The 57,671-nt window shown below is 63.4% G+C and carries 51 protein-coding genes (2 of these 51 only partly in view); 19 read left to right on the top strand and 32 right to left on the bottom strand.

All coding sequences use genetic code 11. From position 1 onward, the window contains the following. Both PQR54_RS11730 and PQR54_RS11725 read right to left on the bottom strand, forming a co-directional pair. Positions 1-748, bottom strand: partial view of an MFS transporter gene (locus PQR54_RS11730; RefSeq protein ID WP_408245692.1) — the 5' portion only. It extends 665 nt beyond the left edge of the window; only the first 748 of its 1,413 coding nucleotides appear in the window; its start codon is at positions 746-748; the stop codon falls past the left edge of the window. A 48-nt stretch (positions 749-796) separates the two neighbouring features. Continuing rightward, on the bottom strand, positions 797-2,581 hold the full coding sequence (locus tag PQR54_RS11725) for a gamma-glutamyltransferase family protein (protein WP_408245690.1): 1,785 nt from the start codon (positions 2,579-2,581) through the stop codon (positions 797-799). Positions 2,582-2,825: 244 nt separating this feature from the next. Here PQR54_RS11725 and PQR54_RS11720 point away from each other — a divergent pair, with 244 nt between their 5' ends. Continuing rightward, the gene (locus PQR54_RS11720; protein WP_408245688.1) at positions 2,826-3,482 is read left to right on the top strand and encodes a FadR/GntR family transcriptional regulator; all 657 of its coding nucleotides are present in this window, start codon (positions 2,826-2,828) and stop codon (positions 3,480-3,482) included. Between the two features lie 28 nt (positions 3,483-3,510). Here PQR54_RS11720 and PQR54_RS11715 read toward each other — a convergent pair whose 3' ends face one another. Further along, positions 3,511-4,479 carry a LysR family transcriptional regulator gene (locus PQR54_RS11715; RefSeq protein ID WP_408245686.1) on the bottom strand — a complete coding sequence of 323 codons (969 nt, stop codon included), beginning with the start codon at positions 4,477-4,479 and terminating at the stop codon, positions 3,511-3,513. Positions 4,480-4,885: 406 nt separating this feature from the next. Between PQR54_RS11715 and PQR54_RS11710 the strand changes: the two genes are divergently transcribed. After that, the gene (locus PQR54_RS11710) at positions 4,886-6,817 is read left to right on the top strand and encodes an NHL repeat-containing protein (RefSeq protein ID WP_408245684.1); all 1,932 of its coding nucleotides are present in this window, start codon (positions 4,886-4,888) and stop codon (positions 6,815-6,817) included. 39 nt (positions 6,818-6,856) lie between these two features. Here PQR54_RS11710 and PQR54_RS11705 read toward each other — a convergent pair whose 3' ends face one another. From PQR54_RS11705 to PQR54_RS11695, 3 genes are all read right to left on the bottom strand, one after another. After that, a complete protein-coding gene (locus PQR54_RS11705) occupies positions 6,857-8,323 on the bottom strand; it encodes an MFS transporter (RefSeq protein ID WP_408245682.1) in 1,467 nt (488 codons plus the stop codon). 122 nt (positions 8,324-8,445) lie between these two features. Then, on the bottom strand, positions 8,446-10,401 hold the full coding sequence (locus tag PQR54_RS11700; protein ID WP_408245680.1) for an aconitase family protein: 1,956 nt from the start codon (positions 10,399-10,401) through the stop codon (positions 8,446-8,448). Between the two features lie 201 nt (positions 10,402-10,602). After that, positions 10,603-11,505 carry a LysR family transcriptional regulator gene (locus PQR54_RS11695; RefSeq protein WP_408245678.1) on the bottom strand — a complete coding sequence of 301 codons (903 nt, stop codon included), beginning with the start codon at positions 11,503-11,505 and terminating at the stop codon, positions 10,603-10,605. Between the two features lie 258 nt (positions 11,506-11,763). Between PQR54_RS11695 and PQR54_RS11690 the strand changes: the two genes are divergently transcribed. Further along, complete coding sequence (locus PQR54_RS11690; RefSeq protein ID WP_408245676.1) at positions 11,764-13,323, top strand: serine hydrolase; 1,560 nt, start codon at positions 11,764-11,766, stop codon at positions 13,321-13,323. Positions 13,324-13,334: 11 nt separating this feature from the next. On the opposite strand, the gene PQR54_RS11685 is transcribed toward PQR54_RS11690, so the two are convergent. Then, positions 13,335-13,655, bottom strand: coding sequence for a DUF1330 domain-containing protein (locus tag PQR54_RS11685; protein WP_408246066.1), 321 nt, complete (start codon positions 13,653-13,655; stop codon positions 13,335-13,337). A gap of 478 nt (positions 13,656-14,133) precedes the next feature. Between PQR54_RS11685 and PQR54_RS11680 the strand changes: the two genes are divergently transcribed. From PQR54_RS11680 to PQR54_RS11665, 4 genes are all read left to right on the top strand, one after another. Next, positions 14,134-14,874 (top strand): gluconate 2-dehydrogenase subunit 3 family protein, encoded by a 741-nt coding sequence (locus tag PQR54_RS11680; RefSeq protein WP_408245674.1) that lies wholly within the window; start codon positions 14,134-14,136, stop codon positions 14,872-14,874. Beyond that, positions 14,874-16,652 carry a GMC family oxidoreductase gene (locus PQR54_RS11675; RefSeq protein WP_408245672.1) on the top strand — a complete coding sequence of 593 codons (1,779 nt, stop codon included), beginning with the start codon at positions 14,874-14,876 and terminating at the stop codon, positions 16,650-16,652. The genes PQR54_RS11680 and PQR54_RS11675 overlap by 1 nt, the downstream gene beginning before the upstream one ends. Before the next feature lie 35 nt (positions 16,653-16,687). Next, on the top strand, positions 16,688-18,004 hold the full coding sequence (locus PQR54_RS11670) for a c-type cytochrome (RefSeq protein WP_408246064.1): 1,317 nt from the start codon (positions 16,688-16,690) through the stop codon (positions 18,002-18,004). Between the two features lie 193 nt (positions 18,005-18,197). Continuing rightward, positions 18,198-19,391 carry a porin gene (locus tag PQR54_RS11665; RefSeq protein WP_408246062.1) on the top strand — a complete coding sequence of 398 codons (1,194 nt, stop codon included), beginning with the start codon at positions 18,198-18,200 and terminating at the stop codon, positions 19,389-19,391. Positions 19,392-19,448: 57 nt separating this feature from the next. Here the strand turns inward: PQR54_RS11665 and PQR54_RS11660 are convergent, their stop codons facing one another. The 4 genes from PQR54_RS11660 to PQR54_RS11645 form a co-directional block, all read right to left on the bottom strand. Continuing rightward, positions 19,449-20,318, bottom strand: a complete 870-nt coding sequence (locus PQR54_RS11660; RefSeq protein WP_408245670.1) for a helix-turn-helix domain-containing protein — start codon at positions 20,316-20,318, stop codon at positions 19,449-19,451. Between the two features lie 111 nt (positions 20,319-20,429). After that, positions 20,430-20,978, bottom strand: coding sequence for a carboxymuconolactone decarboxylase family protein (locus PQR54_RS11655; protein ID WP_408245668.1), 549 nt, complete (start codon positions 20,976-20,978; stop codon positions 20,430-20,432). Positions 20,979-21,164: 186 nt separating this feature from the next. Continuing rightward, positions 21,165-22,385: a porin gene (locus PQR54_RS11650; protein WP_408245666.1), complete on the bottom strand. Its 1,221-nt coding sequence runs from the start codon at positions 22,383-22,385 to the stop codon at positions 21,165-21,167. 59 nt (positions 22,386-22,444) lie between these two features. Then, a complete protein-coding gene (locus PQR54_RS11645) occupies positions 22,445-22,987 on the bottom strand; it encodes a hypothetical protein (RefSeq protein ID WP_408245664.1) in 543 nt (180 codons plus the stop codon). A 454-nt stretch (positions 22,988-23,441) separates the two neighbouring features. Here PQR54_RS11645 and PQR54_RS11640 point away from each other — a divergent pair, with 454 nt between their 5' ends. Together PQR54_RS11640 and PQR54_RS11635 are read left to right on the top strand one after the other, a co-directional pair. Continuing rightward, on the top strand, positions 23,442-24,143 hold the full coding sequence (locus tag PQR54_RS11640; RefSeq protein ID WP_408245662.1) for a GntR family transcriptional regulator: 702 nt from the start codon (positions 23,442-23,444) through the stop codon (positions 24,141-24,143). Beyond that, a complete protein-coding gene (locus PQR54_RS11635; protein ID WP_408245660.1) occupies positions 24,140-25,447 on the top strand; it encodes a LysR family transcriptional regulator in 1,308 nt (435 codons plus the stop codon). Before PQR54_RS11640 ends, PQR54_RS11635 begins: the two co-directional genes overlap by 4 nt. 31 nt (positions 25,448-25,478) lie before the next feature. Here PQR54_RS11635 and PQR54_RS11630 read toward each other — a convergent pair whose 3' ends face one another. Continuing rightward, the gene (locus PQR54_RS11630; RefSeq protein ID WP_408245658.1) at positions 25,479-26,354 is read right to left on the bottom strand and encodes an NAD(P)-dependent oxidoreductase; all 876 of its coding nucleotides are present in this window, start codon (positions 26,352-26,354) and stop codon (positions 25,479-25,481) included. 496 nt (positions 26,355-26,850) lie between these two features. Between PQR54_RS11630 and PQR54_RS11625 the strand changes: the two genes are divergently transcribed. After that, complete coding sequence (locus PQR54_RS11625) at positions 26,851-27,447, top strand: putative pterin-binding protein (RefSeq protein ID WP_408245656.1); 597 nt, start codon at positions 26,851-26,853, stop codon at positions 27,445-27,447. 74 nt (positions 27,448-27,521) lie between these two features. Here the strand turns inward: PQR54_RS11625 and PQR54_RS11620 are convergent, their stop codons facing one another. Genes PQR54_RS11620 through PQR54_RS11610 form a run of 3 tightly spaced genes read right to left on the bottom strand, consistent with a single transcriptional unit; the run spans position 27,522 to position 31,164 of the window. Continuing rightward, positions 27,522-28,628, bottom strand: coding sequence for a porin (locus tag PQR54_RS11620; protein WP_408245654.1), 1,107 nt, complete (start codon positions 28,626-28,628; stop codon positions 27,522-27,524). A 53-nt stretch (positions 28,629-28,681) separates the two neighbouring features. After that, positions 28,682-30,010: a uracil-xanthine permease family protein gene (locus tag PQR54_RS11615; protein ID WP_408245652.1), complete on the bottom strand. Its 1,329-nt coding sequence runs from the start codon at positions 30,008-30,010 to the stop codon at positions 28,682-28,684. Positions 30,011-30,048: 38 nt separating this feature from the next. Further along, on the bottom strand, positions 30,049-31,164 hold the full coding sequence (locus PQR54_RS11610) for an aryl-sulfate sulfotransferase (RefSeq protein ID WP_408245650.1): 1,116 nt from the start codon (positions 31,162-31,164) through the stop codon (positions 30,049-30,051). Between the two features lie 103 nt (positions 31,165-31,267). On the opposite strand from PQR54_RS11610, the gene PQR54_RS11605 reads away from it, so the two are divergent. Next, entirely contained in the window at positions 31,268-32,224 is a 957-nt protein-coding gene (locus PQR54_RS11605) for a LysR family transcriptional regulator (RefSeq protein WP_408245648.1), read from the top strand. Here PQR54_RS11605 and PQR54_RS11600 read toward each other — a convergent pair. Continuing rightward, a complete protein-coding gene (locus tag PQR54_RS11600; protein ID WP_408245646.1) occupies positions 32,217-34,361 on the bottom strand; it encodes a tetratricopeptide repeat protein in 2,145 nt (714 codons plus the stop codon). The two genes, PQR54_RS11605 and PQR54_RS11600, sit on opposite strands and share 8 nt — an antisense overlap. Positions 34,362-34,633: 272 nt before the next feature. Between PQR54_RS11600 and PQR54_RS11595 the strand changes: the two genes are divergently transcribed. The 5 genes from PQR54_RS11595 to PQR54_RS11575 all read left to right on the top strand — a co-directional run bounded on the left by PQR54_RS11595 (position 34,634) and on the right by PQR54_RS11575 (position 41,265). Next, complete coding sequence (locus tag PQR54_RS11595) at positions 34,634-35,044, top strand: DUF2946 domain-containing protein (RefSeq protein WP_408245644.1); 411 nt, start codon at positions 34,634-34,636, stop codon at positions 35,042-35,044. A gap of 82 nt (positions 35,045-35,126) precedes the next feature. Next, on the top strand, positions 35,127-37,517 hold the full coding sequence (locus PQR54_RS11590) for a TonB-dependent receptor (protein WP_408245642.1): 2,391 nt from the start codon (positions 35,127-35,129) through the stop codon (positions 37,515-37,517). Between the two features lie 72 nt (positions 37,518-37,589). Beyond that, the gene (locus PQR54_RS11585) at positions 37,590-39,122 is read left to right on the top strand and encodes a PepSY-associated TM helix domain-containing protein (RefSeq protein ID WP_408245640.1); all 1,533 of its coding nucleotides are present in this window, start codon (positions 37,590-37,592) and stop codon (positions 39,120-39,122) included. Between the two features lie 185 nt (positions 39,123-39,307). Beyond that, a complete protein-coding gene (locus tag PQR54_RS11580) occupies positions 39,308-40,102 on the top strand; it encodes a DeoR/GlpR family DNA-binding transcription regulator (protein ID WP_408245638.1) in 795 nt (264 codons plus the stop codon). Beyond that, positions 40,099-41,265 (top strand): MFS transporter, encoded by a 1,167-nt coding sequence (locus tag PQR54_RS11575; RefSeq protein WP_408245636.1) that lies wholly within the window; start codon positions 40,099-40,101, stop codon positions 41,263-41,265. The genes PQR54_RS11580 and PQR54_RS11575 overlap by 4 nt, the downstream gene beginning before the upstream one ends. 70 nt (positions 41,266-41,335) lie before the next feature. Here the strand turns inward: PQR54_RS11575 and PQR54_RS11570 are convergent, their stop codons facing one another. From PQR54_RS11570 to PQR54_RS11505, 14 genes are all read right to left on the bottom strand, one after another. Beyond that, positions 41,336-42,049 carry a methyltransferase family protein gene (locus PQR54_RS11570; RefSeq protein ID WP_408245634.1) on the bottom strand — a complete coding sequence of 238 codons (714 nt, stop codon included), beginning with the start codon at positions 42,047-42,049 and terminating at the stop codon, positions 41,336-41,338. 7 nt (positions 42,050-42,056) lie between these two features. Next, positions 42,057-43,412, bottom strand: a complete 1,356-nt coding sequence (locus PQR54_RS11565; protein WP_408245632.1) for a vWA domain-containing protein — start codon at positions 43,410-43,412, stop codon at positions 42,057-42,059. 53 nt (positions 43,413-43,465) lie between these two features. Then, positions 43,466-44,095 carry a TadE/TadG family type IV pilus assembly protein gene (locus PQR54_RS11560; RefSeq protein ID WP_408245630.1) on the bottom strand — a complete coding sequence of 210 codons (630 nt, stop codon included), beginning with the start codon at positions 44,093-44,095 and terminating at the stop codon, positions 43,466-43,468. A 1-nt stretch (position 44,096) separates the two neighbouring features. Next, complete coding sequence (locus PQR54_RS11555) at positions 44,097-44,627, bottom strand: TadE/TadG family type IV pilus assembly protein (protein WP_408245628.1); 531 nt, start codon at positions 44,625-44,627, stop codon at positions 44,097-44,099. Beyond that, complete coding sequence (locus PQR54_RS11550; RefSeq protein ID WP_408245626.1) at positions 44,624-45,490, bottom strand: sterol desaturase family protein; 867 nt, start codon at positions 45,488-45,490, stop codon at positions 44,624-44,626. The genes PQR54_RS11555 and PQR54_RS11550 overlap by 4 nt, the downstream gene beginning before the upstream one ends. A 26-nt stretch (positions 45,491-45,516) precedes the next feature. After that, on the bottom strand, positions 45,517-46,473 hold the full coding sequence (locus PQR54_RS11545; protein WP_408245624.1) for a type II secretion system F family protein: 957 nt from the start codon (positions 46,471-46,473) through the stop codon (positions 45,517-45,519). Positions 46,474-46,516: 43 nt separating this feature from the next. Next, positions 46,517-47,494, bottom strand: a complete 978-nt coding sequence (locus PQR54_RS11540; RefSeq protein ID WP_408245622.1) for a type II secretion system F family protein — start codon at positions 47,492-47,494, stop codon at positions 46,517-46,519. A 27-nt stretch (positions 47,495-47,521) separates the two neighbouring features. Beyond that, positions 47,522-48,904 carry a TadA family conjugal transfer-associated ATPase gene (locus PQR54_RS11535; RefSeq protein ID WP_408245620.1) on the bottom strand — a complete coding sequence of 461 codons (1,383 nt, stop codon included), beginning with the start codon at positions 48,902-48,904 and terminating at the stop codon, positions 47,522-47,524. Between the two features lie 65 nt (positions 48,905-48,969). Then, positions 48,970-50,172: a CpaE/TadZ family protein gene (locus PQR54_RS11530; RefSeq protein ID WP_408245618.1), complete on the bottom strand. Its 1,203-nt coding sequence runs from the start codon at positions 50,170-50,172 to the stop codon at positions 48,970-48,972. Positions 50,173-50,218: 46 nt separating this feature from the next. Then, on the bottom strand, positions 50,219-50,512 hold the full coding sequence (locus tag PQR54_RS11525; RefSeq protein ID WP_408245616.1) for a hypothetical protein: 294 nt from the start codon (positions 50,510-50,512) through the stop codon (positions 50,219-50,221). 23 nt (positions 50,513-50,535) lie between these two features. Further along, entirely contained in the window at positions 50,536-52,335 is a 1,800-nt protein-coding gene (locus tag PQR54_RS11520) for a type II and III secretion system protein family protein (protein ID WP_408245614.1), read from the bottom strand. Between the two features lie 87 nt (positions 52,336-52,422). Beyond that, the gene (cpaB, locus tag PQR54_RS11515) at positions 52,423-53,256 is read right to left on the bottom strand and encodes a Flp pilus assembly protein CpaB (RefSeq protein WP_408245612.1); all 834 of its coding nucleotides are present in this window, start codon (positions 53,254-53,256) and stop codon (positions 52,423-52,425) included. A 37-nt stretch (positions 53,257-53,293) separates the two neighbouring features. Then, positions 53,294-53,830 (bottom strand): A24 family peptidase, encoded by a 537-nt coding sequence (locus tag PQR54_RS11510; protein WP_408245610.1) that lies wholly within the window; start codon positions 53,828-53,830, stop codon positions 53,294-53,296. Between the two features lie 138 nt (positions 53,831-53,968). After that, complete coding sequence (locus PQR54_RS11505; RefSeq protein ID WP_408245608.1) at positions 53,969-54,145, bottom strand: Flp family type IVb pilin; 177 nt, start codon at positions 54,143-54,145, stop codon at positions 53,969-53,971. A 22-nt stretch (positions 54,146-54,167) separates the two neighbouring features. On the opposite strand from PQR54_RS11505, the gene PQR54_RS11500 reads away from it, so the two are divergent. The 3 genes from PQR54_RS11500 to PQR54_RS11490 all read left to right on the top strand — a co-directional run bounded on the left by PQR54_RS11500 (position 54,168) and on the right by PQR54_RS11490 (position 56,355). Next, positions 54,168-54,467, top strand: coding sequence for a hypothetical protein (locus PQR54_RS11500; protein ID WP_408245607.1), 300 nt, complete (start codon positions 54,168-54,170; stop codon positions 54,465-54,467). A 426-nt stretch (positions 54,468-54,893) separates the two neighbouring features. Beyond that, entirely contained in the window at positions 54,894-55,091 is a 198-nt protein-coding gene (locus PQR54_RS11495; protein WP_408245605.1) for a hypothetical protein, read from the top strand. A 76-nt stretch (positions 55,092-55,167) separates the two neighbouring features. Then, positions 55,168-56,355: a metallophosphoesterase gene (locus PQR54_RS11490; RefSeq protein ID WP_408245603.1), complete on the top strand. Its 1,188-nt coding sequence runs from the start codon at positions 55,168-55,170 to the stop codon at positions 56,353-56,355. Between the two features lie 223 nt (positions 56,356-56,578). On the opposite strand, the gene PQR54_RS11485 is transcribed toward PQR54_RS11490, so the two are convergent. Then, a complete protein-coding gene (locus PQR54_RS11485; RefSeq protein ID WP_408246060.1) occupies positions 56,579-57,466 on the bottom strand; it encodes an amidohydrolase family protein in 888 nt (295 codons plus the stop codon). A gap of 103 nt (positions 57,467-57,569) precedes the next feature. After that, positions 57,570-57,671: the 3' end of a substrate-binding domain-containing protein gene (locus PQR54_RS11480; protein ID WP_408245601.1), read on the bottom strand. 921 nt of this gene lie beyond the right edge of the window; the window shows 102 of its 1,023 coding nt (coding positions 922-1,023); its start codon lies off the right edge, out of view — the gene reads right to left on this strand; its stop codon occupies positions 57,570-57,572.

The following is a 57,671-nucleotide window of genomic DNA, read 5'->3' as shown; positions in this document are numbered from 1 at the left end:
GCAACGCGCTGCCGCTGGCACGTGCCGACGCAGGAAGCACGCCGACGGAGCCGACCGGTGGAAGATGAATGCCTCGGCCGGCAAACCATGACTCGATCGTGCTGACGATCCGGTTCGCTTCATCCGTGCGGCCCTGGCTCTCGAGCCATCGCGGCGACTCAGGCAGCGTTCTGCGCCACCAGAGCAGCATGAAGACGGGCAACGACGTCACCACGGCCAGGTAGCGCCAGCCATCGGCATAGTTTCGCACCACGACGAAGCCGAGGATGGATGAACTCAGATAGCCGAACGACATGAAGCCGACCAGCGCGCCGCAAAACATCCCTCTGTAGCGACGCGGCACGAATTCCGCGAGGAATGGCGCGATCACCACCGTCTCCGCGCCGGAACCAAATCCCGCGACGATGCGCAGCGCGAAGAACGTGTGCCAGTCTGTCACGGCCGCACTCGCGAGCGACGCGACACAGTAGATGGCCAGCGCCGTCATCATGATGCGCCGACGGCCGATCAGATCGGCGAATACGCCCGACAGGAAGGCGCCGAAGAAGTACCCGATATAGGTGCTGCTCGCGACGAGCCCTGTTTCGGCGCTGCTCAGGTGCCATAGCTTGCTCACGACCGGCAGCAAAAACGCGAGCGACGATGAATCGAGTCCATCGAACAGATACCCCAAGCCACCGATGAGCAGGAGTTTGCGGTGAAAGCCCGATAACGGAAGTCTTTCAAGACGAGCGGCTACGGCAGACACGGTAACTTTCTCCCTGAAGGAATGGACACGATTTCCGCCATGCCGAGGTTATCGCCCGACCGCGTAGGCCTGCATCTGGCGAGGCGTCGCCGCACCGCGCATCAGACCGTTTCTGATTCCGACCGCGCAGACGCGCCCGAGCGACCAGGGTTCGGCCACCGTCAGGTCGTGGCCGCGCGCGCGCAATTCGGCAAGCGTGCTTTCCGGAAAACGGGATTCGGCGGACATCTTGCCGAGATGCATCGCGCGTGGGTAGAACGAACCCGGAAAATGCGCGGTCTGGAACGACGGCGAATCCGCGGCTGCCTGAAAATTCATGCCGGCGTGCACGTGTTTGAGGAATAGCTGAAGCGACCATTGATCCTGCTGATCGCCGCCGGGCGTGCCGAATGCGGCATACGGTTTCCCTGCGCGGGTGACTAGCGTTGGCGAAAGCGTCGTGCGCGGACGGCGACCCGGTCCGAGCGACGAAGGCAAGCCCTCCTCCATCCAGAACATCTGCGCGCGCGTGGTCACGTTGAAGCCGAGGCCCGGCACCGCCGGCGACGCCTGCAGCCAGCCGCCCGAAGGCGTGGCCGACACCATATTGCCCCAGCGGTCGACGACATCGAGATGAACCGTATCGCCTCGCAGTTCGGGCAACGGAGCGAAGGTCGGTTCGCCCTGGCCGAAGCCGCCGGACTGTTCCTTGCCGGCCAACACCATGATGCGCGCGGCACGGCGCTCGCTGTCGCCGAGCATGCCGGGACGGAATTCGAGCGACGCCCGGCGCGGGTCGATCAGCCGACGACGTTCGTCGTTATAGGCATCGCTCAGCAGCATATCCATGGGTACGTGCGCAAACGCAGGGTCGCCGTAGAACACCTCGCGGTCGGCGAACGCGAGCTTCGAGCATTCGATGATCGTATGCACGAAATCCGGTCCCATCGGGTCCATGGCCGTGAGATCGAAGCCCTTGAGCAGCGCGAGCTGCTGCAGGAACATCGGCCCCTGCCCCCACGGGCCGGTCTTGTGGACACGGAGGTCGCCATAGTCGTACGAAACGGGGTCTTCATAGGACGGTTCCCAGCGAGCGAGGTCGCCGGCGTCGAGCAGGCCGCGATTGCGCTGACCCGAGGTGTCGAGAACGGCCGTCGAACCAAAATACTGGTCGATGGCGTCAGCCACGAAGCCGCGATAAAAAACCTCGCGGGCGCGTTCGCACTGTTCGCTGCGGTCACGCCGGGTCTTCGCTTCTCGCAGAATGCGCTTATACGTGTTCGCAATGGCGGGGTTGGCGAAGAGCTGGTTCGGCATCGGTGCGTCGCCGTCGCGCAGCCATTGCTCGGCCGAAGTCGTCCATTCGGTCCGGAAGAAATCCTTGATGGCAAGGATCGATGACGTCATGCGCGGCAGCACCGGGTAGCCGTTTTCCGCATAACCGATCGCGTAGCTCAGCACGTCCTCGAGCGGCAACTGGCCGTAATCGCGCAGCAAGGCCATCCACCCGCCGAACGCACCGGGCACGACGGCAGGCAGCAGTCCGGTACCCGGCACGACTTCCAGCCCTAGCTTGCGCATGCGCTCGATGGTCATGCTCGCGGGCGTCACGCCCTGCCCGCACAGCACGCGCACGCGGTCTTCGCGCGCGCTGTAGAAGACGGCCGGCAGTTCGCCGCCCGGACCGTTCAGATGCGGCTCGACGATCTGCAGAACAAAACCGGCGGCGGCGGCGGCATCGAATGCGTTACCGCCTTTCTCGAGCACGGCCATGGCCGACGCGCTGGCCAGCCAGTGCGTGGAGGCCACCATGCCGAACGTGCCGATCAGTTCCGGGCGGGTGGTGAACGACATGCGCTGCTCCTTTGCGATCGTGGGCGACTGGCGGCTGGCGACAGGTTGTTGACGGCTGAACCAATCTCTATAGGTACAGGCTGAACAATTGACAAAGACACTGCTCAAGCCGATGAATTTCACGTGATGCTAACCCGAAATCTCCTTGCAATATACCGGGTCAAAATATTTTCGTGAAACTGCGCGCCAGACCGCGTCAATTCTGCTAGATTTGGTACCAATAAACATTGGTTCGGTTAAAAAAATGGAACAGACAGCATTGGAAGGGTTGCTCGGCTATATCGCCCGCCATCAACTCAAGGACGGCGACGCGCTGCCGCCCGAAAGAAAGCTGGCCGAAGACCTTGGCGTCAGTCGAAGGGAACTGCGCTCGGTGCTGGCTTCACTGGAGGCGTCGGGCCGGGTGTGGCGCGGTGTCGGACGCGGCACCTATCTGGGCGCGCGGCCGCTGAAGTTCGGCCCCACGCTGCGTGGACTGCGCGCGGGAACCAGCCCGGCGGACATCGCCGAAATGCGGCTGCTGTTCGAGCCTGCCCTCGCAGAACTCGCCGCGACCAAAGCGAGTCGGGACGATCTGCTGGAACTGGAAAAGTGCGCGCGTAAAAACGCTGCCGCGAAGAACGACGAAGAGTGGCAGCAATGGGATCATCGCTTTCACTTACTGATTGGCCAGGCCACCCGCAATCCCGCACTCATTGCGCTGATGGAAGTCATCAACGGCATGCGCGTCAAACCGGACGTACGTGAAAAGACGGTGGCCCAGGAGACCCGGCAGTATTTCGCCCAGCAGCATCAGGCTGTTGTCAATGCGATGAAAGCGCGTGATGGAGAGACAGCGGCCCGCTGCATGCGCGAGCATCTGCTGAGCGTTCAAGGGCGGGCATCGGGTAAGGCGAGCTGATTTTCGTGAAGACCGGGCCGTCAGAACTTCAACCGCGCGAGCGCCTTTTCGATCCCGTCTTTTGCACGAAGTGCATGGCGTCACGTTCGATCGCCGCGGGCAACTCAGCCTTCAACAATTCGACCCACGCGCGCGTCTTGGCTTCGAGGAAACGTCTGGAGGGCATCAGCACGTAGACGCCGTGTTCCGGCGAGCGCCATTGCGGCAACACATGCACGAGCTCGCCCTTGCGTATCTGGTCCACCACCGCAAAGCCCGGCAGCATGGCAATGCCCAAGCCGCTGCATGCCGCGTGCAAGACCGCCTCCGGATGATCGCCCACCAGCGGCCCGACCGGTTGAATCGAATGCGTGCTCTTACCGTCGGTCAATTCCCAATGAGCCGTCGAGGAGGAATTCACGAGCCGCAGAGCGGCGTGGCCGCCCAGATCATCCACGGACTTCGGGGAGCCATGCCGTTTCAGATAATCCGGCGAGGCGCACAACACGCCGTGAACCGCGCCTAGACGCTGCGCGACAATGCTCGAATCCGGCAGTTTCCGGGTGACATACACGCTCACGTCGACGCCTTCCGCCAACAGATCCGGCACGTATTGCGAGGCACTGTATTCCACCGTCACCGCGGGATACATCGCGCAATACTTCGCCACCAGCGGCACCACGTAGCGGTCGCCAAAACTCGCCATGCCGAGCACTCTCAGGCGACCGCCCGGCTGAATGCGGGCGCCGCTTGCCTCGCTTTCGGCCTCCGTCACCAGTTCGAGAATCGTCCGGCACTGCTCGACGTAGCGCTCGCCCGCCGTCGTGACCGACATGCGCCGTGTAGTTCGCTGCAGCAGCTTGGTCTGCAGCCGGTTCTCCAGCTCGGAGACCAGTCTCGACACCTGTGCCGTGGTCAGCTCCATCTGCACGGCCGCCGCCGTGAAGCTGCCGGCGTCGACGACCCGCACGAACGCCGTCATTGCGTGCAGCACTCCGTAATCGAGATTCTTGCGCATGACGTAACGATTTTTGGATCAGACAGTATTTTCGCATGAAGGGCGAATAGTTTGGATCGGTGCGTACGTCGCTGACGCGGCGAGGGTCGCATTGGTGCACTCACTGATGCTGCATGACTCGCGACCCAGGCGATGTATTGATCAATCCGAGCAAAGTACCTGATCGAACTGTCCGAAGCTCTTGAGTCCATCCGCAATTTGACCTAGAAATGAGGAGGCGCAAAATTGCCTGTTATTCGTATTGAGTTAAACGAGTCATTCGCCTGCCACTTGCAGGTGGTACGCTGCACTCAATACAGGCAGCGCGAGACAGTCTTGAGCAAGCTTTTACCGGTCATGCATTTCAGGAAACAACCTTAGCCGACGACTCACATCAATCATCGCTACGCTCAGGAGAGCATCAGTCATGGTCGCAAGAAAACGAATTCATGCTGTGCTCCTCGCCGCGATGATCGCCACGATTGCGCCGGCCTGTCAGGCGCAAAACACCACCGACTGGCTGGCGAATACCTATGGCACCCTCTCCGCCCACGTCGGAAACGCCGCGCGTTCCATGTGGGTCGCGCCCGAAGGCGTCGTCTACACGGCCTCCATGTGGGACGAGTACGAGGGGGGCGTCGCGATCTATCAGAACCACCGCAGCGCCGGCTCTATCGGTGCGCATGGCGAATTTCAGGGCAGCGCTATCACGGGTAATGCCAAGTCGATTTTCTTGGCGCTGCAGTACAACGCGTCGTACGGAAGCGGCGCGGTGGGACGATACAACCGCACCACCGGCGCTCGCGATCTTTTCATTCAGGTCACTGCGTCGAAGAACCAGCCGCGCGTCGACGTCATCACCGGACTCGCCACGGCGGGCTCGCTGCTTTATGCGAGCGACATCGACGGCAATCGCGTGCGGATCTTCACTACCGACGGTGTCTGGCAGAAAGACATCAACGTCCAGAGCCCGGGCGCGCTCGCCCTGGACGGCGCCGGCAACGTCTGGGTCGCGCAGAAGAGTGCGGGCACGATCGTCGGGTTCAGTCCAACCGGGGCGCTGCTGAATACCATTCAGATGTCCGCCGGATCGCAGCCGTCGGCACTCTATTTCGATGCGTCGTCGGGACAGCTCATGGTGGGAGACGAAGGCCCCGACATGAACATCAAGCGCTACACGCTCTCGGGTACGCCGACGCTGGCCGGCACGTTCGGTATTCAGGGCGGTTATCTCGACACCACTGCGGGCATCAAAGGCCAGGTCGGTGCGAAGCGCTTCACCCGCATCGCCGGCATCGGCAAGGACGCCGCCGCCAATCTCTACGTGCTCAACAATCCGTGGGGCGGAAGCTGGGACCTCGGCCGCAACGGCGGCACCGACATTCATGCGTATAGCAGCGTCGGCAACCTGCAGTGGACGCTGCGCTCCCTGAACCTCGAAAGCAACGCCGTACCGGACCCGCTCACGGACGGCACCATGTTTTATGGCGGAACCAACATCTACAGCGGCAGCGCCGGCGGCGCCTTCGTCGCGAACACCGTCGATCCGTTCGCCTATCCGTCGGACCCGCGCATCGACATCAACGATACTTCACGGGATGAGCACTTCGCTCACATGGCCACGGTCGGCGCCAACCGGATCCTCGTGGCGTCCGGCCAGAATCCCGATGTCTACTACTTCTTCCACTTTAATGCCGCGAATGGCTATATCGCCATACCGGACGCTACGCTTCCCGGTCCGGCGTTCAAAACCACCGCACTGGTCAGGGACGGATTCTGCATCGACAGCAAGGGCGGCGTATGGGCCGGTCTGGACAGGACGGGCAACATCTATCACTACCCGCTGACCGGCTTCGACGCCAGCGGCAAGCCGACTTGGGGACCGGGTATCGCCATCCGCATTCCGGCGAGCATCCAGCCGCTGACGCGCATCCTCTATCTCGCGGACAGCGACACGATGATTCTCGGGCAAGGCGTTGTCGGGAGTACGGACTGGACGGGGATAGGCACGCGGATCGAGGTGTATCACGGCTGGAGCGCGGGCAATACCACGAAACCCAATCCGGTGATCAACCTCCCCCACGCCGGCGCCAAGTCGATCGACGCGGCCGGGCGCTATCTTTTCGTGGGTTACTGGTTCGGCAGCGGGCAAGCTCTGCCGGACATCGACGCCTTCAACCTCGCCACAGGCAACCTCGACGCAACGCTGGTCAACACCAGCACCCGTACCGTGGACACGAGCAGCGCGATCGATGCGATGTACAGCGTCAAGGCCTACCTTCGATCGACCGGCGAGTACGTGGTCACGAAGAACAACGTCAAAGGGTCCAGCATTACTGTGTTTCGCTGGACGCCGTGACCGGGTGTAAAGACGTCGATCTTAACGACCATGAAGTTGCTACCGCGATATTTTCTCCAGCTCGATACCCTTCGTGCGCGGTCCCATCAACCCGATTGCCAGCATGACGATCAGCATCGCGCCAGCAATAAAGACGAACACCCCAGTGGTACCAAACTCCTTCAACACCGCGGCAATCAGAAACGCCGTGAAGATCGCCGAAAAACGGCTCCACGAATAGACGAACCCCACCGCGCGCGCCCGAATGCTGGTCGGAAAAAGCTCAGTCTGATACGCATGGTAGCTGTACGAAATGATGTTACCCGCGAGCGTCAGACACACACCGAGACTCACCAGCAACACCGCGCCCGCCGCCTGGCTGAACCACAGGCCGCAGACGATGTTCACGCCCGCCATCACCACGATCACTGTCTTACGCTCGAAGCGGTCGCCAATAAAAAGTCCGATAAGCGGACCCACCGGCGCAGCCAAAGCGATCACGCTCGAATACATCAGGCTCGTGGTGATCGTGATGCCCTGCTTGATCAGCAGCGTGGGCACCCAGTTCGCAAAGCCATAGAAGCCCACCGTCTGGAAGATATTGAAGATCGTCATCATCAGCGTGCGGCTGCGATACGGCGGCACCCACATATCGCGGAAGCTGCCGCGCGGCGCGACCGGCACGGGCGGCGCGGGCGGCGGCAGTTCGCGGCCGTATTCGCGGCGCACTTTCGCTTCGAGCGCCGTCATCACGCGGTCGGCTTCGGCAAGGCGTCCTTGCTGTGCCAACCAGCGCGGGCTTTCCGGCAACTCGCGACGAATCCACCACACGAACAGCGCGCCATGCGCGCCGATCAGCACGACCCAGCGCCAGCCGTCGAGACCGAGCAACGTGCGCGGCACCAGCAGATACGACAGGAACGCCACCACCGGCACAGCCGTAAAACCGACCGCCTGCTCGCACGCGAACGCGCGGCCGCGAATCTGCTTGGGCACGAGTTCGGAGATGTACGTGCCGATCGTCACCAGCTCGACGCCGATGCCGACCCCTGCCACGAAGCGCCAGAAGTTCAACCCGGTAGCCGTTTCCTGGAATGCCATCACCACATTGGCCACCGTATACCAAAGCAGCGAATACGTGAACACGGCGCGGCGTCCGAAGCGGTCCGCGAGAAAGCCGCACGCGATCGTGCCGATAAAGAGGCCGCTGAACAGCGCCGCGATGAAACTCGCGACACCGGTCGAGCCGAACAGCCCGTGCGTCGTCGCGCTGAGCAGACCGCTTTTGACAAGGCCTGGCGCAACATACCCGGAGTACAGCAGATCGTAGAGTTCGAAGAAGAAGCCGAGGCTCAGCAACACCACCAGCTTCCAGACGGAGCGCGTGGCGGGCAGCCGGTCGAGGCGCGCGGAAATGCTGCCGGCGTCGAGCGGCGCGGCCGCGGCGGCGCGATTGACTGTGCTATCGGAATGCGCCGCGCCGCCGCTTTGCTTCGCGACGGACCCGGCGTGATCGGGGGATGCCATGTTGTTTGTCTCCTGGTAATACTCGCGAAACGATAGGGCTCGCTGGACCGGTCTCGCCGGCCTCTTGTACTTTCGCGCGTCACACGCACCACGATGCCGGGCCCCAAGGTCCGGCCAGCATTCTAGCCGCGCGCGCGCTTCAATTGTTCGAAGGTGGTGATTTTTCCGGCCAGCGCGCTCGCCGCCACCGTGTACGGACTCGCGAGCCACACATTGCCCGGTCCCGAACGGCCCGGGAAATTGCGGTTGATCGCGCTGATCGTCACTTCGTTCGCCTCGGCCGATTGGCCCGGCCCGCAATTCGCGCACGACCCGCAGCCCGGCATGACGAGCGTCACGCCCGCGCGCTCGAAGACCGGCAAATAGCCGCGTTCCTCGCAATACGCGCGCACCGCCATGGTGCCGAACTGCAAGTAGAGACGCGTCCCCTCGGGCACGCCAAGACCTTGCTCGACGCCCCAATGCAGCACTTCGTGATAGAAATCGAAGTCTTCGCGCTTGCCCGCCGTGCATGAGCCGCCGTACGCGATATCGATGGCGACATCCTGTTCCAGTTGCGGCGCCGGCACGCCGTTGCCGGGGTCACCAGGACGCGCGAGCATCGGCTCGATGGCGCTTGCGTCGATATTGACGGTGTCGCGATAGGTGGCGCCCGCATCGCTTTTCATCCAGTTTTCAAGGGTGAAATCGACACCGCGCCGCTCTTTGAGAAATGCCACCGTGCGCTCGTCCGGTTCGACGATGCCGGTGAAACCGCCCAGTTCCGCGACCATATTGGTCAAGGTCGCGCGCTCGTCGATCGACATCGCGCGCACCGCCGAACCGCCGTATTCGAACACGAGGCCGATCGCGCCGCCCGAGCGGATCGCGTCCATTTGCAGCAGATGCAGCACCACGTCCTTCGCGGTCACGCCGTCACGCAAATGACCGCTGATTTCGATGCGCAAGGTCTCCGGCACTTTGCAGCGCACATAGCCCGTCACCCAGCTATTGGCGATTTCCGTCGCGCCGGCGCCGAATGCGAGGCAACCGAGCGCGCCTGAATGCGGCGTATGCGAATCGGTGCCGCACGCCACTTGCCCCGGCAACGCATATTGCTCGGCCATCAACGCATGACAGATGCCTTCGGAGCCCGGCATGTTGTCGAGCGCGCCGTGCGAGCGCACCGGATAGTCGCGCGAGAACGACGTATGCCCTTCCATCAGATTGGCGACGCCCGGCAGCAGACCATCGCGCACGTGCGGAATGCTCTGCGATGCGAGCACCAGATGATCCTGGAACGCGATGATGTGATCCGGCGCATGCAGCGGCGCCGGCTTGCCGAACGCGCGATGCATCAGATGCGCGCACATGCCGGTGAAATAATCGTGGCTGAAACGCCAGTCCGCGGCGATGAACACGCCGTCGCCGCGCTGCGCGCCCACGCTGCCCGGATGCAGATGGCGCTCGATGATCTTCTCGACCAGCGTCTTCGGCAGCGCGCCCTGCGCCACGTCAGCCTGAGCGCTATCGCCCACGCGCGGCGCGGGCCAATCGGCGAACCTGCTGTACGCGAGCAGGCCGCCGCTGCGAATGATCTGCTGCGTGAGCGCGTCGCGTCCCTTGAGAAATTCGTCGATCGGCACTGCTTCTCCCGCGCTCAAACGATCAAGCACGGAAAAGTCAGTGGTGGTGAGAATGCCGATGTTGTCGCAGTTCTGCTGATAGATCCGCTCGAAGCTTTCCGCGACGATCAGCCGGATGCCGGCCGAGAGTTCCGCCAACGGACTCGATTCACGCGACGATCCTTTGCCGTAGCGCTTGCCCGCCACCGTCACCTGGAAGCCGCCGTTCTTCACCGCGTCGCGGCCGATCGGCATGCGCTCGCCGGCCTTGAAGCCGACATACGGAAACTGGCCGAGGCGCTCGTCGTACGTGAGCATGACGGTGACCGGCGTGATCTCGTCGGTGGAGACGTTGTCGCGCAGCGGACCGGCCGTGGCGCGCGTGAAGTTCTCGCCGACGAGTTGCGCCTCGATCACCGCGGGGTCCTGGGACAGGTACAGCACGCGGCCGTCCAGACGAATCGTGTCGCTCATATGCATTCTCCTTGCGGCCACTATACGGCGCGCGCGGGCAATGCCGAAGTGCCGGTGCGGCAACGCAGACCTCTCGTTTGGCGATGATTGGCGCGATCGTGCTGGACACGGTGGTTCGGGCGTTGGCGCGTCACCGCCAGCATACGACAGCCGGCCACCGGCGCAGCTTTGCCCCTGCGGATTCGCCCGCCGTGGCTCGCGTCAACCGCCCTTGCCCAGAAACCCGACCAGCGCCGCCGCGCTCGCACTCAACTGATCGCGCGCCTTGAAGATCATGATGAGGTGGCGCACCGCCCACGCATCGCTCAGAGACAGCAGGCTCACGTCGAGCGCATTTAAATAGAGCAGCCCGACCTGTTCAGGCACGATCGCGATGCCGAGCCCGGCATGCACCATCCGGCAGAGCGCGTCGAGACTGCTGACGCGGATCTTCACATCGAGTTGCCGCCCCGCGCCGGCTGCCTGTTGCGTGAGCAGTTGCGTCAGCGCGCTCTCGCTGCGCAGCCCGACGAAACTGTCATCGAGCAAGTCATTGAAGTTCACGCGTAACGCACCGGCGAGCCGATGGCCGCCCGGCACCAGCACCGCCAGCCGATCCTGCCGGTACGGCACCTGCTCGAACGCCTCGCTGCCCGCCACCGAGTTGCAGATGCCGAAATCCGCCGCGTGTTCACCGACAATCCGCAGCACGTCGGCGCTATTTTCCTCTTCCAGTTCGATCGACACCTCCGGAAACGCGCGCCCGAACGCGGCCACATCTTCCGGCAAAAACTGCACGATCGAGGACAGATTCGCCACCACCCGCACGCGCCCTTTCGCGCCCGACGAAAAGCGCGACAGCTCCGCGCTCATCTGCTCGAGATTGCCGATGATCGCCAGCGCGTATCGCAGCACGGTCTCGCCGACCGGCGTCACGGCGATGCCGCGCGACTGGCGCTGGATCACCGGCAAGCCGATCACCGCCTCGATCTCGGCGATGCGCCGGCTGACCGCGGACGATGCGATGAACTCGCGCTCCGCCGCGCGCGCGATATTGCGCTCCTGGCAGACGGCGACGAACAGGCGCAATGAGGTGAGGTCGAGTTTCTTGAGAAGGTTTTCCATTGTTGCTGCTTCATACGCGGTGAGCTCGAAGAACCCGACAGCGAACCCGGCATCGGCATGAAGGGACCCTGGCAAAAAAGATGGGCAAGTGTAACGCCCTTCTCCAGGCCAGAATGCCTGTCATGCCTGCAACCGGCTTTCGATTCGCTTGTTTGCTGCCTACACTACGCAACGAACATCGTAAGACGCGTCAACGCCGGCGGAACCCGTCCATGCCTGGTTCCCTATAAACCAGAAGAAGTTATCCGGAGACATGACATGACCTCAGTGCAAGGACGCCGGCGCTTTCTCGGCGCGGCGCTATGCGGGGCCGTCACCGCATGCGGCGGTTCCAACGAATTGAACAGTTCGGGCAGCGGCGGCAACACCAATCCGAACGGCCCGGTGCCCGACGCCCAGATCGACGCCGCCCTCGCCCAACTGGACACCCTCGTCAACAACCTGATGACCAGCACCGGCGTGCCCGGCATGTCGGTCGCCGTGGTGCGCAATCTGCGGACGGTCTATGCGAAGGGCTTCGGCACGCGGCTGATCGGCTCGGGCCTTGCGGTCGATGCCGACACGGTGTTCCAGCTCGCGTCGCTGTCGAAGCCGGTCGGTTCGATGGTGGTCGCGCATCAGGTGGGCCTCGGCACGGTCTCGTGGGACACACCGCTGCGCGCGCATCTGCCGTGGTTCACGCTGGCCGATCCGACCGTGAGCGCGCAGGTCACGGTCGGCGACATGTACGCGCATCGCTCCGGCTTGCCCGATCACGCGGGCGATCTGCTGGAAGACATGGGCTACGATCAGACCACCATCCTCGAGCATCTGCGTTATTTGCCGCTGGCGCCGTTTCGCCGGTCGTATTTCTATACGAACTTCGGCCTGACGGCGGGCGCGGTTTCGGTAGCCACCGCGACCGGACTCGATTGGGCGACGCTCTCGGAGCGCACGCTCTACCAGCCGCTCGGCATGGCGAGCACCAGTTCGCGCTACGCGGATTTCATCGCCCGCGCGAACCGGGCGACCGGCCACGTGCAGCGCAACGGCAAATGGGTCGTCGGACTCGGTTCGATGCCCGATGCACAAGCGCCGGCGGGCGGCGTGAGTTCCTCAGCGAACGACATGGCGAAGTGGCTGACGCTGATGCTCGGCCAAGGCGTGTTCAACGGCACGCGCATCGTGGACGCCACGGCGCTGAATGCGGCGATCAGCCAGCAATCGCAGATCCAGCCAGCCGGCAATGGCCAGAACGCGTCCTACTATGGCTTCGGCTTCAACGTCGGCACCACTGCGGCGGGACGCGCGTCGTACAGTCACTCGGGCGCATTCGGCGCGGGCGCCGCGACCAACTTCGTGGTGGTGCCGTCGACGGGCTGCGCGATCGTCGCGCTCACCAATGGCTATCCGCTCGGCGTGCCGGAAACGCTCACTGCCCAGTTCTTCGATATCGTGCAGTTCGGCTCCATCCAGCGCGACTGGTTTGCGGCTTATAGCAACGCGTTTGCGGACCTCAACAAACCGGCCGGCTCGCTCGTCGGCGTGACGCCGCCCGCGGCGCCGCTACCGGCGCGGGCGCTGTCCGCCTATACCGGCACCTACAACAACGATTATTACGGGCCGATCCAGATAACGGCCGCGAACGGCGCGCTGCTCCTGACGATCGGCGCCACGCCATTGCGCCTGCCGCTTTCGCATTGGGACGGCGATACCTTCACCTTCACGCTCGTCAACGAAAACGCCGCGCCGGGGACGATCTCCAAGGTGTCGTTCCTGAGCAATCAGGTGACGCTGGAGTACTACAACGCGGAGGGGCTCGGGACGTTCACGCGTTGATCGTGCCGCGTTCATCTCAGGATGTCGGTTGCCTTGTGCCGCTCGTCCACGCCGTCGATCAGGATCACCGGCCCGCGCGCGTGCCGCGTGCGCAGCGGCAGGATGCGCTGATACGCGTCCGAGCGGTACCAGGCGCGCGCGGCGGCGAGATCGGGGAACGCAATCGCGATCAGATCGCCGTGCCATTCGCCTTCGAGTATCTCGGGGCGTGCGCCATGCACGATGAAATGGCCGTCGAACGGCGCAAGCGTGGCGTCGATGCAATTGAGGTATTCGACGATGTCGTCGCCCAGTTCGACGTCGTGCAGATGGGCAATCGCGTAGGCGGTCATGGCGTGGCTCCTGATCATGAGTGGATGCGGATCGAAAACTTGCATGCCGCTCATGGTCGACTCGGGCGTGACGTGCGTCGATTACCCGTGAGGTAAAAGAACCCGCCGCGTTGTGCGCGAAGCAAGCGCGCCGCAAAAAACGCGGGATGCGCCGCCATGACCCGCTCGACCAGCACGAACTTCGATATCACACCCGCCTTCGCCCCCTCGAAGCCCTCGACCCGCGCCTGTTTCGTTCTCGCAACAGGCGCATCCAATCCTTAGCGTTTGAAGAAAAGCCGTCGCCGCCCTGTTCTGGTCCGGCAATCCCCCTGATTCAAAAGGGCTTTTCGCCGACATGCGGCATTTCATCACTCCACGAAACAAGCTATTGTAAAAAACTTAAAAGACTTTGGAACCGGTTCCATCTATCATCCCGCCGGCAATCCGATGACTGCCGGAACGCAATTGCGCGCTCCAATCTGGTGACTAGAACAACATGCCTTCATCCCCTATTAGCTCTCGCCGTGGCTTTTTACGTACGGCTATCGCTCTGGTTCCGGCCGGCACGCTCGCCGGCTGCGAGGTCAAGCAATCCACGACGGCCTCCGCGCCGGGTTCGAGCGAAAGCGCGAACGCGAACGCGGGCCGCGCGTCCGGCGTGGACTACAAGCCGCATTTCTTCGACGCGAAAGAATGGGCGTTCATCCACGCCGCGGTCGATCGTCTGATTCCGTCGGACAGCGAAGGCCCCGGCGCCGTCGAAGCCGGCGTGCCCGAATTCATCGACCGGCAGATGGATACGCCGTACGCGCACGGCGCGCTCTGGTACATGCAGGGTCCGTTCACGCAGGGCGCGCCCGAACTCGGTTACCAGTTGAAGCTCGTGCCCCGCGATCTGTACCGCCTCGGCATCGCGGCGGTTAACGCGTACTGCACGAAGACCTACGCGCATCCCTTCGATACTCTCGACGCCGCCACGCGCGACACCGTGCTCGGCGCGCTCGAGAAAGGCAAGGTCGATCTGGACAACGTGCCAGCCGCGGTGTTCTTCGGACAACTGCTGCAAAACACGCGCGAAGGCTACTTCTGCGATCCGATCCACGGCGGCAACCGCGACATGGGCGGCTGGAAGATGATCGGCTTCCCCGGCGCGCGCGCCGATTTCATGGACTTCGTCAATCAGAACGGCGCGGCTTATCCGTATGACCCCGTGTCGATCGAAGGAAAGCGCACCTGATGTCTACTCAAACCAAACCGCACGTCGACGCGGTGATCGTCGGCTTCGGCTGGACCGGTGCGATTCTCGCGAAGGAGCTCACCGAAGCCGGCCTCAAAGTGGTCGCGCTCGAACGCGGCGAATACCGCGACACCTATCCGGACGGCGCGTATCCGAACACGATCGACGAGTTGACTTATAACGTCCGCAAGAAGCTGTTCCTCGATCTCTCGAAGACCACCGTGTCGATCCGTCATGCGCCGAACGATACCGCCCTGCCGTATCGCCAGTTGGCCGCGTTTCTGCCGGGCGAAGGCGTCGGCGGCGCGGGTCTGCACTGGTCGGGCGTGCACTTCCGCATCACGCCGGAAGAATTGCGCCTGAAGAGCCACTACGAGGAACGCTACGGCAAGCGCTTCATTCCCGAAGGCATGACGATTCAGGATTACGGTGTCAGCTATGACGAACTCGAACCGCATTTCGACTTCGCCGAGAAGGTGTTCGGCACCTCGGGCCAGGCGTACAAAGTCAACGGCAGGATAGTCGGCGACGGCAACATTTACGAAGCACCGCGCAGCGACAACTTCCCGCTCGCCGCCCAATTGAACACGTATTCGGCGGAGCGTTTCGGCAAGGCCGCGCGCGAACTCGGGCTGAATCCGTACCGTCTGCCATCGGCGAATACATCGGGTCCGTACACCAACCCGTATGGCGTGCAGATGGGCCCGTGCAATTTCTGCGGATTCTGCAGCGGCTACGCGTGCTACATGTATTCGAAGGCATCGCCGAATCTGAACATTCTGCCCGCGCTGAAACAGTCGCCGAACTTCGAGTTGCGCTCGCGCTGCCACGTGCTGCGCGTCGAACTCGACGACACGAAAAAGCGCGCCAAGGGCGTGACGTATGTCGATCCGGCGGGCAACGAAGTGTTCCAGCCGGCCGATCTCGTGATCGTCGCGGCGTTCCAGTATCACAACGTGCATCTGCTTCTGCTCTCGGGTATCGGCAAGCCGTATGACCCGATCTCGGGCGAAGGCGTGGTCGGCCGCAATTTCGCGTATCAGAACCTCTCGACCATCACCGCGTTCTTCGACAAGGACACGTTCACCAATCCGTTCATTGGCGCGGGCGGCAACGGCGTCGCGGTCGACGACTTCAACGCCGACAACTTCGATCACGGCCCGCTGGGTTTCGTCGGCGGATCGCCATTGTGGGTGAACCAGGCGGGCACCAAACCTGTTAGCGGCATCGCCACGCCGGCCGGCACGCCGAATTGGGGCACCGACTGGAAGAAGTCGGTGAAAGACCACTACGCGCACACCATTTCGATGGACGCGCACGGCAGCAACATGTCGTACCGCGACGTGTTCCTCGACCTCGATCCGACCTACCGCGATTCATACGGCCAGCCGCTGTTGCGCATGACCTTCGACTGGAAGGACAACGACATCAAGATGGCGCGCTACGTGACCGGCCAGATGCACAAGATCGCGCAGCAGATGGGCCCGAAATCGATCAACGTCTATACCCGCGAATTCGGCGCGCACTTCGATTCGCGCCGCTATCAGACCACTCACCTGGTAGGCGGCGCGGTAATGGGCACCGATCCGAAGACGAGCGTACTGAACCGCTACCTGCAAAGCTGGGACGTGCACAACGTGTTCGTGATGGGTGCCTCGGCGTTTCCCCAGGGCATCGGCTATAACCCGACCGGCCTCGTCGCGGCGCTGGCTTACTGGTCGGCGCGGGCGATCCGCACGCAGTATCTGAAGAACCCCGGGCCGCTGGTGAGCGTATGACGAAGAAGATCGATATCCAACGCCTCACGCAGGCGATGAAACGCGTGGGCGCGGCGGCCGTGCTGGGCATGACCGCACTTGCCGCACACGCGGCGGCGCCACACAGCCAGAACGACGCCACGCTGATCGCGCACGGCGAGTATCTCGCGCGGGCCGGCGATTGCATCGCGTGTCATTCGACGCCCGCAGGCAAGCCTTTCGCCGGCGGCCTGAAATTCGACACGCCGATCGGCGCGATCTACTCGACCAATATTACGCCGGACCGCAACACCGGCATCGGCTCGTGGACCTTCGTGCAGTTCGATCGCGCGGTGCGTGCGGGCGTGAAGCCGAACGGCGACACGCTGTATCCGGCCATGCCGTTCCCATCGTATGCACGCCTGAGCCAGGACGACATGCACGCGCTGTATGCGTACTTCACGCAAGGCGTCGCGCCGATGAATCAGAAGAACAAACCGGTCGATATCGTCTGGCCGCTGTCGATGCGCTGGCCGCTCGGCATCTGGCGTCACCTGTTCGCGCCCGAGCCGGTTTCGTTCGACGCGAAGCGTTACGCCGATCCTGTGATCGCGCGTGGCGCGTATCTCGTGCAAGGGCTCGGCCATTGCGGCGCGTGCCACACGCCGCGCGCGGTGACGATGCAGGAACGCGCATTGAGCGACCTCGACGGCCCGGCGTTTCTCGCAGGCGGCGCGACGATCGACGGCTGGATTCCGTCGAGCCTGCGCGGCAATCCGCGCACCGGCATCGGCGCGTGGAGCGAAGCCGATCTCGTGCAATTCCTGAAGACCGGACGCACGCAGCACAGTGCGGCCTTCGGCGGCATGACGGACGTCGTGCAGCACAGCATGCAGCACATGAGCGACGCCGATCTCACTGCGATCGCGCGCTATCTGAAGACGCTGCCGTCGACCGATCCGCAGGAAACGCCGTACGCGTACGACGACACGGCCGCGCGCGCCCTGCGCATGGGCGACGCCACCGCGCCGGGCGCAGCCGTCTATCGCGACAACTGCACGGCCTGCCACCGCAGCGACGGCCGCGGCTACACCCGAGTGTTTCCGGCACTAGGCGGCAATCCGGTTGTGCAGGGCAAGGACGCCACCTCGCTGATTCACGTGCTGCTCACCGGCAGCACGCTCGAAGGCACGAAGACCGCGCCCTCCTCGTTCACGATGCCGGCCTTCGGCTGGCGTCTGAACGATCAGGAGGTCGCGGACGTGACGAACTTCGTGCGCACCAGTTGGGGCAACACCGGTTCGACGGTCAGCGCGACGGATGTCGCCAAAGTCCGCAAGACCGTCACGGTGCACGCGCCCGACATGCCGCCAGGCGCTGCGCTGAGCCACTGATCGTACGCGGCCTCGCGTGACGCGTCCCACTCAAGGGACGCGTCACAAGCATGGCAAGCGCCGCTGCGCACACCCTTCCCCTGCTTCACGTAGTCCGCCCCGTTGGTCAGGAGCGGGCATCAGTGCGCGCGGAAAAAGAGAGATCGCCATCCAGGCGACTTGAGATAGAAGTTCCAACCAGGCTATGAATACGATGAAAAAGCAATGGATTGCCGCCCCCCTGTTGATGTCGTTCGCCGGCATTGCGTCCGCGCAAAGTTCCGTCGCGCTGTACGGCATCGTGGATGCGGGCATTTCGTACCGCAGCAACGAGCGCACCGGCACCATCGGCAACTATAGCGGCCACTCGAACGTCGCCGTGACGAGCGGCAACCTCTCCGGCAGCCGCTGGGGCATCAAGGGTCAGGAGGACCTGGGCGGCGGCTGGAACGCATTGTTCCAGCTCGAGGACGGCTTCGATATCACGAACGGCAAGACCGGCCAGAACGGCGGCCTGTTCGGCCGTCAGGCGTACGTGGGGATCGGCAGCAAGCAGTACGGCACGATCACGCTGGGCCGCCAGTACACCTCGCTGAACGACTTCGTTTCGCCGGTTGCCCCGGTGGCGATGGTCGGCGGTTACGGCGCGCATCCGGGCGATATCGACGATCTGGATCAGACCGCGCGCGTCAACAACTCCATCAAGTATACGAGCGCGAACTATGCGGGCTTCACGTTCGGCGCGCTGTACGGTTTCGGCGGCCAGCCCGGCAGCCTGAAGCAGCAGAACACCTGGAGCGTGGGCGCCGCCTACGGCAACGGCCCGTTGCATGTGGGCGTCGGCTACGAACGCTCCGACAACAGCAAGACCGGTACGCAGGATACGACTTACGGCAAGTGGAACGGCACGGACGACGGCCTGTTCAATTCATCGATCAACGAAGGCTACGCCAGCGCGCAATCGCAACAGATCATCGCGACGGGCGCGACGTACGATTTCGGGCCGGCGATCGTCGGCGTGAATTACAGCAACGTGCAATACCGATCCGGCGCGGACTCGCTGTTCAAGGGACACGCCACGTTCAATATCGCGGGCGTGTTCGGACAATGGACGATCCGTCCCGCCGTGCAACTGTTCGCGGGTTACAGCTACACGCGCGGCGGCGGAGTGGATGGCGTGGATGAGCGCGCGCAATATCACAACGTGACGCTCGGCGGGCAGTATGCGCTGTCCAAGCGTTCGACTGTCTATCTGATGGGCGGTTACCAGCACGCGTCGGGCGGCACGCTGGATGCGCTCGGCAATCCGGTCGCGGCTACCGCATCGGTTAGCGACAAGGGTAATGGCCACTCGTCGGCCGCGCAGTCGCAGGCGATTGTCAGCATCGGTGTGCGGCATAAGTTTTAAAGCATTAACGCGGCGCTACGGTTCGACGGTGGCTGCAGCGGCGGCTTTCCGATTGAGCTAGCGCTGCGACTGCGGCGCCGCGTCGAGCATCTCCAGATGACGCGCTTCGGTTTCGTCGTCGGCGGGGAACATGCATTCGAGGCGCAACTCCTGCGCTGCGATCGTCTGCGGCGTGCCTACAGTCGCGATCATCGAGAAATACTTCATGACGCGGCCGTTTTTGACGAAGCCGATCGGGATCACCGGCATGGCCGCCACCGATGCGGCTTCGGCTTTGGCGGCCAATTCGGGACGCTCCGCCTCCCTGTTCTCTTGCACATCCGGATACGCACGCAACGCGTCGAGCAACTCGCGCGTCCGATCATCGATCACGCGGCCCACCGACTCGCGGTAGACCCGCTGAATCAGACTGTCCGCCACAGTTTGCCAGTCGCTCACGAAAGGGCGCATAGCGTCCGGATCGAACACAAGATGCAGCATGTTGCGCGGCCCTTTGCGCGCCGCCATGTCGATGAAGCAATTGAAAAAGCGTGGCGCCGCGTCATTGGTCATCAGAACGTTCCAGTAGCGGTCCATGACCAGGGCCGGAAACGGTTCATGCTGACGCAGCATGCGTCCGAGCGCATTCGTGACGCTTTGCATTTCCTGTGCATTCCAGGCGGCGTCGGCATACATCGGCGCGTAGCCTGCGGCCAGCAGCAGCGTGTTACGTTCGCGCAGAGGGATATCGAGTGCCTGCGCGATATCCATCAGCATCTGGCGGCTGGGCACGCTGCGTCCGCCTTCGATGAAGCTGATATGCCGCTGTGAAACGCCCGCATTGAACGACAGGTCCAGTTGGCTAATGCCGCGCACGTCTCGCCAGTGACGCAACAGGACGCCGAGATCGCTCGGTGGCGTTTTTTTGACTGGGTTCGCAGGATTCATCGTGTGTTCCTGTCCGCATGACGATATAGATAAGGGGTTCGGCGAGCGCAGGTCGGCCGAACTCGTCGGTCAGCATACTCGCTAGCGCTGACCGCGCGTTCCCTTCCGAGATCAAGCCGTCCAGGCGTAGACCTGAAACTGCGCTTCCAACGGCGGTTGCGTGATGCTGCCCACGTAGTTCGTGATCGTCGAGGCCGCCGCCACCGCGAGCACTTCGAGTACCTGATCGCGGCGGAAACCGGCTTCGAGAAATGCGCTCACGTCGCGCTCGTCGAGATGGCCGCGCTTCTGGACCGCGGTTTTCGTCAACGTGGCAAGCGCGGCATGTTGGCGGTCCGCAGGCGCGCGGCCTGCGCGAAGCGCTTCGACATCGGCGGGCGCGAGTCCCTCGTTCAACGCCAATGCGGTGTGAAATGCGACCGCCCACGTGCATGCATTGGTGACGGCGTTCGTCAGCAACAGCGTTTGTATCTGCGCTTCCGTGAACGTGCCTGAGTGGACTTTCTGAAACAGGTTGATGAACGCGCCGATCAGCACGGGCGATTCGGCCATGGCGCCCGCGATGTTGGGGATGAAGCCAAAGGTCTGCTGGAGTTGGCGCAATACCGGTTTGGATTGTTCCGGTGCGGAGTCGATGGTGTGAACCTGAAACGTCGACATGATGTGTCCTCGATAGTGAACGGGGTTCGGGGTGAACCGCGCGACAACCGAAGATTAGGCGTGGGGGTGAGGGTCGGCAATTACCTTGGATGTAATAGAAACGGCGCGGCGAGGGAACGCACGCGCCAATAAAACGGCCGGGTGCGTCAGTCGCAACCCGGCCCATGGCATCACAAAAACTTCAAATCAGAACCGGTGAATAATCCCCACCCCCACCGCTACCTGACTGCCTGACGAAGACGGCGTCGAGTTATACCCATCGCCGATCGTCGCCGTGGCGTCGATGATCTGCCCCGCGCCATTGGTGCCCAGTGTCTTGCCCTTCGCCTTCTGATACGCCTCCAGCGCGTACAGACCCGTGCGCTTGGACAACGAGTAGTACTGGGACAGGTTGAACTGGTGATATTGCGCGTTGTCGTCGATGCCGTTCGCGCGCGTCGCACGCGTGTAGCTATAGCCCGCGCCGAAGTCCCAGGCGATCGCCGGCTTCCAGTGCAGCACCAGACCACCGGTGTTCCAGATCTGCGTATCATGGAACTTCGAACCCGTGCCCGGAATGTACTGCACGTTCGAATACGTGGCCGAGATATCCCAGGCACTATTGAACGTGTAGCCGCCGCCCACCGCAAACCGTTGCTGCGCCTGCGCGGTCTGATAGCCGTTAGTCAGCGCGGAGACGCCGATCTGCGAGCCGCCGTTGGTGGTGGTTGAATCCGCGCCCCACGCACCGCCACCCAACGTCGAGTTGTTGATCCGCGAGAAGCCGACCGCAAGGCCCACCGGACCCATTGCATACTGCACCGCCGTCGACCACGTCGAACCACGGTTCGTGCTGCCCGCCACACCGCCCAGCGAATACGAGCCGCTCGCCGTCAAACCATAGAACTTCGGCGACGTGTACTCCAGCGTGTTGTTCGCGCGGTAGATCGTGTCGAGGCCGTCGATATCGCCCGGATGCGCGCCGTAGTAGCCGGTGATCCAGGTGGTCGGGCTGTACGGCGAGAGCAACTGGTAATACGACGCGTACTGCCGGCCCGCGGTGAAGGTACCGTACGCGGGATTCGTCACGCCGACCCATGCCTGGCGGCCGAACATCGCGTTGGTGTATTGCTGGCCGCCCGTCGCCGAATTGAAACCGGACTCGAGCTGAAAGATCGCCTTCGTGCCGCCGCCCAGGTCCTCGCCGCCCTTCAGGCCGAAGCGGCTGCCGGCCCATACGCCGGGCGTCATCTTGACATCCGATTTGCCGCCTTTGGTCGAGCCGAGCGTCGACTGATTGTTGGTGTACGACAGGCCGTTGTCGACGATACCGTACAAGGTCACGCTGCTTTGAGCAAAAGCCGGCACGGCGGCTGCAATCGCCGCGCCGAACAGCACGGCGTCGACACGTCTGATACTTTTTTTCATGCTCCAGATCTCCAATTGCTACGTCTTTTGTTGAAATACTTTTTTTGCCGGCGCCCTGGCTATTGCATGGCCTGTTGCAGCCGCCGTTTCACCGTCAAGGCCAACGGCACGGTGAAGAAGATGTGCGACATGAATCCGCCGATGATCACCGCCGGGTCGTAATAGTTCGGATGGTTGTCGGAAGCGATCATGATCGCCACATGCATGGCGATCCACGCCAGCACCGCGTAGAACAACGCCACCAGCGTCGCTTCATAGCCGCGTCGGCAGAAGTACGGCCACATGGCCGCGAACAGCACGCCCCACGCGCTCGCGAAGACGAAGTGAATCGCGGTGCCCACCACATACGCCCAGATCCCGAGCGACGCCTGCACCTCCTTGCCGAATACGAGGCCGGTCGCGTTGCGAGGAATGCCGGCGAGCGGCATCATGTGCTGCGCGCCCACCCACACGAGCGCCTCATAAATCCAGATGACCACGGCGCCGATCAAGCCACCGGTCACGCCGGCGCGAATCATCGCCGCGCGACTCGGCCATGCCGATTGCGAAGCGGCCAACCTGCCGGCGAGTTCCGCTCCGCTCACGCTGAAATTGCCACTCATGTCTCTCTCCTTGAAACGCGTCTCACATCAGGGATGCCGTACGGACAGCAGCGCGCGAAGTCTCGCAAGACGCTTTGTGCTGCGCGGGAACCGCTCGTCGATCGGATAAGCCGCCGTCAGCAGCGAGGAATCCGTGACAACCGCCTTGGGATCCGAAGATAAGAATCGTGCGGGTTTGTAGAAAGTGCGGGTAAACCTGATACGAGCGAAGAAATAACGCCAAAAACGGCTCGAATTGCAGGTTTCGGGCGGTCAAAGCGGCGCGGCAACCCGCGCGGCGCATGGCCTCGTCGGTATCCCGAGCGCGTGCGGACGGTCTTAGTCCGAGTTTCCGCTCCGCTACTCGCAATAAACAAAACAGATGACACTGAAACGAAGTCGCAAGCCTCTCGAGAAGCGTGGTGAAGCGCCGTTTGCATGGCTATACTTGACGGCGTCCAACGAGTCGACAGCAATGAACGAGACCACCCAACAGGCGATTGTCCAGACCCTACGCGAGAAAATTCTGGCGGGCGAACTGTCGCCCGGCCAGCGGCTCGTCGAAGCGCAGCTCGCGCAATGGCTCGGCGTATCGCGCACGCCGCTGCGCTATGCGCTGAGCGTGCTGTCATCGGAGGGGCTGCTGGATCGTTCCGGCGGGCGCGGTTATGTCGTGCGCCGCTTCAGCGTCAATGACGTGCTGAACGGCATCGACGTGCGCGGCGTGCTCGAAGGTCTCGCCGCGCGCTCAGTCGCGGAGAGCGGCGTGGTCCCGGCGCTGGCTGCCTCGCTCGATGAGTGCCTGCGCGAAGGCGACGAGATCTTCGCCAAGGGGCGTCTGAACCAGGGCGACGACGTGCGCTACGCCGCCATGAACGGGAGCTTTCATGCGCTCATCGTCGAGGCCGCGCAAAACATGGCCGTGAGCGCGGCCTTGAGCCTGAACGACAAGATCCCGTTTGTCTCGCCCGCCACGGTCGCCTTCGACGAATCCGCCAGGGAGCGCCAGTTCATGATGCTGATGTACGCGCATCGCCAGCATCATGCGATTGCGGACGCGTTGAAGAAAGGCGAAGGCGCGCGCGTGGAAGCCTTGATGAAGGAACACACGCACATTTCGAAGGAAAGCCTGAACCTGTCGCTGCCCACGCTGCATCTGATCGCGGGCGCGGCATGACGAGCGCCACGACGTCCTCCGTCGGCAACCCGGCATCGGCCAGGGCGCCGTCGTCTTCGGGCGGCAAGGAGTTACTCAACCTCGCGCAGTTGCGCGCGTTTCGACTCGTCGCCGATATGGGTAGCGCGACGCGTGCCGCCGCCGCGTTGTTCCGCGCGCAATCGGCGGTCACGCGTTCCGTGCAGGAGTTGGAGTCCGCGCTCGGCGAGCCGCTCTTCGATCGCGGCCCGTCGGGCATGCTGCCGACTCCCGTGGGACGCGCCGTGCTGCAGCGCTGCGAACGGATTTTCGCGGAGCTGGAAGAACTCGCGCACTGGTGCGGCGCGCGGCAGGCGCGCCGCCGGCCCGCCGCGGAAGGCGCATTGCCGGCCTATCTGCTCAACACGCGGCGGCTGCAGCTGTTCGTGGCGCTGGCGCGGCACCGGCACATGCCGAGCGCCGCGAAGACCTTCGGCATCAGCCAGCCCGCTGTGAGCACCGCGATTCGCGTGCTGGAAAGCGGCTCGGGCCTGAGTCTGTTTCATCGAAGCCCGCGCGGCATTCTGCTCACCACCGAAGGCGAAACGTTTCTGCTGCACGTGCGCCGCGCGCTGAACGAACTACGTCACGTGCCCGACGATATCGCCGCATTGCACGGCAAAATCCAGGGCTCGGTGACGGTCGGCGCGCTGCCGCTCGGCCGCACGCTGATCCTGCCCAAAGCGATCGCGCGCATGACCTCGGAAAATCCGGGCGTGCGGGTCGTCACCGACGAAAGCAGTTACGAAGCGCTCGTCGCGGGTCTGCGCGCGGGCGACATCGACTTCATTCTCGGCGCGCTGCGCGATAACGACGCCAGCAGCGGCCTGAAGAACGAGCGCCTGATGTCGGAAGACATGGTGGTGCTGGTGCGCCGCGATCATCCGCTTGCGCAGGCGCGCAACCTGACCATCATGGATTTGCGCGACGCGCAGTGGATCGTGCCGCGCAGCCACGCGCCGGCGCGCGCGCTGTTCGAAGCGCAGTTCAAGCGCATGAAAGTGAAGCCGCCCATGCCCACGGTCGAAACCGCGGACCTCGCGGTAATTCGCGGTCTTCTGTTCGGCACCGACATGGCCGCCGCGCTATCGGCGCAGCAATTGCATCATGAGGTGCAATCCGGGCAACTGGTGGTGCTCGACGTGCAGTTGCACAACACCCGGCGCGAGATCGGCCTGACCGTGCGCGCAACGGGCACGCCCTCGCCTGCCGCGCGCGCATTGATCGATGCGATTCGCCTCTCGGTGGTCGATGTGACGCGCACGATCAGCATCGCTGCGAGTTAGTCGCGGTGGACGCGTGCGATCGTCTGAACGCTTAATCCGGCAGACCGTCGAAGAAAACGCGCCAGTCGAATGGCGTGGCTAACGAGCCGTAGTCGATACCACCTTCCTGCATCGCATCCACGATGTTGTCCTGCAGGCGCGCGCACGCGTCGCTCATGAACGGCGTGATGCCGGCTTCTTCCAGCGTCTGCGAGACTTCGCGCATTTCCGCCGCGCGCCGCCGGCCATGTTCCGCGACGCGGCTGATCAGATAGCCGGGCACGTCGGCGTCGGCACGCATCTTCGTGAACGTTTCGGCCAGCGAGGCCAGCACGATCGACTCGGCGTCATAGTGCCGTGCGGCGCGCAAGCACTCCACGGTCAACGCCTCGATGCCTTTGATCATCACGCTGCGGCACATCTTCGCGGCCGACGCCACGCCGACCTTTTCCGACACCGCGCGCACATCGAGGCCCAACGGCGTGAGCAGAGCCGCCACGCGCACGGCCTCGGCGCCACCGAGCAGCATCGGCACCGCGAGACCATAAGGCGGCACGGGCGCCATCACGGCGGCCTCCACATACCGCGCGCCGGCGTGCTCGATACAAGCTTGCGCGTGCTGCTTGGTGGTCGGCGACACCGAGTTGATGTCGAGGTAGATTTGCTCCGGCTCGATGCAGCTCGCGACCGCTTGCGCCACTTCGAGATCGGCTTGCGCGGTCACCGCGGAGACGATGATCTGCGCGCGCCCAATGGCACTCGCCAGCGTATCGCCGACGCGAACGCCCGCGGCCTGCGCCTTCTCACGCAGCGCGTCGCGCCGCAGGTCGAACATCGACACCTGCACGCCTTTCGCGGCCAGCGCCCAACCGAGTATTCCGCCGGCCTCGCCGAAGCCGACGAATGCAATGCGTTCAAGATCGTTCATGGCCGCGTTTCCCACACCGTCGCAACAAGCGAGCGGATTTCAATGCACATGAGATTCGCGCGATATCCGTTCTGTTTGCGTAGAGCGATTGCTACGCCTGAACGCCTCACGAGATCGCAACTATGCGCCGTCACCGACTGCGTTCGCTTGCCTTTCATTTGCACCTCGCCACTGTTCGCTACGTGAGAGTGATCATTGTAGGATCCGAAAGCGCGAACGAAGCACCAAAGGTGCGCGCAATGTCATCCAATCTGTTTATCGACAACGCAGAACCGACAACGCAGACCGCGGCATGCGTCCGATTTCCTTAATAACCTGCGAAGAGCCGCATGTGTTCCAACGCCGTCAGCAAAGGTGCGGTCTACGTCACGTAGCATAGGGATCAGCGCGATATATAAAACCCGGCCGTGACACAGTGAGCGGCAATTACCCGACAATTGAGGCCGCGACGACTCTGGCCGAAGCCGTCGCCCTTCTCATCGTCCGGAGACCAACAATGAATAAACGCAATTTCCTGACCAGCGCTGCTCTGCTGGGCGTGACGGCTGCGCCTGCTTTCAGCAGCCAGCGCGCCCGGAAAGAAGCCTGTGCGGCATCGCCCGTCGTTCTGACGATCACCGGCGCGATCAAGCGCCACAATCGCGGCGCGCTCGATCCTGCATTCGACCAGTTGCTCGCCAGGCATCAGGTGAAGTTCTCCGAAGCGTACGCCGTCGATTTCGCTTCGCTCGCCGGCATGCGGGCGGTGACGATCAAGCCCACTACCGAATACGATTCCCGTCAGCACACGTTAAGCGGCCCACTGCTCACGAATGTGCTCGAGCACGTCGGCGCGCCCAGCGCGGGCAGCACGCAAATCGTCATGCACGCAGTGGACGGCTACGCAGTCGCGACGACGCTCGACAAGGTGCGCGCCTATCAATTCATCGTGGCGACGCAGATGGACGGCAAGCCGCTGCCGCTCGGCGGAGTCGGTCCGCTGTGGGCTACCTACGACGCGGACAACATCCCTCAGTTGTCGAGCAAGCCGCTCAAGGACCGCTTCGAACTTTCGCCCTGGGGCTTGTATCATCTGCAGGTAACCGAGGCTTAAATGCTGAAGTACGCGGATGGCCGGGAATCAAGGCGCACGTGGCCGCGTACAAGACCCGCTCACTGCGTGCTGCCTCAGAACAAATGATGAATCCCGGCAAGAACCACCGTCTGCCGCCCACCTGACGCAGCCCCAATCCCAAGCGTATTCGCCACCGCGCCGCCGCCCGCGGTCTCGAACATCAGGTCAGCGTAAAGCTGCGTCGTCTTCGACAACGAATACACGTTCGCCACCGTGAATTGCGTCCAGCGGTGCCCGTCGAGCGTCGCGGTCCAGGCTCCGGCCGCGACTTCCTCGGCCGGCGTCAGCCGCAGATTGGCGCCGCCGTCGAAGCTGCGAAAATGCTCGCTGCCGCCATTCGCGGCGATCCGCACATCGGTGGCGAGCGCATGCAGCGTCACCCGTTCGAACCGGTACGATCCGCCGACGCCCATGTCGCGCACCTGTTTTGCGTTGAAGGTCGCGCCGGGTGCGAGCGTCTGCCCTTCGAACGAAGTCAACCCGAGCCCGTTCGACAGCGGCAGCAAACGGTCGCGATACTCGGAATACGCCGCCACCAGTTTGAGCGGACCATTCGTATAGTTGGCGCCGAAGCTGATGGTCCGCCCGTTGGTATTGCTGGCCGCCGCGCCGGGAAATCCATAGAGCGCGCCGAGCGTCAGGCCGCTATAGCTGGCGCTTTTCCATTTCACCGTGCTCGACAACTGCACGGGCAAGGTGCTGCCGAGACCATCCAGATTGCCGGGGTGAAACGCGGAGAAGTCGCCGAGTAGTTGTCCCGTCGAGACCGAACCGAGCCAGTCGAAATTCCAGTCGGTCTGACGGCCGAGCGTCACCGTACCGAACAGCGAATCGGATAGTCCCACGTACGCCTGGCGATTGAAGAACGTCGTGCTGCTCGCGGAGGCGCCGGTCGTCGTGACGAAACCGCTCTCGAGTCTGAACACGACCGAACGGCCCGCGCCGATATCCTCCACACCCTGAAGGCCGAAGCGATCGGCCTGCAGGGTGCCCTGCTCCGCGATATAAGCCGATGAGCCGTGCAGATTGCTCACATAACCGAGGCCTGCGTCGAGACTGCCGTACAGCGTGACACTGCTCTGCGCAAAAACCGTCGAGGAAACGACGAGCGCAGCCGAGCCCGCGACGCGCGTCGCGAGGAAAGCGATTTTGATTTTCATGGCGTGTGGTGAAACGTTGGAAGGAAAACTGCGTGGGCGTGGAAAAGCCGAAATCAGACGGTTTGCACTTTCTCCGCCGGTGCGAGGCGCCATGCGCCGAACACCAGATTGACGACGATCGCCGTGAGCGTGCCCGCGGCCATGCCGTTGCCCAGCACGATCTGCAACGAGCCGGGAAACGCCGCATAAACATTCGGCACCAGCACGGGTATCAGTCCCATGACGAGCGCCGCGGCCAGCGTGTACTGATTGCCGCGCACATGCAGGTCGACCTTGCCGAGCAGATTGATGCCCATCACGCCGATCATCGCGAAGACGATCAACGCGGTGCCGCCGACCACCGGCGCGGGAATCGCGTAAGCAAAGCGTCCGAGCGGCGCGAACAGCGCGATGAGCATCAGCATGGCGCCCGCCGTCGCGGTGACGTAGCGCGAACGCACGCCCGTGGTTTGCACGACGCCGATATTCTCCGCGCTGGTGATGATGAGCGAAGTGCCCAACAGCGCGCCGATTAATGACGCCAGCGCATCGCCGCGAATCGTGCGCGGCACGTCGCGGCGCATGTCGATCTTCCGGCCGGTGATCTCGCCGACGGCCACCGTCTGCCCCGTCGCTTCAGCCATCGAGATCACGCTGAAGATCAGCATAGGCAGCGCGGCCAGCACGTCGAAGCGCGGCATGCCGAATGGCAGCAGCGTTGGCAGCGTAAAAAGCGGCCCGCTCCACAACCCATTGGTCGGCATCAAGCCCATCGCCCAGCCGGCGAATGTGCCGGCGGCAAGACCTAGCAGCACCGCTAGCCGTCCCACCGTGCCCTTGAAGAGACGCGCCACCGCGAGCGTGGCCACGATCGTGAGCAGCGCAAGTCCAAGCGATTGGGGCCGGGCGAAACCCGGCGTGCCCGGCTGTCCGACCACGATACCGGCATAGATTCTGATCAGGCTCACCGATACGAGCAAAAGCATCGTGCCCACCACCACGCGGGGAAAGAACCGCAAGCAGCGCGCGAATACCGGCAGCACGATCCAGTAGAACAGACTGGTGAGAATGGCGGCGCCGGCCGCCGTGCGCAAATCCGTTTGCGTCGCGATGACGGCGAACAGCATCGCGGGCGCGCCGCCCGGCACCATCACGAAGGGCAGACGCGCGCCGATCGATCCCGCACCAAGCGATTGCAATAGCGTGCCCGCGCCGCACACGAAGAAAGTCGCGCCGATCAGGTGCACGGTCATGTCCGATGGCAGCGACAACATGCGCGACACCAGAAACACCGCGGTGACGGGCGAAGCGGCCATCGACAGCACATGTTGCAGGCCGAACAGCACGAGCTGCCACGCGGGCAGGCGCGCGTCGACGCTATGAATGGCGGGTTCTGGATTCACGTTATCCTCGCAGTTTGAAGCGCAATGAAGCGCGGCCGTTACGCGCGCAACCACGGCAATTGTTCGCGGCTGTAGCGGAACGTCTGAAACACGCTGTTCAACTGGCCCGGACCGGTTTTACGCGCCGCTTCATCCGGGTATTCGCCGAACCACGGAATCACGTATTCCCACACCACTTCCCCGGCCGGCGTCACTTCGAATAAACGCCCCGTGGCCGACTCGGTAATGTGCGTATTGCCGTTCGAGAGGCGCTGCGCGTTGCCCATGAACGCGCTGTAGAACATGTTCACCATGTCGTCCGCGTATGACCACACCACTTCATGGCTAACAGGATCGATCTCCAGCACTCGCGAGAACACCACGTGCGCGCCAGCGCGGAAATTGCCGTTGTCGAAGGTGAGAATGTTGCCGTTGGCGAGCGCCACCGGCGCATGTTGATGCGAAACCACGCTCGGTGGAATATGCATTTTCACGGCGCCCGTTTGACGATCGACCGCGATGATGCCGGACGTGGTGCGCAAACTCATCAGCACCTGGCCCTGCGCGTTCACACCGAGCCCATTCACGAGCGGCCAGTGATAGCGGCCGAAGCCGGGCGCAATAGGAAAGTCCTTGGGATTCAGATGCTCCCAGGCCTTCCATTCCCATACAAGCTCGCCCGCTCGATTCACTTCGCGGATCACGTCGCCGTACATCACTTCTTCGGGACCATGCGCGGTGCCACCCGGCACCCGATCCGCGAAACCTGCGGGCACTGGCGCGCATGCGGCATAGAGCAGATTGCCGTTCGGCAGCCACTGCGCGTCATGGTGATGGGCCGGGTCTTCGTAACGCCAGACGACTTCGCCTTGCGGCGTGACCTCGTAGAAATCGCCGCCATGCCACATCGACCACGGTGCATAGCGGTCTTCCGAGCCCGCATGATTGCCGTTGTAGCCGAGATTGCCGTTGGGCAGAATCACCGCGTGACGGCCGGGACGCACCGGCATCTGCCATTCGTGCACGACCTCGCCGCCGATATCCACGAGATACACGCGCCCGCCTGCTGTCTGCGGCGCGATCAGCGTGTAGCCGCCGGCGGACAGTTTCGGGTCGTGAGCAATGAGGCCGACGCCGCGGCGGCGCTGGGTAATTTGGTCGACTGTGGTGGTCACGATTCGCTCCGTTAAGATGGTGGAACAAATCTAGGCCATTCGTTGCGTCAGGAAAATCTGATTGTTCTATACGGGCCGTTCGACAAAATTATACAGTCCAGTCATGCGTCCAATATCACAGACATTCCGCTGTTTCGACGAGGTAGTCAGACGCGGGTCGATCCGAAAGGCGGCGGAATCGCTGCATCTGACCGCTGCCGCAGTGCACCAGCAAATCCTCAATCTGGAGGAGCAGGTCGGCTCGCCGCTGTTCGACCGCTTGCCGCGCGGCATGCAGCTCACCACCGCCGGCGAGATCATCATTGCGGCAGTGCGGCGCGGCCAGCGCGATTTCGACAACGCCATGACGCAGGTTGAAGATCTGCGCTCGCTGCGGCGCGGGCATGTCAATCTGGCGGTGTCGCCGTCGTCGGCCGAGCAATTGGTGCCCGATGCTATCCAGGCCGCGATGGAACGCTATCCGGGCGTGACCTACAGCGTGCGTTCGGGCAACGGCGAGAGCATCCTGAAGTGGGTGGAGACCGGCGAGGCCGACATCGGCTACGGCCTGCGCCGCAAGCCGCCGCCAGGCGTCGTGGAGGTGCGCGCGTTCGCGCAGTATCTCGGGCTGGTCACGCCGCCGGGGCATCCGCTCACGAAACTGCAGAAGCGTCCACGCCTGCGCGAATGTCTCGACTACCCGCTCATCCTGATGACGCCGGACACCGAACTGCGCGCCATGGTGGACCAGATCGATCACCGCGAAAGACGCAAGGCGCGTCCTCTGGTGGAAACCAGTTCTGTTTCGATGGTGCGACGGCTCGTAGCGGACGGCGTCGGCATCGGATTTCTGATTGCGGAGAACGTCGCCGAAGACGTCACCGAGCGCAAGCTGGCATGGACACCGCTCGCCGATGCAGGCGCCCAATCGTTCAGCTGTCTGTATCAGCGCTCGGATCTGACGAGCACCGTCGCGATGAGCATGTTTCTGCAGTTCCTCGGCCAGGCGATCGAAACGATCGAGGACCGCTTTCACACGTCGACGCAATCGGCCCGCAAGCGTGGTACGCGCGTCAGGTAGGCGTACGGGCCGCCGCGCCGAATCGCTCGACGCACGCCTCGCGCACCCGTTCGACCGGCATCGACCAGTCTTCGCCCGGCGCGCGTCGGAACAGGCGCAGCGTGTGCGGATACCACGGCGAATCGCTGCGATCGTGCAGCCAGCGCCAGTCGATATCTTTTTCCGGCAGCATCACCCAGCACGGCTTGCCGAGCGATGCCGCCAGATGCGCGGTGGACGTGTCCACGCAAATCACCAAATCGAGTTGCGCGATGACCGCGGCGCTGTCCGCGAAATCCGTCACGCGCGAGCCGAGGTCGAGCAGCGGTTGATCGGCGGGTGGCTGGTGCGCCTCGTCCTCGCCGCGCCCTTTTTGCAGACTCACGAAGCTCACGCCGGGCACGCTCCAGAGCGGCGCCAGCATGGCGAGCGAGGGGATCGAGCGGTTCACATCGTTATGATGGTTCGCGTTGCCTCTCCATACCAAACCGATCCTGCGGCCGGAAGGCAACGCGTCCAGCATGGGACGCCACCGCTCGACCAGCGCCGGCTCGGCCGCGAGACGCACGGCGCGCGGAATCGTGTCCACGCTCGTGCGCAGATGCAGCGGCGCGCTCAGCAGACTCGTCCAGCAGTCGTAAGCGGACGCTTGTGCGCGCGCGGTGTCGTGATCGAGCACGGCATCGACGCCGTCGACGCCTGCCATCAGCCTGTGCAACGACGGTGCGCACGCGAAGGCGATATGCGAGGCGCCCTGCGCCTTCAGCAAGGCGAAATAGCGGCTGAACTGGATCATGTCGCCGAGACCGTCCTCCTGCCACACTAGCAGCGACTTATCGGCGAGCGTGTCGCCTTGCCATTGCGGGCAACCGAGCATAGACACAGTCTTGTGATGGACGAAACCGGGCTGCTCGTAGCGGCATTCGTAAAGACGCCAACCTTCTTCGAAGCGGCCCATGCCGAGCAGCAAGACGGCCAGGCCGAATTTCGCATCGCCGTAATCGGCACGTAAAGCGAGCGCTCGCCGATACGCGCTTTCGGCCTCGGGCAGTTGCATGAGTTGCGCCCGCGCCGCACCGAGGTTGTAGTGCCCCTCGGCCATGTCGGGGCACACGCTGAGCGCCTGCTCAAAAGCGTCGACCGCCGCCGGCAATCGATCCAGCCGGCGCAGCACGCACCCCAGGTTGTTGTGCGCGTGAACGAGATCGGGCCGCAGGCGAATTGCTTCCCGGTAAGCCGCTTCGGCCTCGAACAGATGCTCCATTTTGCACAGCGTCACACCGAGGTTGTAGTGCGCTTCGGCGTAGCCGGGACGTTGCGCGATGGCGTCGCGATAAGCCGCTTCTGCTTCATTCAGACGTTCAAGATCGGCGAGCACGGTACCGAGATTCAGGAGGGCTTCCGCGTAATCCGGACGAATGGCGAGGGCGAGGCGAAAAGCCAGTTCGGCTTCGGTGTGACGAAACGTCGCCTTCAGCACGCCACCCAGGTTGTTGAGCGCCTCCGGATACTGCGGCCGGATAGTCAGCGCCTCGCGATAGGCGGCGTCCGCTTCGGCGAGACGGCCCAGTTCCATCAGCACGTTGCCCAGATTGTTATGGGCTTCGGCATGAGCCGGCAGTCCCGGCAGCGCCTCGCGGAACGCTGCTTCCGCTTCCTGCAGGCGGCGCAGTTCGTGCAGCACGATGCCGCGGTTGTAGTGAGCTTCGGCGTAGTCCGGGCGAATGGCCAGCGCCTCGCGATACGACGCCTGCGCTTCCTCCTTGTAGCCGAGCCCGTAGAGCACGGTGCCGAGATGATTGCGGGCGTCGGCGTCGCCGGGCCGCAGCGCGACCAGTTGCCGGTACATCGCCTTGGCCGCCGACAGACGCCCGAGCGACTTGAGCAGCATGCCGAGACTGCCGTACACCTCGGCATAGCCGGGCTTGAGTTGCAGACAGCGACGCCAATAGCGTTCCGCCTCCGCGAGACGCTGCAAGGCGAACGAACAGGCCCCGGCGATATTTAACGCGTCGGCGAGGGCGTCGTCCGGCATCGCATCGCCGTGGACGAGCGGCGTCACCGTCGACAAAGCCTCGGCGAATTGGCCGGCCGAGAACAACGAGACGGCCCGCTGGTTGATATCGTCGATCGGGAATGCGAGCTGCGTGTGGTTCATGAGTCGTGGTAACTGGAGTCGGCGATGATCCGGCCGGGTCGATCGCATGCGCCGCGCCCTGACCGGCGCTTCGGCCGCCGGATCTGGCGTGCCAAAGCCTCGGTGCGGCCGCGAAAGCGGAACATGTACCACGCAGCTTACGTGAATCGGCGCGCCTGTAACGCGGCGAAATGAGCGGCATTCGGCCTTCTAATCCCACGCTATAACGAGCATTACGAACAAAAAGACGGCGCGGCAATGTTAGAATCGCCCGCGTCTTTACACCCGACATCATGAATCCACGCTCTCGCAACCACCTGACCGCATGGCTTGGCCTGTTCGCCATGTGGCTCGTCGTGTTCGCGCCGGTCGTGAGTCAGATGTTGATGGCGAACCGCGCGCACGAGCCCATCGCCGCGCTCTGTTCGGTGTTGCAGCCGCGCAATTTCAGCGTGGTCGCCACAGCGAGCGTGACGACCCAGGTCGCCCCGGCGCCGGTCAACCTCAGCCATGACGACGCGTTCGGCGCGTGCGGCTACTGTCATCTGCTTCAGCACCACGTCGCCATGCCGACGGTCGCCGCAGCCGAGCCGCCGGCCGCCCTCGCGCTTGCCGGCACCGCGCCGCCCACACTCTCCACCCGCTTCACGCCGCTCGGCGCCTTTCCGTCCGGCCGTCCTAGAGCTCCGCCCGTCGTTTCCTGATCGCCATAGGTCCTGATCGCGCATTCGTCGCACCCGTCGAGGGGGCGCGCGATCGTCTGTTCCATGCATCGAGGAAACGTTCATGTTCAACTTCGCCCTGCGAAGGCTGCCCTTTTGCGCCCGCCGTAGCGCGCGCGGCGTCTCGCTTCAACCGCTGCCCCGGCCGTTCCTGTCCGGCTATTTACCTGCCATCGTGCCGGCGTTTGTGCCGGCGTTCGTGCCGGCCTTCATCGCCTCGTCCGCTCACGCGCAGGGCGCGAGCGCCGACGCCGCGCTGCCCGCCATCAGCGTCAGCGCGAATGCCGCCGCCGCGCCGCGCGCCGTCGATCCCAACCTGCCGGCCTCGGTCGAAACCGTCACCCGCGAGCAGTTCGACAACTGGAACGTCGTCAACACCGAAGACGTCCTGAAGTACATGCCGAACCTCGCCGTGCGCAAGCGTTTTATCGGCGATCTGAATTCGATCATCGCCGTGCGCGGCACCAGCAACACGCAAAGCGCGCGCGGTCTGGTCTACGCGGACGGTCTGCTGCTCAGCAATCTGCTCGGCAACAGCTACTCGTTTCCGCCGCGCTGGTCGATGGTGTTTCCCGACGAGATCCAGCAAGTGGATGTGATCTACGGGCCGTTTTCTGCGCTCTATCCGGGCAATTCGCTCGGCGCGACCGTGCTCATCAGCACGCGCATGCCGAAACAGTTCGAAGCGACCGCCGACGTCAAGGCCTTCACCCAGCACTTCAGCCTGTTCGGCGTGAACCAGAATTTCAACGGCAGCGAAGCGAGTGCGACACTCGGCAACCGCATCGGCAAGTTCTCGTTTCTGCTCGGTGTGAATCACCTGGAAAACACTAGCCAGCCGCTGCAATTCGCCACGCTCGCCAAGTCCGGCACGCCCGCCAAAGCCGGCGACACGCCGGTCACCGGCGCGTACTTCTACAACAACCAGACCAACACGCCGACAGCGGTGCTCGGCGTGAACGGCGAAGGCATCGAACACACGGTGCAGGACCAGTTCAAGCTGAAGATGCAGTACGACTTCACGCCGACACTGCAGGCCGGCTTCACGCTCGGGTACTGGCATCAGACCTACAACAGCCAGACCTCGAGCTTTCTGCGCGATGCGAACGGCAATCCGGTCTACAGCGGCAAGGTCGCGATCGACGGTTACGAGTACACGATTCCCGCCGCCGCGCTCGCCCCGAGTCTCGGCCATAGCGAGAACTGGCTGTATGGCGTGTCGCTGAAAACGCGCAATGCCACCGGCTGGAACGGCGAAGCGATCGCTTCGTATTACGACGTCAGCAACAGCGTGGCGCGCACCGCGAATTCCGGCGCGCCGGGCAACGGTCCGGGCACCGTGCTCTTCGGCGACGGCGCCGGCTGGAAAACGCTCGATCTGCGCAGCACCTACACGCCCGCGACAAATCAGGCCGGGCTCGCGAATCATGCGCTGAGCTTCGGCTATCACTACGACAACTACTTCGTTGACAACGAAAGCTACAACACGCTGAACTGGCGCGACGGCGCGGCCACGTCGTTCGCCAACGCGTTTGCGGGCAAGACGCAAACCCAGGCGCTGTACGCGCAGGACGCCTGGCGCTTTCTGCCGCGCTGGAAGCTCGTCTACGGCGTGCGCTATGAAGACTGGCAGGCCTATGGCGGCTCGCAGTCGCTGGGCGGCACCACGCTGCCGTATAGCGACGCGAGCCAGCAGCACTTCTCGCCGAAAGCCTCCTTATCGTTCGACGTCACCGACGATCTGATCTTGCGCGCGTCGATCGGCCGCGCCTATCGCTTTCCGACGGTCGGCGAGCTGTTTCAAGGGCAGATCAACGGCTCCGCGATCGTCAATAACAATCCGAACCTGAAGCCCGAAGACGATCTCTCGAAGGAACTGGCCGCCGAATGGGCGCACTGGAAGGGCGTATTCCGCTTCTCGCTGTTTCAGGACGACGTGAAGAACACGATCTTCAGCCAGACCGATACGACCGTGATTCCGAACGTGACGAACTTCCAGAACATCGGCAAGGTCCGCTCGCGCGGCGTCGAAACGAGCTACTCGGGACAGGACGTGCTGGTGCGCGGCCTGGACCTGCTGGCAAGCGTGGCCTACACGCAGTCGAAGATCATCGCCAACGCGCAGAACCCGGCCACGGTCGGCAAGTACTTCTACCGGATTCCGCTGTGGCGCGCGAATCTCGCGGCGACGTATCACTTCGACGAACGCGCCGCGCTCACGCTAGCCGCGCGCTATTCGGGACGTCAATACAACACGCTCACCAACACCGACACGAATCCGGATGTGTTCGGCGGCACCAGTTCGTACACGGTGGCGGACGCGAAATTCAGCTACAAGCCGACCAGGCTGAGTGAAGTCGGCATCGGCGTCGACAACCTGTTCGATGCCCGCTACTTCGTCTATCACCCGTATCCCGGCCGTACGTTCTACGTGGAAGCGAAGCTGCGCATGTGAGCGCGCTGAATCAACCGCTTACGCATGTACGTTGCTCGAACTGATCGATTCATCTTTGCTTCAGGAGGATTCATGTCCACCACCACTGGCGCCGACGCCCGGCGCGTCACGCCGGCGACCAGCGCTGTCCATCCAGGCTATCGCACGCTCTGGCGCTGGCATTTCTATGCGGGCCTCTTCGTGATGCCGTTTCTGGTCGTGCTGGCGATCACCGGCACGCTGTATTGCTTCCAGCCGCAAATCGAGCCGCTGCTTTATCCGGGGCGGCTGATCGTCGCGCCGCAAGCGGCGCCGAGACTGCCCGAAGAAGCGCTGCTGGCGAGAGCGCGTGCGGCCATGCCACCAACCGCGGTCGCGCTGACGGCAGTTGTCACGAACGCACCGGAGCGCAGCGCCGAATTCGTCTTCCGTCTCGCGGATGGCGATAAGCAGAGCGTCTATGTGAACCCTTATAACGGCGCGGTGCTGGGCACGCTAAGCGTCGAACGCCGCTTCATGCAAGTGGACCGGATGCTTCATCGCAAGCTGCTGCTCGGCAAACCCGGCGAACTGCTGATGGAACTCGCCGCATGCTGGACGCTCGTGATGATCGGCACCGGCGTCGCGTTGTGGTGGCCGCGCGAGAAAACCACGGCACGTGCGGCGCTGTTGCCGCGCTTCGCGCTGAAGGGACGTGCGCTATGGAAGAACGTTCATGCCGTGATGGGCATCTGGCTCGCGCTCGGCGCGCTTGCCTTCGTGTTGACGGGACTGCCGTGGACGGGTTCGTGGGGCAAGCAGTTCAAGGCGCTCGCGACCGTCGCGAATCTCGGGGCGCCGCCGGGTTTGCGGGGCGGTTTACCTTTGCGTTCTGCCATGCCCGCAAAGAGCGGCGCGCAGCTCTCCGCAACGGATACGCAGACGGAAAACACGGCGCACGACGAGCACGCCGAACACAACGGCCACGGCGCCCATGCCGCCAACATGGACTCGATGCCCGGCATGGTGATGGACGACCTGCCGCTGCCGCTCACGCCCTGGGCCGTCGGCAACACACGCGTGCCTGACTCCCGCTCGCCCCCCTCCGCCGATGAGGCAAGCGCCGCGCTGCCGCTCGGACGCGTCGTCGCACTGGTTGCCTCGCTCGGCGTGACGGACGGCTATAACCTCGTGCTGCCTGCTTCCGCGACCGGCGTCTACACCGTCTCGTACTTTCCGGACGATCCGAAAGACCAACGCACGCTGTACATCGACCAATACAGCGGTGCGATTCTGAAGGACATCCGCTATGCAGATTACGGTGCGGTGTCGAAGGCCGTGTCGTACGGCACGTCGCTGCATATGGGCCGTTATTTCGGCGTCGCCAACCAGATTCTCTGCGCCGCGATTTCCTTAGGACTGGCGGCGATGGCCGTCACCGGCTGCGTGATGTGGTGGAAGCGGCGGCCGCAGCGCTCGCTCGGCGCACCGTCGCGCGAACGGGCCGCGCCGCCGATGCGCGGCTGGAAAATCGGCCTCGTTCTGCTCGGCATCGTGTTCCCGTTGATGGGCGCCACGCTGCTCGCGGTGTGGCTCGCGGATCGCGCGATCTTCGGCCGTGCCGCGCGGCGCGTGGCGACGCCATGACGGCGGCCGCCAGGCCGTGGCGCTGCGCCCGGAGTTAGACGCGGCGCGGCGTCTCCGCGCCTGGCGTCGCATGTCGCGCGGAACCGGCGCGGACCACGGTCCTCGGGAACCGATTGCAGGTCGCGCTCGTTTACGATACATTTTGCTCGATTATGAGTGTTTCATAGACCGAGCAAGGTGAAGACATGCAGCGAACGCGGCAGGAAGCCATCGACGGGCTGTTGCCCGAGCAGCGCGAACAACTGATTCTCGAACGGCTGCGAGCGCACGGGCGCGTGCTGGCGTCGGCGCTCGCCGCTGAGTTGCAGACCTCGGAACACACGGTGCGCCGCCATTTGCGCGATCTCGCCGAGCAGGGCCATTGCAAGCGCGTCTACGGCGGCGCCCTGCTGATCTCGCCGGCCGACAAGCCCGCGTCGGTACGCATGGGCGAGGCCGTGGATCGCAAGGCCTGTCTCGCCGCCGCCGCGGTGTCGATCGTGCGCTCACGCCAGATCATTCTTCTGGACGCGGGGTCGACCAACGTCGCGATTGCCGAGGCGCTGCCCGGCAACGCGAACCTGACCGTCGTGACGAATTCCCCCGAGGCCGCTGCGCGCCTGCTGAACCGGCCGGGATTCGAGGTGATTCTGGTCGGCGGACGGATCGCGCGCGGCGCGGCGGGCTCGCTCGGCGCGACCGCCTTGCTGCAGATCCAGCAGATCCGCGCCGACCTCTGTTTCCTCGGCGCGTGCGCGCTCGACCCGGTCGAAGGCGTCGCCGCCTTCGACGCCGAAGATGCCGAACTCAAACGGGCAATGGTCAAGGCAAGCGGCCAGATCGCCATTGCCATGACCTCGGAAAAGCTGATGACTGCGACGCCCTTCTCGGTAGCGCCCGCCTCCACCGTCGACTACCTGTTCGTCGAAGCCGACCTGCCCGCGGCGCGCCTCGCCAGTCTCGAAGCGGTCTGCGACAACGTGATGGTGGCGCGCTCATGACCTCGTCCGCTATCCATCAGATCAGGCCGGTCAAGGAACGCGCCGCGACCTTGGGCGTGTTTCTCGCCAACGGCTTCGGCATTGGCGCATGGGCCGTCGAAGTCCCGCGCATCAAGGAAAGCCTCGCGCTCAGCGACGCCTCGCTCGGCATCGCGCTGTTCGCCTTCGCGCTCGGCGCGATCGTGGCGATGCCGCTGGCGGGGCAACTGGCGCCGCGCTTCGGCAGCGGCCGCGCCACCGCCTTGCTCGGCGCGGCGTTCGTCATCGCGCTGCCGCTGCCGGCCTTCGCGCCCAATATGGCCGCGCTATGCGTCGTGCTCCTTCTGCTCGGCGCGGCGAACGGCGCGCTCGACGTCTCCATGAACGGCCACGCCAGCACGATCGAAACGCAGTGGCACGCGCCCATCATGTCGTCGTTTCATGCGGCCTGGAGCGCGGGCGGCCTGCTCGGCGCCGCGACGGGTGCGATGTTGCAAAAGAGCGGTGTTGGGGTGATCGGCGGCTTGCTGATACCGGACATGTTTATAGCGGTCCTGATCGTCGGCGCCGCGGTGCTTGCATTGCGTGATCTCGGTCCGAGGGCGGCTCGCGCATCGAGCGGGCTGGCGTGGCCCTCGTCCGCCGTGATGAAGCTCGCGTTGCTCGCGTTCCTTTGCATGCTGGTGGAAGGCGCGGTCGCCGACTGGAGCGCCGTGTATCTGCGCTCGGCGCTGAACCGCGAGGCGAGCGTCGCCGCGATCGGCTACTCCGCGTTTGCGTTTTCCATGGCCGCGTGCCGCATCGTCGGCGATGTGTCCGTGCGCCGGTTCGGCTCGAGCAAGGTCGTTGCGCTGGGCGGCTTGATCGCAGTGGCCGGGCTTGCGCTCGTGCTGAGCTGGCCGACGGTCTTCACGGCTTGCGCGGGCTTCGCGATGGTCGGCGTCGGCCTCGCGAATATCGTCCCGGTGATTTTCAGCGCGGCCGGCCGCTCGACGCTCACGCCGGCGACCGGCGTTTCGATGGCCGCCACCTTCGGTTATGCGGGCTTTCTGGTCGGGCCGCCGTTGATCGGTTTCGGCGCGGGCCTGCTTGGTTTGCGCGTTGCCTTGTGCCTGCTTGTCATGGCGACGCTGGTCGTTTGTGTGGTTGGGGGAAAGGCGGTGCGCGGAGCGCGGCTCGCCTAGCGAGTCCACTCGCGGGGATCGGATGCTTGCGCTGGCCGCCGGAGCGCCGGGCGCAAGCATTGCGCGCCTTTTAGAAAATGCCCGGAATCACGCGATAACGCACGCGGCCCTTGTAGGTCCGATAGCCTTCGTCCGTTGAGAGAAGCTGTTCCTCACGCACGATGCGCCCGACCTGCAACGCGAACTGGCACCCGTACACCAGCAGGTTTTGCAGACCAAAGTTCACCAGCAGAAAACCGATGTCGGTCACGAAGTAACCCAGGTACATCGGATGCCGAACGAAACGATAGGCACCGCGCGATACGACGCCGCGATTGGCCGGCAAGATGCCGAACGAGCGGCGCAGCGACGCCTTGGCGAACAGCTGCCAGCAAATTCCCAGCAGTTGCAGCGCGGCGCCGACGGTCTCCGGCACGAGTTGCGCGCCGGGCGCGAGACGCACGGCGAGGAAGTAGTATGTGCCGCCCATCGCACATAAGAAAGCGACCGGCCGCCAGTCTCGCTTCACGGGCACCCGCGTCACGAGCGACAAGCCGACCGTGAAACATGCGGAAACCACCAGAAATAACAGCGTGATCCGCGAGGGCGCCGCGCGCCATTGCGTGATCGCGGCATAGGCGAACAGGCTCAGCATGAGCGCGGCGCCCAAACGCGTGCTGACTTCCACGAGCGCTTCGCGCAAGCCGCCGGTGCGGTCCGCGGTGGCTGGGATGGCGCTCGTTGTCGCGGCGCTTTCGGCGGCGACGGCGGGTGGCAGGTCTTGCAAAGGTGTCGTCGGGGTCATGGCGCGCTCACTTGGAAATACGCAGGATTTGCGAAGCCAGCTGCGAAAAGCACGGCTTCAGATCGGCCGGTGTCGCGGCGTAGCAATACACGCCGACCGGCTGTTTTGGGTTGTAGCAGCGCGATAGCGAATCCGCTGTGTTGGCCATGCACTTGAGCACGTCCTGGCCGAGCTCGTTGTCCGGACCGGCGGGCTTGGTCAACTCGTTGCCGTAGCCGAGTGTGAACACGTAGGTGCCTTCGGCACGCGCCGCCGCGGCCATCGCTTCGAGCAGATTGCGCGATGCGCGGTTGACATTCACATACGTCGCATTGCCGTTCGACACCACGCGCGGCGAGGTCACGGGCCAGATCGGGAAGGTCTGCTCGTTGACGTTGTGAGCGTTGTACCACTTCGGCATGGCGGTCACGAAGCCCGACGTATCGTTCTGATAACACGGCGACGCCAGCTTCTGACTCAGGGCATTGATGCTGAATAGTCCGGAGGGAGAGCCGGTCTGACTATCGCCGCTCGCGAGCGTGGTGGAGATGTTGTTGCACTTGCTCTGGTTGGTCGTGAAAAACGATGAGAAGCTATTCGATGCGCCATCCGAGAAGAACACGATGACGCGCAGGCTCGAAGGTTGTGTAATGACCGTGTTCAACTGGTTGCGCGCGTTCCAGAGTGCCTCGGGGGAGTTGGTGCTGCCGCTGAACGTGTAATTGTTGATATCCGTGGTCATCGTTGCACGATCGAAGCCACGCGTGTTGCCCTTGAACGGTACATCCACCACCGTGCCGTACGCGAAGTGCATCAGCGCGACGCGGTCATTCGTCACGTCGAAATTGTTGAGGAACGCCACCGCATTCGAGCGCACCGCAGCCGGCACGCCGGACGTGTTGAGCGACTGCGTGTTATCGACCACGAACACCATATCCAGCGTCTTGCGAATCGCCTGCGAAGACGAACTCACGTTCAATACGTTGAATCCGAGTACTTTCGAGAACGTAACCGGCACGCTTGCCTCCGCGGTCATGCCGATCGTCACCGTGCCGGCGTTGAACACGATCGACGGCGTGCCCGCCGTTACGCTCGAGCCGAGAAAACCCGCCGGATAGTTCGCCGCGAAAAAAGCCGTTGCAGCCTGCTGCGCGTTATTGGTCTGCTCCGTCTGGTTGTTGCCGCGCGTGACGGCTTCGCCGGCCGCGATCACCGCGCCATCGGTGGCGGCGTCCAGGCGCGCCTTGATCATATAACCGAAACCGGAATCCACCGCGAGGCCGAGGATGCCCAACAAGGCAATCAGCGACACCGCCACGAAGATGCTGACCGATCCTCTCTGCTGTCTTCTGAATGCCGACGTTGTTTTCGCTTTTGTTTTCATTGCTACCCCCGGTCCTGCGTTTTTCTTATCTAATCAGGCATTTCTTCGCCGCTTCAGAACACCGTCATTGCATAGAGATTCGGCGAAAGCGCGGGCGTCGTGAGGCCGCGGCCCAGATTCAACGAACCGATCAGCGGCGTCTGCAAATAGAACGCCTCGACCGCGTACGCGATCTGGCCGTCCGAAAGCTTGCCTTGCAGCAGATTGACCACCGGCGACGTCTTTCCTGCCGCGGGAATGCCGCTGCAACTGCCGCTGTTGTCCGTCGCCCAGTTCGTGCCGCTGCTGCCGCAACTCCACAACTTGCTCGCCGGAGCGTAGTTGCCGCCGTTCCAGCGATATTGCGCGACCACCACGCCCGTGCAATTGTTACCGTTGCTGTCGCAGTTGTTGTTGCCCATGATCTCGGTGATGTAGATCATGCCGTGCGCGCTCATGTTGAGCGGCGGCGTGGTTGCGCTGAGCGAGGACATGATGGTCTGCATCGGAAACGTAAGCGATGCGCGCGAGGACAGATTCGCGCCTTCGCGGCTCACGTTGATCAGAATCATCTGTGCCTGGATGTTGCGCGCAATGTCGTACACCGGCAGCGCGAGCGCCACCATGATTGGCAGCAACAGTGCCATCTCCACCGTGACGATGCCTTTGGACGCGCGGCGGCTTCGCGAGGAACGTGTGCGCATGTCAGAAGCCCTCGTTGCGCATCGTCGCCGCGACGCTGAAGCTGAACTTGCCATTGGCGAAGAACGGCTTGACCAGCGGCGTGAGAAGCGGCCAGATGCAGTTGATCTGCAGCACCACGATGTCGCCCGGATTGCCGAACATGCCGGTGCTGTAACTTGTCTGCGTGTTGTAGCTTTGGGTCGCCCCGTTGATGGTGATCACGTAGCTCGGTGAGACCAGCGAATAAAGACCCATCGAGCTATTTTTGATTTCCTGCACGACAGCGAGGTAACGCTGCTGATTGGTCGCGTTCGGATCGAGGTTGGTCTGCCCCGTCACCGAATAGCGCGCGCCTTCCCGCACCGCGTATTGCATGGTCAGATTGACCCACAGCGCAATGCCGAGATCCATCGCAAAGCACAACAACAGCAGCAGCAGCGGCGCGATCAACGCAAACTCGATCGTGGCCACGCCGCGTTGCTTGCGCGTGAGACCGCGCTTGCCTGCGCGCGCCTCCCCGCTAAAGATGGACTTGTGGCGAGCGGATTTCATTTCGTCTCCTTGTCCAGCACCGGCACCGGCTTGCGGGCGAGCCCCGCGCTGCGTCCGGCGTGCAGACGCAGCGGCCAGCACAATGCTTCCAGCAACGAGCGCGGCTGCGCACCGTCGTCGAGACCGGTGGCCGGCCACTCTTCTTTGGCGGGCACCCACTGCGTGTCGAACAGGTGATCCCACAGCGGCAGCAGTTGCGTGAAGTTATGGTTGAAATGCTCGGTGCGGTTCGAATGATGCAGCCGGTGATACTGCGGATTGTTGACCCACGTGATGTAGCGGCCGAGGTCCACGCGCAGGTTCAGATGCGCGAAATAATTGCCGAGCATGAAAATGATCGACGTCGAGCCGACGATCCACGGTTCGACCTTGAACAGCACGCCGATCAGCGGATAGAGCAGGCAACCCTTGATGAGCGATTCGACCCAGTGGTGCCGCCACGTGACCGTGACATTGAACTCGACCGCGCTATGGTGCAGCGAATGCAGCTTCCACAGCACGGGCCAGGTATGCTGCAGCCGGTGAAACGCGTACTCGAGCACGTCGATAGTGAGCAGCACGATCACGAACGAAGCCACCGCGCCCACCCCATGCGAGTTCAGAACGACCAGGCCGCCACCGAGCGCGTTCACGATCGCGACGCTCACCGTCGCCGTCAACGGTTTCATCGCTTCCGCGAGCGCCAGATACACGCCCGCATAGGTCACGTTGAAACGCTGGCCGGCGCGCGATTGCAGCATCGCGGCAGGCCAGCGCCGTTCGAGCGCCCCGCCCGCGGCCATCATCACCAGTCCGAGCGCGTACATGCGCAGCCACAGGCTTGCGTGTTGCAGGAGCTCAGGAAACGGGCTGGATGCGAGCATGGGATTCCCCGGTGTATGCCTGGCGTTCAACCGCCGGCCATACCCTGGACGGCCGGTGACAGCTGACGCACGATCTGGATCGCCGACGGCCCGACCAGCACGGCCAGGAGTGTCGGAAAAATGAAAAACATCAGCGGAAACAGCAGCTTCAAAGCGATCTTCGCAGCCTGTTCTTCCGCGCGCAAGCGTCGTTTGGTGCGCAGGTTGTCGGTATAAACACGGAGCGAGTCGCCCACGCTGGTGCCGAAGCGGTCTGCCTGGATCAGCATCGCAGCGAGCGTGTCGATATCTTCCACGCCGGTGCGCAGCGACAGGTTGCGCAGGGCCTTCTCGCGCCCCGAGCCGGCGCGCAGCTCCAGCAGCACCATGTCGAGCTCGTCTTTGAGCGCATGGCTTTTCACGCCGATTTCCTGGGTGACGCGCATCATCGCTGCATCGAGGCCGAGGCCCGCTTCCACGCAGACGGTCATCAGATCGAGCGCGTCGGGCAGATCTTCGAACAGTTTGCGCTGACGGCTTTCAACGAGGCGCCGCATCACGAGGTTCGGCAGATAGAAGCCGAGCGCCGAGGCAGCCAGCACGGTCAGCAGCAAATAGATGCGCTCGCCGGGCTGGAAGGCGTTGCCGAAAACGACCAGCGCAATGGCCGGCAGCGCAAGCGCCAGCACAGTCTTGGCAGCGAAATAGATGGCTGCCGCGGACGGCGTGCGGATACCCGCGTTCGCGAAGCGCAGCCGCAGCACTGCTTTGTCCCAGTCCTCCTTCGGCAGCGACAGTTTGGCGACCCGCTCGGACATCTTCGTGACGGTTTCGACCCAGTTCTTTTGTGCGCCGGTGTCGGCCTCGCCGGCGACACCCGCTTGCCCGATCTTTTCAATGCGCCGTTGCACAGGGTCGGGGCGCAGCAGCGTCATCGCCTTCAGCGCCGCGCCGAACACGATCAGAAACATCACCCCCAGCAGCACGATCTGTTCTATTTTCATGGTCTGCGGGCCGAACCCGCTCTCCTCGTGTCGAAACCGTGGCCTAGACGCGGATGCGCACGACTTTGCGCATCCACAAGATGCCGAACATCATCATCGTGATGGCCACGCCGGCGATCTGCGGGCCCGCCGGGTCCTTCCAGAACACGCTGATGTAACCCGGATTGAGCACCGACAGCAGCCCAAGAATGGCGAATGGCAACACGCCGAGCACCCAGGCCGACAGGCGCCCTTCCGCCGATAGCACGCGCACCTTGCCGAGCAGCTTGAGCCGCTCGCGAATGATGCCGGCGATGGAACCGAGAATCTCGGCGAGATTGCCGCCCGCCTCGCGCTGGATCAGCACGGCGATCACGAAGTAGCGCAGATCTTCCACCGGCACGCGGCTCACCATGTTCAGGAGCGCGTCGCTCATCGATACGCCGTAGTTGATCTCGTCGAACACCAGCGCGAATTCGCCGCCGAGCGGCTCGGGCAACTCTTCGCCAACCATGCCGAGCGCGGCGGGAAATGAATGCCCGGCGCGCAGCGCGCGGGCGATCAGATCAGCCGCATCGGGCAACTGGCGCTCGAGCTGCAGCACGCGTTTGGTGCGCTTGCGGCGAAGAATCAGGGTAGGCAGTAGGCTCGCCACCGCGGCGAACACGCCCATGACCGGCGCGGGCAATTGCAGCACAAACCCGCCCAAGGCGCCCAGCACGGCGCACAGCAGCGTGTAAGTGACGAAGCGAGCCACCGACCATTTCAACCCGGACTGCTGCAACTGCCGGTCGAGCGCATGCACGCGCGGTATGCGCAGCAGCAGCTGCGTGACGAACGGCGACTCGCTCAGCATGCGCTGCTTGAGAATCGAAAGCTGTTGGCTGCTCACGTTGCCGCCGGCGGAGAGCGCGCGAATGCGCTCGTCCATGCGCTTGACGTCCTTGCCGTGGTGGCTGCTCCAGAACAGATAGACAGCCTCGATGGCCAGCACGACCGCGAGAAACGCGAGCACCGCAAAGCCGATAAACGACGTGTTCATGTCCCTCTCCTCAAGCCTGTTGCGCGCTCATACTTCGAAACGCCGTGCCGGATCGAACATCTGGTCCGGCAGCACGATGCCGAAGCCCGCCAGCCGTTCGCAGAATTTCGGCCGCACGCCGCTCGCGCAGAAATAGCCTTTGATCATGCCGTTTTCGTCGACGCCGGTACGCTTGAACGCGAAGATCTCCTGCATGTTGATGATGTCGCCTTCCATGCCGGTAACTTCGGAGATACTCATCAGCTTGCGGCGTCCGTCAGTGAGGCGCGAAGCCTGCACCACTACCGTGATGGCCGACGCGATCTGCTGGCGGATCGCTTTGATCGGCATCGTCAGACCCGCCATGCCGACCATGTTCTCGAGCCGCGTGAGCGCGTCGCGCGGCGTGTTCGCGTGCAGCGTCGCCATCGAACCTTCGTGGCCGGTGTTCATGGCGTGCAGCATGTCGAGCGCTTCGGCGCCGCGCACTTCGCCCAGCACGATACGGTCGGGGCGCATCCGCAGCGCGTTGCGCACCAGCGAGCGCTGCGAGATTTCACCCTTGCCTTCGATATTCGGCGGCCGCGTTTCGAGCCGCAGCACGTGCTGTTGGCGCATCTGCAATTCGGCCGCGTCTTCGATCGTTACAACCCGCTCGTCCTCGGGAATGAAGCCGGAAAGCAGATTGAGCAGCGTGGTTTTGCCGCTGCCCGTGCCGCCCGAAATCAGTACGTTCAGCTTCGACTTGATCAGCGCTTCGAGCAGTTGCGCCATCGCGGGCGTGAAGCTCTGGTTGTTCACCATGTCGGTGACGGTAAGCGGATTCACCGCGAAGCGGCGAATCGACACCAGCGGTCCGTCGATCGCCGACGGCGGAATGATCGCGTTGACCCGCGAGCCGTCCGGCAGGCGCGCATCGACCATCGGCGTGGACTCGTCGATCCGGCGGCCCACGCGCGAGACGATGCGCTCGATGATCTTCATCAGATGCGCGTCGTCGTAGAACGTCACGTCGGTGTGTTCGAGGCGCCCGCGGCGTTCCACATACACGTGCTGCGACGTGTTCACCAGAATGTCGGAGATGGTCGGGTCGTTGAGCAGCGGCTCGAGCGGGCCGAGGCCGACCATTTCGTCGTGCACGTCCTGAGCGAGCCGGCGGCGCTCGGCTTCGTTCATCGGAATCTTGTCTTCGTCGACGATCCGTTCCACCAGTTGCGCCAGTTCGCGCTTGATCTGCTCGGGCGACAGGCGTTGCAGCTTGTCGAGTTCCACCCGGTCGATGATCGCCTGATGAATGTTCATCTTGAGCTGCTGATAGGCGCGCCGCGCCGCGAGGCTTTCAGTGGCTGCGCCGGCCGCGGCGGCTGCGGGGCTGGCGCCGTCGAACGACATCGTGCCGCTCTGCATCATCAACTGTTCGCGCAATGACATGGTGCTCTCCGCATTCTTTTCGATGGCAAGCCGGCCTGAATGGAGTCAGGCGGCGTGTCCAGACTTCAGTGTCCGGGCTTCAGTTGCGGCGGCGAGTTCGGCCGGCTTTGGAACAGACGGCCAAGCACGCTCTTGCGCTCCGCAACCGGCAACGGCCACAGCAGTGCTGCGAGTTGCGAGATGCCTTGAGCGAGCGCACCACCCTTCGCGCCGGTCACGAGCGGCACGCCATGATTCAGCGCCTCCGTGGCCTGCTTTTCGTCGCGCGGCAACTGATGCGCGACCTTTGCGCCGAACGTTTCTTCGAGCGTCGCCAGGTTGATGCGCGCGTTCTTGTCGTACTGGTTGACGATCACTTTCACCTTGCTCGCCGGATAGCCGAGTTCCTTGAAAATGTCGAGCATGCGGCGGCCCGCGTGCAGGTACAGAATGTTCTGCCGCACCACCATGCAGATCGAGTCGCTGTGATCGAGCGCGTGGATCGCGAGCGGATTGATGTTCTGACCGACGTCGATCAGCACCGCGTCGTATTGTTCGCGCACCAGCGTGAGAATCCGTTCGAGATGCGCGGCGCGCAGGTCGCCCGACTTGACGGGATCGCCCGCGCCGGCCAGCACATCGAGATTCGCGTGCACGTGCATCACGCAAGATTCGAAGAAAGCGGCATCGAGCCGGTCGATCTGCGAGCACAGGTCCGCGAGCGTGGCGGGCGGCGCCTTGTCGGCGACCAGCAGGCTCGCATCGGCGAATTGCTGGTTCAGGTCGATCAATAGCACGCGCTTGTCGCGCAAGGCGGCCAGTGCGTAGGCGAGATTCACGGCGATCAGTGTCGTGCCGCTGCCGCCCTTGCAGGAGGTGAACGACACCACACGGCCATCGCGACGCGTGCCGGCGTGTTTCTTTGCCGAGACGTGAGCGAGCGCGTCGGCGATCTCTGCGTCGTTCAGCGGCCAGGACAGCACATGCCGCACGCCGACCCGCATCGCTGCCATCAGCAACGCAGTAGACGGCGCCGGCGTGACCAGCATGCAATGCAGGTTCGGCAGATGCGACAACACCTCCTCGATGCCGTTCAAATCGCGCGGCGTCAGGTCGGCGTCGTCGACGATCAGCAGGTCGGCGCTCCTGATCGCCGCATCGTGCACGCGCAATTGCTTCGCCGTACCGTGCAGCGTACGCAGACGAAACGCAATGCCGCTTGCCTCGAGACGCGCCGCGATGTGCGGCGCGCGCTCGGCGCTGGACGAAATCAGAAGAGTGTCGATCATGGTAAGTCTCCGCTGGCTCTACAGCGAGCCGCCTGGTTGTGCCGCTTCAGTACGAAATCGATGAGCCGACGCCGATCGTCAAGGAATTGGTGGGCGGGGGCGGCGCCGTGAAGGATTTGGCATAGCTCTTCTGCGCGGCGGCCGCCGCCGTGCCGTCGATACCCGCGACCGGATCGTTGTTCTCCGAAGCGCGCGGATTGAGCGTCTGCATTTCCTTGATCTGGTTGACTGAGTCGCCGAACGTCGCGTCCCAGTGCGGCGTCGAACTCAGGCAGCCGGCGAGCGCGGCGCTCAAGCCGGCGCACAGTGCCGTGCGGATCAATGTCTTGGTGCTTGTCATGTCGATCTCCGGTAGGCCGCGCATTACCGCGAGGCATTTGAGGCGCTGGTTTCCGGCGCGGCCGGGATCACGGCCACGGATGCGGCCGCGCTCGGAGCGGGTGCGGGCACGGGAACCGGCGCAGGTGCGGGTGCCGCGGCGGGCGCCGAAGACCCTGCAGCCGGCGCGGCGCGCTTCTCGCCTTCCATGTGGCCGGTCAGGTACACGTTCGCTTCGCTGGCATCGCCGAAGTGGTCGGTCGGCAGCGGATAGTGCTGCGGCAGCGGCTTGGCGAGCCGCGGCGTCACGACGAACACCAGTTCGGTCTTGTCCTGTTCGTAGCTCGTGCTGCGGAACAGCGCGCCGAGCACCGGCAATTCGGCGGCGCCGGGCAAGCCTTTGATCGACCCCGTGATGTTGCTCTTCAGCAGCCCGCCGATCGCGAAGCTCTGCCCGTCGAACACCTGCAGCGTGGTGGAGGCGCGGCGCGTCGTGATCAGCGGCAGGATCGTCTGGTTATTCGAGTTGCCGGCGCTGACGACCACGCCAGTAGACGACAGCTCGGACACCTCGGGCGACACTTTCAGGTTGATGCGGCCACCTTCGAGCACGGTCGGCGTGAAGGTCAGGCCGACACCGTACTGTTCTTCCTGCAGCACGATGGTCGTGCCGTTCGCGCCGTTGCTCTGCGGCACCGGAATATAGACCTTGCCGCCCGCGAGGAAACTCGCTTCCTGGCCGCTGATCGCCATCAGGTTCGGCTCGGCGAGGATCTTCACGAGCTGGTCGGTCTTTTGCGCATCGACGGCCATCCTGAGCGGCGAGTTATTTGCTTTCGATGCCGTCAACGCGCTGAGCCCGCCCGACAGGTAATCGGCCAGCAAGCCAAAGCTCCAGCTGCCGATCCCGCCGTTGATATTGGCCGCCACGCCGAGCTGGTCGATCAGCGTCTTCGAGACTTCGGCGACCTTCACTTCGAGCATGACCTGCTGCGGCGCGGCCACATGCATCATGTTGATGATGCGTTCGCCGCCCGCGCCGCCGAGCGTCGGTGCCGGCATGCCGATCGCGCGCGGCGCGGCGCCGACCGGCAACGGGCCGCTGCCCATCGGCGCGGCGCCTTGCAAGGCGGTAGTCGGACGGGCCACGAAGGCGCGCGCCAGTTCGAGCACGCGTTCGGCCTTGACCGCATCGGAGACCGTACCGGTCAGCACCAGCGTATCGGCGGCGGCCTTCACCTGAATGCCGGTTTCCTCGGGCATCAGCGCGGCGAGAGTTTGTTGCAGACCGCCCGGATCCGCGCCGACGCTCACGTCGATGATCGTGCAGGAGCCGCTGCGGCCCTGCACGATCATGTTGGTGGTGCCGACATCGGAGCCGAGCAGGTAAAGCGTTTGCGGGGACACGAGCATGGCCTGCACGATGGCCGGATTGCCGACGCTGCGGCTCTTCACCGGCTCGCGCACATCGACCATCGTGGATTTACCGACCGGGATCGTCACCGAGCTATGTTCGGCGACCGGGCCGCTGCAGTTCGGGCCGCGAGCGCCCTGCTGCGCGCCGCCGGACGAAGCACCCGGGCCCATGCCGCTCGCGGCGATGGTCAGATGCACCGATCCGTTCGACGCCACCGTGAGCGGCACGTCCGGCAATCCGGGCACACCCGCCGCAGCGTTCTGGCCGGCCGCTTGCGCCACCGGCAGCATCGTCAGATACATGCCCAGCAGCACACACGTGCACGCTTCGGCGATCCGGGTGCGGCCCCGCGGCAGGCGCGAATTCGCTTCGCGCGGGCCGAGCGGGTGCCGCGGCGCGCTAGCGCGCTGAGTGGTTCTGGCGTTCATGTCCTACCCCCGTTATGTGCCGCATTTTTTTGCGTGCCGCTCTGAATGTCAGTCACGCGTCGGTCACGGCTTGCAGGCTCGAGCCTGTCAAAAGCATTCTTGTCTTACGTCGGCGCCGTCGAGCACCCGCACACAGTTGGCCGGTGCGCGTACCGCCACCTTGCGCACGATATGCACCGGCTTCGGTTCGGGAGCGGGCACCACGGCGACCGGCGTTTGCAGCAGGCTGGCCTTGGTCGCGCCGGCCGTGTCGATCGCTTTCGGATCGATCTGGTTACGCAACACCAGCGACAGCGTGCCGATGCTGCGTGCAAGGTCGATCTTCTCGGCCTGTTCCGGCGACACTTCGAGCGTCACCGCGTCGACCACCTTCGGCTTGGTTTCGTCGCGGCCCACTTCCTGCGCGACGGCCAGCACGAGAATCTTCTCGAGCACGATCTTGGAGATGTTCTGATCGCGCGTTGCGCCAGGATCGCGACCATCTTTCTGCGTGTTGACGATGATGTCGACGTAGTTGCCCGGCAGCGCGAAGCCCGCTACGCCGATCACGTCGTTCACGCGCACCGTGATGGCGCGCTTGCCTTCGCCGATCACCGCGGAGAGGCCGCCGAGCGTGCCGACCGGCGTGAGCTTCGCATCCAGAATCGGTTCGCCGCGCAGCAGGCTTTCCTTCAGCACGCGGCCGTCGAGTTTCTGGATGTCGGTGTACGAGCCGGGCGGCACGCTATTGGACGGCCAGTCGGTGAGCTTGAGGTAGTCCGGGCCGATCCGTTGACCCAGATTGATGTCGGCTGCAGCCACCACCACCCTGGTCGTGGCATTCGACGACTGCGAGACCATCCAGCGCGAGGCGAACACCACCGCAGTGAGGCCCGCCAGCGTCGCGATCAGCAGCATCGTTACAGCGCGCGCGTTTTTCATTTTCAACCCCCGATTTTTTGTCCAGCTCCGGCACGCGTCACACGCTGGCGAACAACACGCATGCGCTGCCTATTGCTATCGCGATGCCGTAAGGCATGGTCCCCGTCGCACTACCTTCGGCCACACTGCCCGACCTGCGCAGCGCGCCGTTGCCCGACGTCGCGCAACTGATCAGCAATGCTGCCGCCCCGTTCAGTCCGGCGCGCATCTGGCGGCGCCGGAGCCATATTGCGAGCGACCCGATCGCACCGATCACACAGGTCGCCAAACCAATTTCGAGTGCGCCGTAAGCGCCGCAGAAGGCGCCGATTGCCGCCATCAGCTTCACGTCGCCCGCGCCCATCAGCCGCATCGCGTAGCCCGGCAGGAAGAACGCGCCGCCGGCCAGCATGCCGCCCAGCCACATCGTCATTCCATCGACGACGCCGTGCGTGAACCACTGCACCGGTATCGCCACGATCAATCCTGTCGCCACCAGCCAGTTAGGAATCCGGCGCGTCTGCATGTCCCACAGTGCGGCGACGAGTACTAACGTCATCACGCATGGACCAACTGGAAAAGGAACCCCGTTCATTGCCCGCTCCGTTTCGAGGATCGAATTGCCCTTCTTGACTGGAGTCGCTTCGTTTTGCGCAAGGCCGTCGCTACCCTGTCCCGAAGGACCGTCGAGACAAGGTAGCGATCGGATTTGCATCTGGTGCCGCGCGGTGTGTCAGGCCGCGGCGCTCGTCAAGGAAGATCCGATCTTGTTGAACATGGTTTCCAGATTACCGGTCATGTTCTGCACCGTCACAATGATCGCCACCGCGATCAGCCCGGCCAGCAGAGCGTATTCAATCGCTGCCACACCGTCTTCTTCGCGCAAAAACTTCTTGATGATGTTCTTCATGCTAACCCCCGTAGAGTGAAAGTTGACTTCGGTTTTGTGCCGTCCGCAGCCGCCTGAAAAACAGGTGCGCCGAAGCGGCGTTCATGTCCGTCACAAGGACGGAAAAAAGTGGCGAGGCCAGCGCTTTACTTCGTCACGATCACGAGAGGCTGAATACCCCGTAGCCATCACCGTGTCGTTGTTTATTGACATCCGTGTTTCGTTGGCCCCGCCGCACCCCGTAAAACGCGTGGACTTCCCCGAACGCGATTCACGAAGACTGTTGTTGCTGCCGGAAGATCTTTTGCTGCTTTCCGTCTGCAACATGTTTTTCGCTTTGTGACTCTCTATTTGCAACGGCTATGCCAGCAGGCCTCAAAGCCTTGCTGGGCAAGGATCGGTGCATCGGCGGAAGGTACGGGAGGGACGGCGCAACACGCGATGGCTCGGATTTGAGACACCGAAAAGGGCCGGGGCGGAGCCAACGTGCCACGCTTCACGCATTATTTCCGCAGTGTGGAAAACCCGTAGGACCATTGGCTGGCAATGGTCCGGCAAATATAGCGGTCAAATTTGCTGTCATTGAGCCGACAAAAGTAGGTTTTACTGGGCGCGTCCGGGATGTTGCAAACCTGAGACCGACGACTTGAGAAACTTGCGTTGGCGCGGCGGCCAAAAGCGATATCCGCACACTTCGCTATGTGGGGTAACGCGCATTGCGCGATTGACGGTGCATCGCCCAATCGTTCTCGCGTTCAATGAAATGTGAGTGATCGATGCCGCGGCAAAAAATTTTAGGTTGCTGCAAGGAATGCATCCGATGCTCTCAGACGATGCGCTGCGCCTTGGTGATAGCGCCTATCAGAGCAATCCGGGGTTTCACTCGGCATCGCAATTTCGCAAGCGCGACGACAAAACCATTGCTGATCGCTCGCGCCGTTGCGACCTGGACCGCGAAGAAGCCTGACGTGTCCGGTTTCGTTCAGCCCTGCGAGCCGGCCCAATAAATGGGTGCGCCCACAACGGTGGTCGAGGACATCGCCATGAACTGTGAACGCCTTGATACGCCACATGTAACGGAGCGTAAAAGACACTGCCAGCGCCACCCGACTAATGCGACGATGGCGCCGCTCCGCCCGTACCCCACCAAGGCTACGTCCGTCCGGAAGCTCGATCGGGACGATGAGAACGGCATGCGGGTTCCAACACCTCGTTACAAATCGACACTGAAGGCGCTCAATTGGCGGTCAACACTGGGTGACGCGCGGCGACACTGCGCGCGCAAAGCCCAACCAGCGGGGACACGCTCGTGGCCGAGCCTGTCGAAGCTTCGCGCAGCAAGCCCCCAGAAGCCTTTCGTCAACTCAAGTCAACCTCATTGCGGTGAAAACATGCAGCGGACTTTCATACCCGTGCGACGCTTCAAAAAGAACACGGCCGGTCGCGACTTCGTCGTAGGCGATCTGCACGGCTGTTTCAGCCGGCTTGGAAAAGAACTGGAACTGCGCCGCTACGACCCATCGCGCGACAGACTGTTTGCGGTCGGCGACCTGGTGGATCGGGGCATCGAATCGCCGGCCGTGCTCGAATTCGTGGATCGATATCGCATTCAATCGGTGCGCGGCAATCATGAGGACACGATCGTGCGCTGGCATCGCCACGGCGGAAAAAACGCGTCGATTCGATCCAACGGCGGCGAGTGGCTGTTCGATATGGCCTACGACAAAGCGGCGCTGCACGACATCGTGACGTATATGGCGGCGCTGCCCTACGCCATCGAAATCGAAACGGACGACGGTCTGGTCGGAATCGTGCATGCCAACGTGCCCATGCAGTCGTGGCCGAAGATGGTTCAGGCGCTCGAACAGGAGGACCGCAACGGGCAGGTGCGCCGCAAGGTGATCTGGGATCGCTCGCGCTGGATCCCGGGCAAGGCCGCAGGTTTTGTTTCGATGCGGCGGGCCTTCGCGCAACTGTGTCAACGGTTTGCGTCGGGATGGCGGGACCCGGGCAGCCGCATCGACGGCGTGGCGGCGGTCATCGTCGGGCACACGCCGGTGCGGGAGCCGAAGGTTCGCGGCAACGTCATCAATGTCGATACAGGGCTCGTGTACGGCGGAGCGCTGACGCTGCTGCGTCTGGACGAGATACCCATGCTGCTCAACCGCGCGGCGCGCGAACAACCGGCGTTCGGCCGCTCGAAAGGATATCCGGCAGGTTCGGGCGCGTGATGACGCGGCGAAAGCGCGCTTGACCTCAGCGCGTCGATACGCGCTTCACGTTCGCTGTATCGTCACGCATTTGATCTCCATCAGCATGCCGGGACACGCCGACTCGGATACGCCGGTTGCCGTCCACGCGCACTGGTCCCGCGCAAAGACGCGGTCTTTCACTTCACGAAAGACCAGACGGAATGAAGCGCGCCGCTGCTCCACGCGAGAACAACGGCCACCATCACAGCCTGTACACCCGCTGCGCGTTGTCATGAAACAGCGCAGCCCGCTCATCCGCCGAAAACTCCCGCGTAATCTCCTTGAACGCGTCGAACACGTCGTCATAGCTGCTGAAAAGTTTATCGACCGGAAAGTTGCTCGCGAACATGCAGCGCTTCACGCCGAATGCTTCGATTGCGTGCAGGACGAACGGACGGATGCTGTCCACCGTCCACTTCCAATCGCCCATACCCAGACCGGAAATCTTGCAGAAGACGTTGTCCGCCGAAGCAAGCAAGGTCATGCTCTTTTTCCATGCTTCGATCTCTTCGGGCTTGCGGTCGACCGGCATGCCGGTGTGGTTGAGCACCATCGGCGTATCGGGAAAGTCACGCGCTAGCGCGAGCGCTTCTTCCATCTGCGTGTAATATAGCTGTAGATCGAACGACAAGTCGTGCTCCTTGAGCAGCGCATAGCCGCGCCGCCATTGCGGATCGCTCATCAAATGCGGACTGTCTATAAATGTCTTCACCGGATCGCGGTGGAAATTCAGGCATTGGCGAATGCCTCGCACGTTCCTGTACTGACAGTGCTCTTCGATCACAGCCTGTGCGTTCGGCGAAGACAGATCAGCAAAACCGACAATCCCATGCGGATAGCCGTGCTTGTCGGCGACACTCTGAAGCCATCGTGTCTCGGCCACCGGATCGTTGTGATCGTATTCGACCTGCAGATGAACCGTCTTGACCACATTCTGATTCTTGATGTCGGCAAGAAAGTCGTCGATCAGATAGTCCTTGCGAATCGCCGAATAGTCGCCGAATACGCGCTCGAGCATTGGCCCTTGCAGCCACGGATAGTTGCCGGTCTTCAGATCGTACAGATGATGATGCGGGTCGATGATAGGCAGATTGTCCACAGTGCCTCCTTATAGGTTTATACGACGCGCGGCGCCGCTCGCGATAAAACGCAACGCAACGACCAGCCCGCGCAATCAGCTCAACGCCGGCTCCTTAGTACTTGCCCGCTGACGGCGGATAGACACGCTTCACCGTTGCCTGCGCATCCGGCTGGTCGATCGTCTCCTTCGTCACGAGCGGTTCCTTGAGCGCGAG

The organism is Paraburkholderia phytofirmans (assembly GCF_046028095.1).
In the GTDB taxonomy this organism is placed as follows: Bacteria; Pseudomonadota; Gammaproteobacteria; order Burkholderiales; family Burkholderiaceae; genus Paraburkholderia; species Paraburkholderia phytofirmans_A.
This window is presented reverse-complemented; position numbering and strand designations above follow the sequence as displayed.

Coding starts and splice junctions, on each gene's coding strand:
- PQR54_RS11525 (WP_408245616.1), bottom strand. CDS start 50,512: ATGACAAGCACCAAGACATTGATCCGCACGGCACTGTGCGCCGGCTTG.
- PQR54_RS11635 (WP_408245660.1), top strand. CDS start 24,140: ATGACGAGCGCCACGACGTCCTCCGTCGGCAACCCGGCATCGGCCAGG.
- PQR54_RS11665 (WP_408246062.1), top strand. CDS start 18,198: ATGAAAAAGCAATGGATTGCCGCCCCCCTGTTGATGTCGTTCGCCGGC.
- PQR54_RS11595 (WP_408245644.1), top strand. CDS start 34,634: ATGAATCCACGCTCTCGCAACCACCTGACCGCATGGCTTGGCCTGTTC.
- PQR54_RS11690 (WP_408245676.1), top strand. CDS start 11,764: ATGACCTCAGTGCAAGGACGCCGGCGCTTTCTCGGCGCGGCGCTATGC.
- PQR54_RS11700 (WP_408245680.1), bottom strand. CDS start 10,401: ATGAGCGACACGATTCGTCTGGACGGCCGCGTGCTGTACCTGTCCCAG.
- PQR54_RS11535 (WP_408245620.1), bottom strand. CDS start 48,904: ATGTCATTGCGCGAACAGTTGATGATGCAGAGCGGCACGATGTCGTTC.
- PQR54_RS11600 (WP_408245646.1), bottom strand. CDS start 34,361: ATGAACCACACGCAGCTCGCATTCCCGATCGACGATATCAACCAGCGG.
- PQR54_RS11695 (WP_408245678.1), bottom strand. CDS start 11,505: ATGGAAAACCTTCTCAAGAAACTCGACCTCACCTCATTGCGCCTGTTC.
- PQR54_RS11560 (WP_408245630.1), bottom strand. CDS start 44,095: ATGCGCACACGTTCCTCGCGAAGCCGCCGCGCGTCCAAAGGCATCGTC.
- PQR54_RS11645 (WP_408245664.1), bottom strand. CDS start 22,987: ATGAGTGGCAATTTCAGCGTGAGCGGAGCGGAACTCGCCGGCAGGTTG.
- PQR54_RS11555 (WP_408245628.1), bottom strand. CDS start 44,627: ATGAAATCCGCTCGCCACAAGTCCATCTTTAGCGGGGAGGCGCGCGCA.
- PQR54_RS11725 (WP_408245690.1), bottom strand. CDS start 2,581: ATGTCGTTCACCACCCGCCCGGAACTGATCGGCACGTTCGGCATGGTG.
- PQR54_RS11720 (WP_408245688.1), top strand. CDS start 2,826: ATGGAACAGACAGCATTGGAAGGGTTGCTCGGCTATATCGCCCGCCAT.
- PQR54_RS11670 (WP_408246064.1), top strand. CDS start 16,688: ATGAAACGCGTGGGCGCGGCGGCCGTGCTGGGCATGACCGCACTTGCC.
- PQR54_RS11570 (WP_408245634.1), bottom strand. CDS start 42,049: ATGACCCCGACGACACCTTTGCAAGACCTGCCACCCGCCGTCGCCGCC.
- PQR54_RS11540 (WP_408245622.1), bottom strand. CDS start 47,494: ATGAACACGTCGTTTATCGGCTTTGCGGTGCTCGCGTTTCTCGCGGTC.
- PQR54_RS11640 (WP_408245662.1), top strand. CDS start 23,442: ATGAACGAGACCACCCAACAGGCGATTGTCCAGACCCTACGCGAGAAA.
- PQR54_RS11550 (WP_408245626.1), bottom strand. CDS start 45,490: ATGCTCGCATCCAGCCCGTTTCCTGAGCTCCTGCAACACGCAAGCCTG.
- PQR54_RS11685 (WP_408246066.1), bottom strand. CDS start 13,655: ATGACCGCCTACGCGATTGCCCATCTGCACGACGTCGAACTGGGCGAC.
- PQR54_RS11605 (WP_408245648.1), top strand. CDS start 31,268: ATGCGTCCAATATCACAGACATTCCGCTGTTTCGACGAGGTAGTCAGA.
- PQR54_RS11625 (WP_408245656.1), top strand. CDS start 26,851: ATGAATAAACGCAATTTCCTGACCAGCGCTGCTCTGCTGGGCGTGACG.
- PQR54_RS11715 (WP_408245686.1), bottom strand. CDS start 4,479: ATGCGCAAGAATCTCGATTACGGAGTGCTGCACGCAATGACGGCGTTC.
- PQR54_RS11590 (WP_408245642.1), top strand. CDS start 35,127: ATGTTCAACTTCGCCCTGCGAAGGCTGCCCTTTTGCGCCCGCCGTAGC.
- PQR54_RS11530 (WP_408245618.1), bottom strand. CDS start 50,172: ATGATCGACACTCTTCTGATTTCGTCCAGCGCCGAGCGCGCGCCGCAC.
- PQR54_RS11520 (WP_408245614.1), bottom strand. CDS start 52,335: ATGAACGCCAGAACCACTCAGCGCGCTAGCGCGCCGCGGCACCCGCTC.
- PQR54_RS11565 (WP_408245632.1), bottom strand. CDS start 43,412: ATGAAAACAAAAGCGAAAACAACGTCGGCATTCAGAAGACAGCAGAGA.
- PQR54_RS11650 (WP_408245666.1), bottom strand. CDS start 22,385: ATGAAAAAAAGTATCAGACGTGTCGACGCCGTGCTGTTCGGCGCGGCG.
- PQR54_RS11490 (WP_408245603.1), top strand. CDS start 55,168: ATGAACTGTGAACGCCTTGATACGCCACATGTAACGGAGCGTAAAAGA.
- PQR54_RS11510 (WP_408245610.1), bottom strand. CDS start 53,830: ATGAACGGGGTTCCTTTTCCAGTTGGTCCATGCGTGATGACGTTAGTA.
- PQR54_RS11680 (WP_408245674.1), top strand. CDS start 14,134: ATGCCTTCATCCCCTATTAGCTCTCGCCGTGGCTTTTTACGTACGGCT.
- PQR54_RS11545 (WP_408245624.1), bottom strand. CDS start 46,473: ATGAAAATAGAACAGATCGTGCTGCTGGGGGTGATGTTTCTGATCGTG.
- PQR54_RS11630 (WP_408245658.1), bottom strand. CDS start 26,354: ATGAACGATCTTGAACGCATTGCATTCGTCGGCTTCGGCGAGGCCGGC.
- PQR54_RS11620 (WP_408245654.1), bottom strand. CDS start 28,628: ATGAAAATCAAAATCGCTTTCCTCGCGACGCGCGTCGCGGGCTCGGCT.
- PQR54_RS11575 (WP_408245636.1), top strand. CDS start 40,099: ATGACCTCGTCCGCTATCCATCAGATCAGGCCGGTCAAGGAACGCGCC.
- cpaB (WP_408245612.1), bottom strand. CDS start 53,256: ATGAAAAACGCGCGCGCTGTAACGATGCTGCTGATCGCGACGCTGGCG.
- PQR54_RS11705 (WP_408245682.1), bottom strand. CDS start 8,323: ATGGCATCCCCCGATCACGCCGGGTCCGTCGCGAAGCAAAGCGGCGGC.
- PQR54_RS11655 (WP_408245668.1), bottom strand. CDS start 20,978: ATGTCGACGTTTCAGGTTCACACCATCGACTCCGCACCGGAACAATCC.
- PQR54_RS11580 (WP_408245638.1), top strand. CDS start 39,308: ATGCAGCGAACGCGGCAGGAAGCCATCGACGGGCTGTTGCCCGAGCAG.
- PQR54_RS11710 (WP_408245684.1), top strand. CDS start 4,886: ATGGTCGCAAGAAAACGAATTCATGCTGTGCTCCTCGCCGCGATGATC.
- PQR54_RS11675 (WP_408245672.1), top strand. CDS start 14,874: ATGTCTACTCAAACCAAACCGCACGTCGACGCGGTGATCGTCGGCTTC.
- PQR54_RS11585 (WP_408245640.1), top strand. CDS start 37,590: ATGTCCACCACCACTGGCGCCGACGCCCGGCGCGTCACGCCGGCGACC.
- PQR54_RS11505 (WP_408245608.1), bottom strand. CDS start 54,145: ATGAAGAACATCATCAAGAAGTTTTTGCGCGAAGAAGACGGTGTGGCA.
- PQR54_RS11660 (WP_408245670.1), bottom strand. CDS start 20,318: ATGAATCCTGCGAACCCAGTCAAAAAAACGCCACCGAGCGATCTCGGC.